The following is a 54982-nucleotide window of genomic DNA, read 5'->3' on the forward strand; positions in this document are numbered from 1 at the left end:
CGCGGGCTCGTGCCCGCCTTGCCGCCGACCGTTTCGCGCATCCCCTCTCCCCGCACGCGGGGAGAGGGCCGCGACGACCCCGTCGTCGTCGCGGCGAGGCGGCAGCCGACGGTGAGGGGGCTTCGACCGGCGAGCCTCCCAGGGCACCGTCCCCTCACCGCCGCCTCGGCTTCGCCTCCGCTTCCCGGCCGCACGACGAGGTGCGGCCGGGCCTCTCCCCGCGTGCGGGGAGAGGGGGGCCCTCCCCACTGCCGGGGCATCCCGCGATGACCGTCCTCGACGCCTACGCGCTGCTGCGGCCGTGGTGGCTGCTGGCGATTCCCCTGGTCGCCGTGCTGGCCTTCCGCGCCGCCGCCCGCGCCGCGCCCCTCGGCGACTGGGCGCGGGCGGTCGATCCGGCGCTGATGGCGCTGATGGTCCGGCGCGGGGCGGTGCTCGGCGGGCGGCGGCAGGCGAACCTCGCGGCCGCGCTCGCCGCCGGCTTCGTGGCGCTGGCGCTCACCGGGCCCGCGGTCGAGCGCAAGGACGCGACGACCTTCCGCAACCTCGACGCGACGGTCATCGTCGCCGACCTGTCGCGCTCGGTCGCCGAGGGCGGCGGGCTGAAGGACCTGCGCCAGATCGCGCAGGGCGTGGCCGAGGCCGCCGGCACCCGCGCGGTGGCGCTGGTGGTCTATGCCGGCGACGCCTACGTCGCGACCGGGCCGACCACCGACCGCGACAGCTTCGGCACCACCCTGTTCGCGCTCGATGCCGACACGGTGCCCGACCGCGGCAGCCACCCCGAGCGCGGGCTGGCGCTGGCCCGCCGCACCCTGGAGGAGGCCGGCGCGCTCGCCGCCGACGTGGTGCTGATCACCGACGGCGACGGCATCGGCGACGCGGCCCTGCGCGAGGCCGAGGCGATGCGGGCCAAGGGCTGGCGGCTCCAGGGGGTGTTCGTGCCGGCGCAGAAGACCCTGCCGCCCGGCGCGCCGAAGACCGACCGGGCCGCCCTCGACCGGCTCGCCGCCGCCGGCGGCGGGGTCGCGGCCGACCTGTCGGCACCCGCCCCGGTGCTCGACGCGGTCGGCGCCGGCACCGCGCAGCACCTGGCGGCGGGCGGCTACGCCGTGCTCGCCTTCGCCGATCTCGGGCGCTGGCTGCTGCTGCTCGCGCTGGGGCCGGCGCTGATCCTGTTCCGGAGGAGCGCGTGATGACCGCCTTCGCGCTCGGCCGCCGGCCGCTCTCCCCCGCCGTCTCGGCCGCGCTCTCCCGCGGCTGGCGGCGCTGGGCCCGGACCTTCGGGCTCGCCGCGGCCGGGGCCGGGATCCTCGCGCTGATGCTGGTCTCGCAGCCGCGCACCGGCCTCGGCCGCCTGCTGATCGGGGTCGGACTGCCCTCGGCGGCGCTCGCGGTGCTCGACGATCCGGCCTGGCGCGGGCCGGCCCTGTACGAGGCCGGCCGCTACGACGAGGCGGCGGCTGTGTTCCGCAACGGCGGCCGGCGCAACGCCTACAACCTCGGCAACGCGCTCGCCCGGACGGGCGACTATGCCGGCGCGATCGAGGCCTACGACGCGGCGCTGCAGTTCAACCCGCGCGACGCCGACGCGCAGGCCAACCGCTCGCTGATCGCCCAGCTCGTCGCCGAGGCGATCGACCGCAAGGGCGGCGGCACCGCCAACGGCTCGGCGCAGTACGGCGCCCGCTACAACAACACCGCCAACCAGGAGAAGGACAACACCCTCCAGGCCAATTCCAGCGGCGAGGGCCTGGCGGGCAACAAGGAGGCGAGCTCCTCGGCCTCGATCCCCGGCAACAGCAAGGTCGCGCGCCGCGGCCAGGCCGAGCAGCAGACCTTGGAATCGGGCCGCGGCGAGGCCCGGGGCTCGGCCGGCGACGCCGCCGGGCGCGGCCGCACCGGCGGCGGCTCGGCGATGGTGGCCGAGGCCCCCGAGAAGGAGGTGCGCCGCGTCACCAAGAGCTTCGAGGCGCACGAGATCCGCCCCGACCGCCTCTGGCTCCGGACCCTGCCGGACGACCCCGGCCGCTACCTCAAGCTCCGCCTCAAGGCCGAGCAGGCCCGCCGCATCGAAGCCGGCACCAGCATGCCCGCCGGGAGCAACCCATGGTGAGGTTTTGGAATGCCGACGGCCTATCTCGTCATCGCCGGACGCGGGCGCCGGAGGAGGCCCGGGAAGCACTGCGCGGCTCCTTCTCCCAGGGGGAGAAGGGTGGGATGAGGGGCGTGACCTCTCCGGGGCGTTCTCATCCCTCACCCCGACCCTCTCCCGCCCGGGAGAGGGGGCCCGCGCTCGCTTCGGCGGCGTCACGCCTTCGCCCCGGCGCCTGGGCTTGCGCGGCGCTCGCCGCCCTCCTCCTGGCCCAGCCCGCCCGCGCCGAGGTCGAGCCGGGCGACCTCACCCTCACGGTCACGCCCGAATTGAACGGCAACGCCGCGCCGTTCGTGCGCGAGATGGTGCTGCTGCGCATCCACGGGGTCTACAAGCAGCAGATCCTGCTCGAGGAGGTGATCCAGCCGACGCTGGCCAACTTCAGCTGGAGCCAGCTCGGCCGCGACCGCTGGAGCAGGACCAAGCTGAAGGACGGCCAGAGCGCCATCGCCTTCGACCGGGTGATCGCGGTGTTCCCGCACCATGCCGGCGACTTCACGATCGAGCCGTTCGACCACCGCCTGACGATCAACGACGACGGCCAGCGCCGGGTGATCGACGTGCGCTCCGGCCCGGTCGCGCTGCCGGTCGCGACCTGGACCAAGGAGGGCGGCGGCCCGGACGCCAAGGAGCCGTGGTGGCTGCCGGCCAAGGACGTGACGATCACCGATTCCTGGTCGCCCGACCCGGAGACGGTGAAGCTCGGCGACACCACCCGGCGCATCGTGACGGTGGAGGCGCAGGGCATGGTCGCCGAGGGGCTGCCGCCGCGCCCGGTGATGCGCACCCGCGGCATCCTCACCTTCGCCGGTCCGGTCACCCGCGAGACCCTGATCACCCCCGCCGGCCCGGTGGCGCGCGCCACCTACCAGTGGGACGTGAAGGCCGGCGTGCCCGAGATCATCCCCCTCGACGCGATCGTCATCCCGTGGTTCGACACGGTGTCGCGCACGATGCGCGAGGCCGAGATCCCCGCCCGCCAGATCGGCGGCGGCCTGCCCGACCGGGAAGGCGACCTCGCCCCCCCGCTCGCCACCGCGCCGTGGGTCGCGGCCGCCGCCGGGCTCGCCGCCTTCGGCCTCGGGCTGGCGCTGATCGGGTTCGGGACGGGCGCCGGGCGCCTGCGGCTGCCGCGCGGCGCCCGGGCGGCCCTGCGCCGCGCGGCGGCCGCGAACGACGCCGCCGCCTTCCGCGCCGCGACGCTCTCGGCCGAGCCCGACCTCGCCCGGGCCTGGCGCGCCGACCCCGATACCGCCGCCGGCCTCGCGGGCCTCGACCGCGCGCTCTACGCGCCGGGCGGTGCCGCGGCGCCGGACCTCCGGGCGCTCGCCCGCCGGCTGTCGCGCCCCGTCCGCCTGCGGGGCGCGGGCCCGGTCGCGGCCGACCGGCTCCATCCGCTCGACGGCCCCTTGAACGGCCCCCTCGATCGCCCGCTCGGCCGCTGACGCCCGGCGCCGGGCCCTCCTCAGTCGACCGCGATGGCGACGAGGGAGAACAGCCCGGCGAGCAGCAGGTTGGCGACGAGCACAAGGGCGATGACGGTCATGGACATCTTGTCGGTTGGGGCGGCCGGTCCGGCGCGCCGCCGTCCATAGCCCAGGCGCCCGGGCCCTGTCCGCGGGGCCGCTGGCGAAGCGCGAAAAGTCCCGCCGGCGATGCAGGCCGGCCACGTCACCGCGGAGCCGCAGGCAAGCGCCGACGGCGCGTCCGAACGTGCACGCCTTGCGTGTGCAACGCTTTCCCCACACCATCGTTAACGATCGGTTCGCGAACGGGGTGCGGCATGACGATGACAGCGATCGGCGGGGCCCTGACGGCGGCGTCCGGCTTCTTCGGCCTCGGCGGCCGCCTGCGCGCCGACGCGCCCGCGGCCGGCCCGGCGGCCGACGACGCCTTCGCCCCGCAGGCCGACGGTCCCGCCCCCGGCGACCCCTGGTTCGAGGCCGTGGCCGAAGCGCTGGCCGAGGCGGGATACCTCGACAGCTAGGGCGCCCGCGGCCCCGCGGTTCCTCCGCGTCCATGCATGCGTGGACGGGATCGCGGCTGCGCCGTCGCCTGTCCGTCATCGCCTCGCAGGCGCGGCACCGTTCGGCCCGAGACGCTAAAACGTTCGTTCTAAGAAACGGGCTGGTCACCGCAAATATCTTCTTCGGATGGGACGGTTCGGAGAAGATCCGGTTTTTCGCGTGTAAAATACCAGCGGGCTCGGCAAGCGATGGCTCATCGAAGCGCCGTGTTCCGGTCGTGCAGCGCCGCTCGACCAGTTGACAACGTTCTGTAAAAAGAACGAAAACCCGGTCTCTTCGTAAGGGATACGGGCCGAGACCGGCGCGCATCCCGCGGTGATGACCGGAGGATCGGCGTGAGCGAGCGGCACGGAACACGGCGGACGGGGCGGATCGGGCGGCGGGCGGCCTTGGCGGGGCTGTGCCTGGCCGGCGGCCTGCTCACGGTGGTCGGCGCGCGCGCCGAGACGGCCCTGCTCAACGTCTCGTACGATCCGACGCGCGAGCTCTACCGCGACATCAACGCGGCCTTCGCCGAGGACTGGAAGGCCAGGACCGGCGAGACCGTGACGGTGCGCGCCTCGCATGGCGGCTCGGGCTCGCAGGCCCGCACGGTGATCGACGGGGTCGACGCCGACGTGGTGACGCTGGGCATCCCCTCCGACATCGACGCGATCGCCAAGCTCACCAAGCGCATCCCCGAGGATTGGCGCGGCAAGCAGCCGAATGCCGGCCTGCCCTACACCTCGACGGTGGTGTTCCTCGTGCGCAAGGGCAACCCGAAGGGCGTCAAGGACTGGGGCGACCTCGCCAAGCCCGACATCAAGGTCATCACCCCGAACCCCAAGACCTCGGCCGGCGGGCGCTGGAACTTCCTCGCCGCCTGGGGCTACGCCTACAACCAGGACAAGGACGCGGCCAAGGCCGACGCCTTCGTCGGCACCGTCTACAAGAACGTGCCGGTGCTCGACACCGGCGCCCGCGGCTCCACCGTCACCTTCGCCCAGCGGGGCCTGGGCGACGTGCTGCCGACCTGGGAGAACGAGGCCTACCTCGTGCTCCAAGAGTTCGGCGCCGACAAGTTCGACATCGTCGTGCCGCCGACCTCGATCTACGCCGAGCCGCCGGTGGCGCTGGTCGACGCCAACGTCGACCGCAAGGGCACCCGCAAGCAGGCCGAGGCCTACCTGGCCTTCCTCTACACCGACAAAGCGCAGGCGATCTTCGCCAAGCACCATTACCGCCCCTTCAAGCCCGCCGCGGCGGCCGAGGCCGACCTCAAGCAGCTGCCGGACATCAAGCTGTTCAAGATCGAGGATCTCCAGGGCAACTGGGACGAGATCCAGAAGCGGAACTTCGACACCGGCGGCCTGTTCGACCAGCTGAGCCGCCAGGGGCGGTAGCGCCGACCGACCCCCTCTCCCCATCCGGGCAGCCGATCCCGGGCAGGCCCGAGGTCGCCGGGAGAAGGGACCCGCGATCGGGCCGGCCGCGTCGACCGATCCGAACGTTTCTCGAGAGACTTCCCATGGTCGCCCCACCCCGCCCGAAGCGGCGCTTCCGACAAGCCAGCGTGATCCCCGGCTTCGGGCTCACCTTCGGCTACACGCTGACCTGCCTCGGGCTGGTGGTGCTGCTGCCGCTGGCCGCCCTCGTCGCCAAGGCCTCGGGCCTCGGCCTCTCGGGGATCTGGTACGTCGCCACCGACCCGCGCGTGGCCAGCGCCCTCAGGATCAGCTTCGGCGTGTCGCTGCTCGCCGCGCTCACCGCCTCGGTGTTCGGCTTCCTCGTCGCCTGGGTGCTGACCCGCTACCGCTTCCCGGGTCGCAAGCTCGTCGACGCCGTGGTCGACCTGCCCTTCGCCCTGCCGACCGCGGTGGCGGGCATCGCGCTGGCCTCGCTCTATGCCCCGAACGGCCTCGTCGGCGCGCAGCTGGCGCGGCTCGGCATCCAGGCGGCCTACACGCCGGTCGGCATCTTCATCGCCATGGTGTTCATCGGCCTGCCGTTCGCCGTGCGCACCGTGCAGCCGCTGATCGCCGAGATCGACAAGGAGGTCGAGGAGGCCTCCGCGACGCTGGGCGCCACCCGGTGGACGACGCTGATCAAGGTGGTGCTGCCGCCGCTGATCCCGGCGGTGCTCACCGGCTTCGCGCTGGCCTTCGCCCGCGGCGTCGGCGAGTACGGCTCGATCATCTTCATCGCCGGCAACCTGCCCTACGTCTCCGAGATCGCGCCGCTGCTGATCGTCATCAAGCTCTCGGAGTTCGATTACGGGGGCGCGGCCGCCATCGCCACGATCATGCTCGGGATCTCGTTCCTGACCCTGCTGGCGATCAACCTGATCCAGGCCTGGAGCCGCCGGAGGTTCGGTTATGTCTGATCTGAGCCTGACGGCCGCGCCGGCGCAGGAGGAGGCCGCCAGCGAGGGCCGCCTCGTGCGCGGGCTGCTGATCGGCACCGCGGTGGTGTTCCTGGCGCTGTTCCTGGTGCTGCCGCTGTTCACGGTGTTCGCCCAGGCGCTCTCCCGCGGCGTGGGCGCCTATCTTGAGGCCTTCTCCGAGCCCGACGCCTGGACCGCGATCCGCCTGACGCTGACGGTGGCGGCGATCGCCGTGCCGTTCAACCTCGTCTTCGGGGTCGCGGCCGCCTGGGCCATCGCCAAGTTCGAGTTTCCCGGCAAGAGCCTGCTGATCACGCTGATCGACCTGCCGTTCTCGGTCTCGCCGGTGGTCTCGGGGCTGATCTACGTGCTGCTGTTCGGGAGCCGCGGCCTGTTCGGCGGCTGGCTGCAGGACCACGGCATCCAGATCCTGTTCGCGCTGCCCGGCATCGTGCTGGCGACGGTGTTCGTCACCTTCCCGTTCGTCGCCCGCGAGCTGATCCCGCTGATGCAGGAGCAGGGCAACGCCGAGGAGGAGGCGGCGCTGACGCTCGGCGCCACCGGCCTCCACACCTTCCGCACGGTGACGCTCCCCAACATCCGCTGGGGCCTGCTCTACAGCGTGCTTCTCTGCAACGCCCGCGCCATGGGCGAGTTCGGCGCGGTCTCGGTGGTGTCCGGGCATATCCGCGGCCTGACCAACACCATCCCGCTCCACGTGGAGATCCTCTACAATGAGTACAATTTCGTCGCCGCCTTCGCCGTCGCTTCGCTCCTTGCCGGACTCGCCCTTGTCACCCTCGCCCTCAAATCCCTCCTCGAATGGCGCTACGGGGCGGAGCTCGGGTCGCGGGCACGGCATTAACGCGAACTCGACCGCGATCCGCGTCGAGGGCCTGTCGAAGACCTTCGACACGGCCGCCGTGCTGCACGACTTCAACCTCGACGTGCGCGCGGGCGAGCTGCTCGGCCTGCTCGGCCCCTCGGGCTCGGGCAAGACGACGCTGCTGCGCATCATCGCCGGGCTCGACACGCCGGACCGCGGCCGCATCCTGTTCGGCGGCGACGACGCCACCTTCCTGCCGGTGCAGCAGCGCGCGGTCGGGTTCGTGTTCCAGCACTACGCGCTGTTCAAGCACATGAGCGTGGCCGACAACATCGCCTACGGGCTGAACGCGCGAAAGCGCGCGGAGCGGCCGCCGGCGCCGGAGATCAAGCGCCGCGTCGGCGAGCTGCTCGACCTGATCCGGCTGTCGGGCTTCGCCGACCGCTATCCCTCGCAGCTCTCGGGCGGCCAGCGCCAGCGCATCGCGCTCGCCCGCGCGCTCGCCGTCGAGCCGCGCGTCCTGCTCCTCGACGAGCCGTTCGGGGCGCTCGACGCGCAGGTCCGCAAGGACCTGCGCCGCTGGCTGCGCGAGATCCACGACCGCACCGGCCAGACCACGATCTTCGTCACCCACGACCAGGACGAGGCGCTGGAGCTCTCCGACCGCGTCGCCGTGCTCGACAAGGGGCGGCTCGAGCAGGTCGGCACCCCGGACGAGGTCCAGGAGAACCCGGCCTCGGCCACCGTGCTGCGCTTCCTCGGCGACGCCATCGAGGTCGAGGCGATCGCCGAGGGCGGCCGGGTCCGCGTCGACGGCAAGCCGACCCCGGTCGCCGCGCCCGCCGGCCTCATCGGCCCGGTGAAGCTGTTCGTGCGGCCCTGGCAGCTCCAGCTGGTGGAGCCCGCCACCGCCCACCTCACCGGCACCGTCCGCTCGTCCTACCGCAGCCAGGGCCGCCAGCGCATCGAGGTCGGCCGCCCCGACGGCGGCCTGCTGATCGTCGAGGATTCCGACGGCGAGCGCTACGCCGCCGGCCGCGAGGTCGGCCTGCGGATCAACGGGGGGTACGTGTTCGGGTAAGCTTCCTCCACGAGGGCGTCGGGCTCACGCATCTCTGCCTGACGGTACCGGATGGCTCGTCGGAAGCGGCGCCTGGCCCCTGTCGCGAACAAGCGATCGAATTCCCGCCTCGTTGCCCGCGCTTGCGCCTCCGACGATCCGTGCACGGCGGCGATCGGTCGGCAGATCGATGCGATCTTAGCGCACCGCTTGCCCCGAGGCGTCTGACATCGCGCGATCGGAGCGGCACGGCCGCCCCTCACGCCGTGGTCCCGTCCCGGCGGCGGAGCACCGAGTGCTTGCGGCTGTAGAAGAAGTAGATCGCGAAGCCGATCGCCATCCACACGACGAGCCGCAGCCAGGTGTCGAGGGGCAGGCCCGCCATCAGGAACAGGCAGGACAGGATGCCGAGGATCGGCACCGTCGGCACGCCCGGCACGCGGAACGGCCGGTACATCTCCTTGTCCGAGCGGCGCAGGTAGATCACCGAGCCGCAGACCAGGATGAAGGCGGCGAGCGTGCCGATGCTGACCATCTCGCCGAGGATCCCGATCGGCACCAGCGCCGCCACGATCGCCACCGCCGCGCCGATCAGGATCTGGCTGCGATAGGGCGTCTGGTAGGTCGGGTGCACGTGGGCGAACAGGCGCGGCAGCAGCCCGTCGTTGGCCATGGTGTAGAAGATCCGGCTCTGGCCGTAGAGCAGCACCAGGATCACGGTGGTCAGCCCGGTGAGCGCCCCGAGCTTGATCAGCGCCGAGAACCAGGCGATGCCGATCACGTCGACGCCCTTGGCGATCGGGTCGGGGACGTTGAGGTCCTTGTAGGGCACCACGCCGGTGAGCACCGCGGCGACCAGCACGTAGAGCACCGTGCAGATCGCGAGCGAGCCGAGGATGCCGATCGGCATGTCGCGCTGGGGCGATTTCGCCTCCTGCGCGGCGGTGGAGACCGCGTCGAAGCCGATGAAGGCGAAGAACACCACGCCCGCGCCGCGCAGCACGCCGCTCCACCCGAAATGGCCGAAGCTGCCGTCGTTGTCGGGAATGAACGGGGTCCAGTTGGCCTGCTTGATGTAGCCGTAGCCGAGCACGATGAAGGCCAGCACCACGGTGAGCTTTACCGCCACCATGACGTTGTTGAGCCGGGCCGATTCCTTGGTGCCGCGCACCAGCATCAGCGTGAGCAGCCCGACGATCAGCACCGCCGGCAGGTTCATCAGCGCGGTGGCGTCCGACCCGTCCGCGAGCTTCACCGCGGTGCCGGGCGCGGCGGTGAAGCGGGGCGGGATGACGAGCCCGACATCCTTGAGCAGGCTGACGACGTAGCCGGACCAGCCCACCGCCACGGTGGCCGCGCCCATGGCGTATTCGAGGATCAGGTCCCAGCCGATGATCCAGGCGAAGAACTCGCCCAGCGTCGCGTAGGTGTAGGTGTAGCTCGATCCCGCCACGGGGATGAGCGCGGCCATCTCGGCGTAGCACAGGCCGACGAAGGCGCAGGCGATGCCGCCGGCGACGAAGGACAGCATGATCCCCGGCCCGGCATATTGCGCGGCCGCCGTGCCGGTGAGCACGAAGATGCCCGCGCCGATCACCGCGCCGATGCCCATCGCGATGATCGAGAACAGGCCGAGCGATTTCGAGAGCTGATGCCCGTCGCTCTCGCCCCCGGCGAGGATGTCTTCGACGGTCTTGCGCCCCGTCAGGCCGGAGGGTTGATCCGTGTCAGCCATGGTCGCTCCGATCCGCGCGGCGGCATCCGGCACCATGTCGGGCGGCTCTCGGGGATGCCAGCCGGCGACGCGACTGATCCCCCGGTTTCGCTCGGCCCCCGGTGACGTTCGGCCCGCCCCCGCCCGGCAAGGAGCGTGCCGTCCCGGCGGCGCCTCGGCCGGGCTGTCGAGTTCGTGAGCCCGCCGGCCGGGTTTTACCGGTATCCGGGCCCCGCGCACGGCACGGCGATGCGTGCTAGACCGGTTTTCGGCGGGGGAACGCGGGTTTGTCGGTCGTACAACGGCACAACACGAAGATCGCCGGGGCCGGCGAGACCGCGATGGTCTTCGCCCACGGCTTCGGCTGCGATCAGAACATGTGGCGCTTCGTGGCGCCCGCCTTCGCGGATCGCTACCGGACGGTTCTGTTCGACCATGTCGGCGCCGGCGGCTCGGACCTGTCGGCCTACGACCCGGCGCGGTACGCCACGCTCGACGGCTACGCCGACGACGTGGTCGCGCTCGCCCGCGCCCTCGGCGTGCGGCGCGGCGTCTTCGTCGGCCACTCGGTCAGCGCCATGGTCGGCATCCTCGCCGCGAAGGCGGCGCCCGAGCTGTTCGACACCCTCGTCCTGGTCTGCCCCTCGCCGCGCTACGTCGACGACGCGGAGGGCGGCTACGTCGGCGGCTTCACCGCGGCGCAGGTGGAGGAACTGCTCAACTTCCTCGACAGCAACCACATGGGCTGGTCCCAGGCGATGGCCCCGACGATCATGGGCAACGCCGACCGCCCCGAGCTCGGCGCGGAATTGACCAACAGCTTCTGCCGCACCGATCCGGACATCGCCAAGCGCTTCGCCCGGACCACGTTCCTGTCCGACAACCGCGCCGACCTCGAGAACGTCGCCGCCCGCTGCCTGGTGATCCAGTGCGCGGAGGACGTGATCGCCCCCCGGGAGGTCGGCGAGTACGTCCACCGCAACCTGCCGGGCAGCGCGCTCGTCCTGCTCGACGCGACCGGGCATTGCCCGAACCTCAGCGCGCCCGAGGCGACGGTCGCGGCGATCGAGGCGTTCCTCCGAGGGTGATGACGTGGACGAGGCGACGCCCACCTCCGGGGTGCAGGAGGCCGACGACCTCGCCGACCTGTTCGAGAACGCGCCCTGCGGCTACGCCTCGGCCCTGCCGAGCGGGCGCCTGTCGAAGGTCAACCGGACGCTGGCGACCTGGACCGGATACCCGGCCGGCCACCTCGTCGGGCGCCGCTTCCTCGACCTGCTGACCATCGCCGGCAAGATCTACTACGAGACCCATTTCGCGCCGCTGCTGCGGATGCAGGGCTTCTTCAACGAGGTCGCCCTCGACCTCGTGCGCGCGGACGGCCGGACGCTGCCGGTGCTGGTCAACGCGGTGGTCCGCCGGGACGAGGCGGGCGAGATCCGCTTCATCCGGATCACCGTGTTCAACGCCTCCGACCGCCGGCGCTACGAGCGCGACCTGCTCGCGGCGCGGCGCGCCGCCGACGAGGCCACCGCCGCGCTGCGGGAGCTCAACCTCACCCTGGAGACGCGGGTCGCCGAGCGGACGGCCCAGCGCGACCGGGCCTGGCGGCTGTCGCAGGAATTGCTGATCGTGGCGCTGCCGGACGGCACCCTGGAGAGCGTCAACCCGACCTGGGCCGAGCTGCTGGGCTGGCGCAACGACGAGCTGATCGGCCGGTCGTTTGCCGCCTACACCCACCCGGACGACCTCGCCGCGACCCTGGCGGCCTTCGCCGCCATCCTGGAGCGGCCGCTCACGATTCCGTACGAGTACCGCTTCCGCCACAAGGACGGCTCGTACCGGTCGTTCGCCTGGACCGCCGCGTTCGAGGACGGCCGCGTCTACGCCTCGGGGCGCGACACCACGCTCGAGCGGGAGCAGGCCGACGCCCTGCGCCAGTCGCAGAAGATGGAGGCGGTGGGCCAGCTCACCGGCGGCCTCGCGCACGACTTCAACAACCTGCTCGCGGGCATCGCCGGCTCGCTGGAGATGATGCAGACCCGGATGCGGCAGGGCCGGGTCGAGGACGTCGCGCGCTACATGGCCGCCGCCCAGGGCGCCGCGCGCCGCGCCGCGGCCCTGACGCACCGGCTGCTGGCCTTCTCGCGCCGGCAGACCCTCGATCCCCGGCCCACCGACGTGAACCGCCTCGTGGCGGGGATGCACGAGCTGATCCAGCGCACCGTCGGCCCGGGCATCCCGGTCGAGGTCGCCGCCGGCGCGCGGCTGTGGACCGCCCTGGTGGACGCGTCCCAGCTCGAGAACGCGCTGCTGAACCTGTGCATCAACGCCCGCGACGCGATGCCGGACGGCGGCCGCATCACGGTCGAGACCACCAACGCGCGGTTCGACGCGCGCGCCGCCCGCCAGCACGACATGCCGGAGGGGCAATACCTCGCGCTGTGCGTGGCCGACACCGGCACCGGCATGCCGCCGGAGGTGGTCGCCCGGGTGTTCGAGCCGTTCTTCACGACGAAACCGATGGGGGCGGGCACCGGCCTCGGGCTCTCGATGATCTACGGCTTCGCCAAGCAGTCGGGCGGGGAGGTGCGGGTCCGCTCGGAGGTCGGGGCCGGCACCCGCGTGAGCATCTTCCTGCCCCGCCACCACGGCGACGCCGAGGCCGAGGGCAAGGTGGCGGCCGGCCCGGCGCGGCCGCGCTCCGGGCAGGGCGAGACGGTGCTGGTGGTCGACGACGAGCCGACGGTGCGGATGCTGCTCGCCGACATCCTGGAGGATCTCGGCTACACCGCGATCGAGGCGAGCGACAGCGCCGCCGGCCTCAAGCTGCTGCAATCGGACGTGCGCATCGACCTGCTGGTGACCGATGTCGGCCTGCCGGGCGGGATGAACGGGCGCCAGATGGCCGATGCCGGCCGCGCCCGCCGGCCCGACTTGAAGGTGCTGTTCATCACCGGCTACGCCGAGAACGCCGCGCTCGGCGAAGGCCACATGGCCCCCGGCATGGCGGTGGTGACCAAGCCGTTCTCCGTCGACGCCATGGCCGAGCGCGTCCGCGCGATGATCGAGGCGCCGCGCCCGGCCTGATCGCCGTGGCGCCGCCCCCGGCTTCCGATGGGCCGCCTTCTGATCTATCGCGGAGGGCGGCGCCCCGGGAGGCGCGCGATGCGGAGGCACCGGCATGGGCGTGGCGACGGATCCGGAGCGGGGCACCCGCCCCGACGTGCTGGCGGCGATCGGCGGGACGCCGCTGATCCGGCTGCGCCGGGCGTCGGAGGAGACCGGCTGCACCATCCTCGGCAAGGCCGAGTTCCTCAATCCCGGCCTCTCGGTGAAGGACCGGGCGGCGCGCGCGATCGTCGAGGACGCCGAGGCGCGCGGGCTGATCCGGCCGGGCGGCACCATCGTCGAGGGCACGGCGGGCAACACCGGGATCGGGCTGGCGCTGGTGGCCTCCGTGCGCGGCTACCGCACGGTGATCGTCATCCCGGTCACCCAGTCGGAGGAGAAGAAGCAAACCCTGCGGCTCGCCGGCGCCCGCCTCGTCGAGGTGCCGGCGGTGCCGTACGCCAACCCGAACAACTACGTCCACGTGGCGCGCCGCCTCGCCGAGCGGCTCGCGGCCACCGAGCCCGCCGGCGCGTTCTTCGCCGACCAGTTCGACAACGTCGCCAACCGCGGCGCGCACGAGCGGCACACCGGCCCCGAGATCTGGGACCAGACCGGCGGCACCCTCGACGGCTTCGTCTGCGCGGCCGGCACCGGGGGCACGCTCGCCGGGACGGCGCTGGCCCTGCGGGCGCGCAACCCCGAGGTCGCGATCGCGCTCGCCGACCCCGAGGGCTCGGCGCTCCACGCGCACTACACCGCCGGGACGCTCAAGGCCGAGGGCTCGTCGATCACCGAGGGCATCGGCCAGGGGCGGATCACCCGGAACCTCGAGGGGTTCGCGCCCGACCACGCCTTCCGCATCCCCGACGCGGAGGCGCTCGACATCGTGTTCGGGCTGATGCGGGAGGAGGGGCTGTCGCTCGGCGGCTCGTCCGGCATCAACGTCGCCGGCGCGATCCGGCTGGCGCGGGTGCTCGGCCCCGGCCACACCATCGCGACGATCCTCTGCGACGGGGCGGCGCGCTACGCCTCGAAACTGTTCAACCCCGCCTTCCTGCGCGAGCGCGGCCTGCCGACGCCGGACTGGCTGGACGAAGCCGGCGCGCCGCTGCCGGACTGGCACGCTTGAGCCGGCAAAACCGTCCGTCACGTTTGCGTGCGAATTATTTGAACGGAACGGATTGTCGCGGCGTTTGAACGGTCAAGCTCACGACCCGTGCGCTCCCGCGGAGACTTTCTTCCATGTCGCTCGTCACCATTCTGCTCATCATCCTGATCATTCTCGCCTTCGGTGGTGGCGGCTTCCTCGGCGGCGGCGCCTATCGCGGCCCGGGCTTCGGCCTCGGCGGCATCCTGATCATCGTCCTGATCGTGCTGCTGGTCACCGGCCGGCTCTGACGCCGGACGCGGGGGCCCGGTTCCGCGATCCGCGATCGGGGACAGGCTCCCGACGCCCCCTTCGCGATCTGCGGATCGCGGAGGGGGCTCTGTTTTCCGTGAGGTCTGATCGTCTTCACGCGAGCCGGGATCCACCGCGCTCGAAACCGCTCTAGCGGGCGCAGACGATCCCGATCACGGCGCCGCCGACCGCAGAGGCGGCGGCGCCGACGCTGCCGGCACCGGCGGTCGACGGCCGCGTCGCGATGCCGGCCTCGCCCAGGACGGCGGCGACGACCGTCCCCGGGATCACCGGGAAGCTCGCCGGCGGCATCACGCCCGCGATCAGCCGCGGCGCCGCCGGATAGGACGCCACGAGCCCCGCGAGGCCGCCCGCCCGGTCGAGCACCGGCGCCCCAGCCGACCCGGGCTGCAACGGCGCCGTCACCCGCGCCGCGCCCACCATCGCGCCCGGCGCGACCGACACGCCCGCATCCCCGCCCGCTGCCTCGGGCGCCTCCTGCGCCGCGACCACGACGCGATCCTCGGACGCCGACGCTCCGACGATGCCCGGCAGGCGCGGCGCCGGCAGCCCGGCGGCCTCCAGCAGCGCCAGGCCGCGCTCGCTGCGCAACACCCTGGCCGGGGCGCTCCCGATCCGCGGGGCCGGGCATGCCTCCAGCACCGCCGACGCGGTCAGCACCCGCCCCGGCGCCACGACGAGGCCGGTGCCGACGACGTTCGGGGCCGAGGCGACCTGCGGAGCACCCGAGCTCTGCGGAGCGCCCGACGCCGGTGGCGCGGCGGCCGGCGCGGTCGCGATCCGGGGCGCCTCGCCCGGCGTCCCGGGAAACGGCACGAAGCTGTTGGCGATGGCGATGACGAGGCGGTCGATCTCGCCCGCCTGCGCCGCCTCGTAGCCGATGGCGAAGCCGCGGATGCCCTCCGGCCCGGCGGCGTAGCGCACGTACGAGCGCCCCGAGGCGGTCTCGCCGGTGACGACGATGAAGTCCGGCCGCTTGAGCTTGTACGTCACCTTGCGGTCGGCGAGCGGCGCGGTCGCGCGGGTGAACAGCGCGTCGAGGTCGGTGCCGCCGGCGGGAAACGACCGGCTCTCCAGGGTCAGGCGCCCGTCGGCGCTCTGCCAGCGGGTTCCGCCGGGGACCGCGCTGCGCTTGGGCAGCATCCGCTCGGGCACGCCGAGCGCCGCGCCGCTGGCGGGATCGGCCTGCACGGTGAAGCGCACGGCCTTCCGCGCCGCCTCGCCCGCCGCCAGGATCGCGGCGCGGCTGCGCGGATCGAGGGGGTCGCCGGCGTCGGTGCGGGCGCGGGCGGCGCTCAGCGCCTCGAAGGTCCGCCGGCCGAAGGCGCCGTTGACGACGCTGTTGTAGTCGCCGGTCCAGACCAGCGCGTCCTGCAGCGCCTTGCGCTCGGCTTCCGGCAGGGCCTCGAACCCGGCCCGCATCGCCTCGAAGGCCGGGTCCGGCGCGGCGGCGGGCGGGCGCGGCGGCTGCGGTTTCGGCGCCTGCGCGGCGGCGGAGGCGGCGGCGGCCAGCGTCAGGGCGAGGGCGAGGATCACGCCGCGGGCCGGATCGCAGGCGGAGGCCGGCCCGCGCGCGGGGGCGGGAGCCCGGTCGCGGAGCGGGGGGACGCGCGGTCGGCCTGTGGCGCGGGCGGGCATGCGGGCGATTCCCGGAAGCGTGAGCGTGCCGGACGGTGGCAGAGGCGGCGGCCGAAGGCCAGGGCGGGGCGCCGCGCCCTCGACAATCCCGGCCGCCGCCCCACCCTCACCGCGACGCGAAAGCAGCGAGAGGCGCCGATGACCCACCCAGCGATCGAACCCGGCCGGACGGCCGTCGTCACCGGGGCGGCCAGCGGCATCGGGCTCGCGGCGGCGCAGGCCTTCGCGCGGGCCGGCATGAACGTGTGGCTCGCCGACCTGCCGGGCGAGGCGCTCGAATCCGCCCGCGCCGCGGTGGCGAGGCTCGCCGCCGTGGAGGTGCGCGCCTTCGCCCTCGACGTCGGTCAGCGCCCGGCGATGGAGGCGTTCGCGCAGGCCGTCGCCGCCGGGGGCCCGCCCGCCCTGGTGATGCTCAACGCCGGCATCGAGGCGGGCGGCACGCTGTTCTCCGAGGAGGCGACCTGGCGCAGGATCCTCGACACCAACCTGTGGGGGGTGATCAACGGCATCCACGCCTTCGCGCCGGCGATGATCGCGGGCCAGAAACCCGGCGCCGTGATCGTCACCGGCTCGAAGCAGGGCATCACCACGCCGCCGGGCAACACGCCCTACAACGTCTCGAAGGCGGGCGTGAAGGCGGCGACCGAGGCGCTCGCGCACGACCTGCGCGGCCGCGACGGCTGCCGCATCTCGGCGCACCTGCTGATCCCGGGCTTCGTCTATACCGGGCTGGCCAGGGCCCGCGGCGTCGCCGAGAAGCCGCCCGGCGCCTGGACGCCCGACGAGACGGTGGCCTTCCTGCTGGAGCGGATGGCGCAAGGCGACTTCTACATCCTCTGCCCCGACAACGAGACCACCCGCGCCCAGGACGAGCGCCGGATCGCGTGGGCGGCCGGCGACATCATCGAGAACCGCCCGGCGCTCTCGCGCTGGCACCCGGATCATTCCGAGGCGTTCCGGCGGGCGATGGACGGGTAGGGCCCGGGCCGGCGCGCCCCGGCGCATCCTCCGCGCGGCCCGGCCCTCAGGCCGGGATGGCGGCGGCCAGCGCCGTGCTCGGGGGCGTCTTCGGGCGCGGCATGACGCTCGCCGGGCAGGGCGGCGGATCGTCGTCGTCGTCGCGCCGCTTCGGGCGGACATACGTGTGCAGGTCCGCGAGGCGGCGCAAGCGGCGTGGCGCGGCGCGCCTCGTCCGAGCCGGGCCTGCCCGGCGGACCGCCCGGTCGAGCTCGCCCAGCGCCGCGAGGACGGCGTCGACCGAGACCGGCTCGGCCCGGCTGCCGACGAGGCACCGCATGCCGGGCGAATCCGCGAGCACGCAGGCATCCGACGCCCAGGACGCCAGGATCGCGCGCTTGTCCGCCCGTGAGAGCGCGGGGTGGGCCAGGACCTCCCGCGGGTGGCGGAACACGTCGCCGGGGGCGACGAGCGCCTGCCAGGCCTCGAACGAGGCCGGATGGGCGCCGCCGCAATCATGCGCGCCATCGGGGTTCATGGCGCCGGAACCGGGATTCATGGCGCCGGAACGGAACAGCTGCGTCTCCCTCATCGATGATCCTCCTTCCTGCTGCGCGATGGGATGGACGTACGGGCCGGAGCCCCCCGCGCGGGCCCGCAGGCCCGCGCGGCAAGGTTCACGGCCGTCGAAATCGAGGCGCGCGCCGGGGGCTCAGGCCGCCTTGCGCCCGGTCTCGATCCGGCTCGGCGCGTCGTCCTGGCTGACCGCGTCCCGGCTCACGGCGGGCACCGTCCCGCCGATCGGGATGCGCCGCGGCTTGAGGGCCTCGGGCACCTCGCGCTTGAGGGTCACGGTGAGCAGGCCGTGCTCGAGGCTCGCGCCGACGACCGTCACGTGGTCGGCCAGCTCGAAGGTCTGGCGGAACGTGCGGGTGGCGATGCCGCGATGCAGGATCCGGCGCTCGTCCTCGGCCGCCTTTCGCCGGCCGGCGACCAGAAGGCTGGCGCCGTGCTGCGTCAGCTCGATCTCGCCGGGCGCGAAGCCGGCGACGGCCATGGTGATGCGATAGGCGTCGTCGGCCACCCGCTCGATGTCGTAGGGCGGCCAGGTCGACGACGCCTCGGCCTGCGCGGCTCGGTCCAGCATCGCGAACAGGCGGTCGAAGCCGACGGTGGATCGGTAGAGCGGTGCGAAATCAAGGGTCCTCATGACCACATCCTCCTGGGAGCAACGTGATGACAAGGGTCGCCGGATGCCTTCCGGCGCCCGTGGGCGAGCCTTCGAACGGCCTCGCGCGCAGAAAATGCGAACACCGCGATCCGGTTCCCGGCCGGCTCCGAAAAATTCTCCTGGCGTCCGGCGTGCGATGCCGGGGGAGGGGGCCCGAACGCCGGGCCTCGCGCGGGCCCGCCGACGAGCCGCGGGACGGCGGGTCGGGGTCGCCGGCCCGCGCTTCCCCCGATGCAACCGTAAGGTTATAGCAGGTGACGGCATCCGTATTCGCGCGGCCGCTTCGGCGTGCGTGCAACACTTCGTCGGTAGCGGGGGCTTAACCGCTTGCCGCGTAGAGGATGAACACCGCGCCCGAGAGGAAAAACTCGGTCTTGCGCCGTCATCCCGGGGCTTTCGAATGCGTGCCGTCGTCGATCTACGCCTGATGACCAAGCTCCTGCTGGTCTTCGCGGTCATCATCGGCGCGGCCGGCCTCGCCGCGCTGGTGAGCTGGCGCGGCCTCGGCTCCGTCGAGGAGGCGCAACGGTGGCGCGATCACACCTACCGGGTCCTGGAGCAGGTCGAGGCGCTGACCACCGCCATGGTCAACCAGGAGACCGGCCTGCGCGGGTACCTGCTGAGCGCCGAGCCGAGCTTCCTCGAGCCCTACCGGGCCGGCACCAAGGCCTACGCCGATGCCCTCGCCCGGATCCGCGCGCTGGTCTCCGACAACCCGGCGCAGCTGCAGCGCCTGGGCGCGCTCGACCAGGACGCCCAGGCCTGGCACGGCGGAATCGCCGAGCGCGAGATCGCGCTGATGCGCGACGAGCCGACGCGCGGCCAGGCGCGGCAGCTTGAGATCTCCGGCGCCGGCAAGGCGGCGATGGACCGGCTGCGCCTGAAGGCCGCCGAGATCGCGACGATCGAGCGGAGCCTGCTGGACGATCGGGCGCGGATCGCCGAGGCCGCCGGCGCCGGCTCGCGTCAGGCCGTCCTCGTCGGGCTCCTCGCCATGCTCGCCGCCGCCGCCATGGGCGCGCTCCTGGTGAACTGGGCGGTCTCGCGCCCGATCCGGGCGATCACCGACCTGATGGGCCGCCTCGCGCGCGGCGACACCGGCGCCGAAATCCCGTTCCGGGACCGCCGCGACGAGGTCGGGGCGATCGCGGGCGCCGTCCAGGTCTTCAAGGACACCCTGATCCGCACGCAGGCGCTGGAGGCCGAGACGGCGCTCGCCCGCGCCTCGGCCGAGGAGCAGCGCAAGGCCGGCATGCGCCAGATGGCCGACGGGTTCGAGCAGGCGGTCGGCGGCATCGTCGGGCGGGTGTCGTCCTCGGCCGGCGCGCTGCAGGCCACCGCCCGGACCATGACGGCCACGGCGGCCGGGACCGCCAGCCAGTCGACGACGGTGGCCGCCGCCGCCGAGGAGGCGGCCGTCAACGTCAACACCGTGGCCGCCGCCGCCGAGGAGCTCGGCGCCTCGGTTCAGGAGATCGGCCGGCAGGTCTCGGGATCGACCGACCTGGCGCAGCGCGCCGTCGCCGAGGCCGACGATACCGCCGCCCTGGTGCAGGACCTTAGCGCCGCGGCCGGGAAGATCGGCGACGTGATCGGCCTGATCTCCAACATCGCGAGCCAGACCAACCTGCTGGCGCTCAACGCGACGATCGAGGCGGCGCGGGCCGGGGAGGCCGGCCGCGGCTTCGCGGTGGTCGCCGTCGAGGTGAAGGAGCTCGCCGCCCAGACCGCGCGGGCCACGCAGGAGATCTCGGACCAGATCGGCCAGATCCAGGGCGCCACCGGGCAGGCCGTGCACGCGATCGGCTCGATCGCGGCGCGCATCCGCGAGATCGACATGGTGGCGACGACGATCGCGGCCGCCGTCGAGCAGCAGGGCGCGGCCACGCAGGAGATCGTGCGCAACGTCGGGCAGGCGTCCAGCGGGACGAACGAGGTGACGAGCAACATCGCGGGCGTGGCGCGCGCGTCCGAGGACACCGGGGCGGCCGCCAGCCAGGTGCTCGCCTCCGCCTCCGAGCTGTCGCGCCAGTCCGAGCACCTGACGGCGGAGGTCGCCCGCTTCCTGGCGACGGTCCGCGCCGCCTGACCGCCCGGCCCCGCGGCGCCCGTCCGGGCGGGGCCTCGGGGCGCGACGCCCGTGCCCGAGCGCGGCCGAGGCCGGGCCGGTGGCGCTCCGGTGGCGCGAGCGATGGCGCCTGGCGGCCAGACGACGATGTGCGCCCGTTCGGCCCATGGCCGGTGTGGGAGGGAAGCGGGCCCCGACCACTCGCCTCGAGGCGGACGGCCCGGTGCCGCCCGGAGCGGACGCGAAACCGATCAAGCTCTACGGTTGTTTTTCGGGCTCAGGACGCCCCTGCGTCCGGCATGTCCGATCGCCCCTACGGGCCTCGGTCGCCGGGTCGTCCCGCCGCCAATCCCCGGCCGCCGCACAATCGCGCAGGATCAGCGTCTGTCGGTCCTCCGAGAAGGCGTAGAGGCAAGCCCTGTCGTCGTCATGGGTACCAGAAACCGCGAGCCGCTGTCCGTGCAGATGCCAGCGTTCGCAGTAGTCCCAGCCGTCGCCTGCATCGAACGTCAAGCCGCCGAGCATTCGACCGTGTTCGAAGCACCACGTCGAGAATGAGGTCTGCCAGCGCGAGCGTTCGGGATGCGTCACCTTACGGGTCCAGCATCCGTAGAACAGATGCTTGAGACGATAGGACGATGCCTCCGATTTAGAGGGGAGGGCCGACGATATCAGAAGGCTCAGCCACGCAAGGATCAAAGCGGCCGACCACGCCCGGGAGTTCGAAAGGGGATGTATCACAGTGCTTCTACCCCGAACGCATAGCAACGTCATCGCGACGGCTGCTTTCCGCCCGACCCGGCCTGACGTGCCGGGCTACCGGTCGGCGGACCGTCCGAGGTTCCGCAAAGTTCGGACGCGGACCGTCCACCCCGCCCGAGGGTCCGGCTGCCGCCCGGCGCGTTCCGCGGCGGGCAAAATCCGCGCCGCGCTGCACCCGATTCACCGAACCCCTTCCCGATCCTCGCGGCCGACGCCACATCCGGGTATGGTCGATTCGAGCGATCGGGAGGACGTGCCGTGTACACTGTGAAGGCGAACGACCATGCGGGGCGCCCCGCGACGTTCGCGTGCGGGACCGCCGACCAGGCCCTGGAGAAGACCTGGGAGCTGGCCCGGCGCGGCTTCAAGGACATCGTCGTGACCGACCCGAAGGGCCACGCCTCGAACGCGGCCGCCTTCGAGCGCTCGCTCGACCTGGCCTGAGGCGGGCGGCGGCGCGGATGGCCCATCGTCACGACGACCCGGATCACGACCACGGGCACCAGCACGGGCACGACCACGGCGCGCTGTCCCCCGTCGAGGCGCGGGTGCGGGCGCTGGAATCGATCCTGGTGCAGAAGGGCTACGTCGAGCCGGCGGCGCTCGACGCGCTGGTCGAGCGCTACGAGACCCGGGTCGGGCCCCATCTCGGGGCGCAGGTGGTGGCCCGCGCCTGGGTCGATCCGGCCTATCGCGCGCGGCTGCTGGCCGACGCCACGCCGGCGATCGCCGAGCTCGGGATCGGCGGGCGCGGCGGCGAGCACATGGTGGTGGTCGAGAACACGCCGGACGCGCACAACCTCGTCGTCTGCACCCTGTGCTCCTGCTACCCCTGGCCGGTGCTCGGCCTGCCGCCGGTCTGGTACAAGGCGCCGCCCTATCGCGCCCGCGCCGTGATCGACCCGCGCGGCGTGCTCGCCGAGTTCGGGGTGCGCCTGCCCGAGACGACGCGGATCACCGTGTGGGATTCGACCGCCGAACTGCGCTACATGGTGCTGCCGATGCGGCCCGCCGGCACCGAGGCCTTCGACGAGCGCCGGCTCGCCGGCCTTGTCACCCGCGACGCGATGATCGGCACCGGCCTGCCGGGCGTCCCGGCATGAACGGCGGCCAGGACCTCGGCGGGATGCACGGCCTCGGCCCGGTCGCCCCCGAGCCGAACGAGCCGGTGTTCCACGCCGATTGGGAGAAGCGCGTCTTCGCGCTCGCCATGGCGATGGGCTTCACCGGTGCCTGGACCCTCGACGGCAGCCGCGCCGCCCGCGAGTCGATGCCGCCGGCCGACTACCTGCGCGCCAGCTACTACGCGATCTGGCTCGACGCCCTCGAGCGCCAGCTCGCCGCCCACGGCCTCGCGCGGCCGGAGGAGATCGCCCGCGGCGTCGCCGATCCCGATCCGGCGCCGGTGGCGCGGGTGCTTACCGCCGACATCCTGGAGCCGCGCTACCGCGCCGGCTTCCCGAGCGACCGGCCCGCGCCCGCGCCGGCGCGCTTCGCGGTCGGCGACGCGGTGACGATGCGCAACATCCACCCGCCGACCCACACCCGCCTGCCGCGCTACGTCCGGGCCAAAAGCGGCACCGTGCTGCGCGTCCACGGCGCCTTCGTCCTGCCCGACACCAACGCCTGCGGGCAGGGCGAGAACCCGGACTGGCTCTACACCGTGGCCTTCCCGGCCGCCGAGCTCTGGGGCGAGGATGCCGACCCGAACGGGCGCGTCACCGTCGCGGTGTTCGAGCGCTACATCGCGGGCGGGGCCGCATGAGCGAGCCCGTCGCCCCGTTCTCGGCACCCTGGGAGGCGCAGGTCTTCGCGATGGTGGTCGCGCTGCAGGATTCGGGGCTGTTCACCGGGGCCGAGTGGGCCGACGCGCTCGGCGCCGCGATCCGCCCGGCCGACGGCCCGGAGGCGCCGGCCGATTACGGCCGCTGGCTCGCCGCCCTGGAGACGATCCTCGCCGCCCGCGGCATCGCCGACGGCCCCGCCCTCGACGCCCGCCGCGACGCCTTCCTCCGCGCCGCGGAGGCGACCCCGCACGGCCTGCCGATCGTGCTGGAGAACGACCCGCTGTTCCGGCGATGACGCCGCAGGAGGACGACCGCGACCGTGGTGCGCTTCCGGCGCCCGCCCCGCGAGGGGAGGCCATGATCCCCACCCGCCGCACCCTCCTCGCCGGCGCCGCCTGCGCCCTGGCCGCCCCCGTCCGCGCCGCGCCCGCGCCGTTCGGGCCGCCGGGCCGGCCGTCGTGGTCGGCCGACAGCCTGCAGGCGGCGGCCGCCCGCACCGGGCTGACCTACGGCACCGAGGTGCCCGGCTTCCGCTTCGCGCGCGATCCCGCCTACCGGCAGGCGGTGGCGCGCGAGGCCGGGATGCTGGTCTGCGGCACCGAGATGAAGATGGAGGTGGTGCGGCCCGAGCCCGGCAAGACCGATTTCGCGCAAGCCGACGCCCTGGTGCGCTTCGCCCGCGGCAACGGCCAGCGCATGCGCGGGCATACGCTGGTCTGGCACGAGGCGCTGCCGCCCTGGGTGCGCCCGCTGCTGGCGCGGGCCGCCGCCCCCCAGGCCGAGGACTTTCTGCGCCGCTGGATCGAGACCGTGGCCGGCCGCTACCGCGGGCAGATCGCCTCCTGGGACGTGGTCAACGAAGTGCTGTCGCCGGACGGCGGCGGCCCAGAGGGCCTGCGCGAGAGCCCGTGGCTCACCGCGCTCGGCCCCGGTTACGTCGACCTCGCCTTCCGCATCCTGCACGAGGTCGACCCGACGGCGGCCGGCTGCTGGAACGAGGACGCGGTCGAGCAGGGCGTGCCGTGGATGGAGGCGCGCCGCACCCGCGTGCTCAAGCGCCTGGAAGGGATGCTGGCGCGCGGCGTGCCGATCCGCCGCTTCGGCCTGCAATCGCACATCACCAGCACGGTGCCGATCGACCAGGGCCAGCTTCGGCGCTTCCTCGCGGAGATCGGCAGGATGGGGCTCGGCATCGAGATCACCGAGTTCGACATCGACGACCGGGCGTTCCCGGCCGACATCGCCACCCGCGACCGCAAGGTCGCCGACCTCGCCAGATCCTATCTCGAGGTCGTGGCGGCCGAGCCCGCGGTGCTGACCGTGATGTCGTGGGACCTCTACGACCCCGACACGTGGCTCAACGACCACCCCTACCGCAAGCGCCCCGACGGCCTGCCCCAGCGCGCGCTGCCGCTCGATGCGCAGTTTGGGCGCAAGCCGCTCTGGCACGCGATGCGGGCGGTGTTCGCCCAGGCGCCGGACCATGCGGCGGCGCGGGCGAAGCTGCGGTAGCGCCCCTCGGGGCCCGGGGATCAGGATCTGCACGTCGCGCAGCTCGCCGTCGCGCGGCGCCTCCTCGATGCCGTGCTTCCGCGCCTTCGCGACGAGGCCTTCCATGCCCTTGCGATGCTCCGGGCAATGCTCCGGCCAATGCTCCGGCCTGGTCTCGCCGCCCTTGGCCTGGATCGGGCTCCGCAGCACCTCGGCGTGCGTCCGGATGCCGCCGAGCGACGGCTCCGGCATCCGCTTCCGCCTGGCGTCGCTCGCCCGGCCGATCGGACAAGCATGCCCCCGTTCCGGCGACGCGCCCGACACGAAAGCGTGACGGGCGGGGCGGCCGGCATCGCCCGAAATCCGCCGGCGGGACCGTTCCCCGGGCGGCGGATCTGCTAGGCATCCTGTCTCGCCCGAGGGGGTGTGCGCACGGCGGTCGCGCCGCTGGAGGCCGGGTCTTGGGCGCGATCGACGAGACAGGGGCCCGAGGCCGGGCGACCCGCGCGGCGGCCGTCCGCGCGCCCGCCGTGGCCGCGCTCTTCCTGGCCGCGCCCGCCTTGGCCGTGCTCGCCTTGGCCGTGCTCGCCTCGGCCGCGCTCGATCCGGCGCCGGCCCGCGCCGGCGACCTTTCGGCGCTGTTCGACCCCGGCACCGTGGTGTCCGTCGGCGGGTTCGCCGGCGCCGGCGGGCGCTTCCAGGGCGCGCGGGCGGCCGGGCTGTGGGGGCTGCCCTACGCTTCGTTCCGCAAGGCCGACGAGCGCCCGGGCTGGTTCTCGCCCGACGACGCCCTCGACGCCGCCCTGGTGGACGAGCGCGCGGTGCAGGCCGGCGCCGTTCTCGATGTCCGCAGCGGCCGCGCGGCCCACGACGACCGCAGCCTCGCCGGGCTGCCGCGCCGCCCGGTCGCGGCCGGGCTCGGCCTGTTCGGCGCGGTCTGGCCGGTGGAGGACGTGCTGCGGCTGCGTGCCGAGGTCACGCAGGGCCTGCGCGCGCATGATGGCCTCGTGGCCAAGCTCGGCGCCGACCTCGTCGGCACCGCCGGCCGCGTCACCCTGAGCGGCGGCCCCCGCCTCGTGCTGGGGGACGCCGCCGCGATGCGGCTCGACTTCGACGTGCCGGTCGCCGTGATCGCCGACCCGCGGCTGACGCCCTACCGCGCCGCGGGCGGGCCCCGCTCCGTCGGCGCGATCGTGGCCCTGGCCTACGCCTGGTCGGAGGCGTGGCAGACGATCGGCTCGGTCCGCTACGACCGCCTCGTCGCCGCCGCCGCGGGAAGCCCGATCGTCCGGCGCCTCGGCACGCCGAACGACGTCACGGTCGGATTCGGGGCGATCTACTCGGTCCGGGTCGACCCGTGAGGCTGCAGCGCAAGCAACGGGACTGCAACGCCAAGATGTCGTTCACGGATTCGTGAATGTTGCCGGCCGGGCACGGCCGATCTTTAATCACCCTCTGCGCCGCGATGCGGGGATTATATCGGAACGTTTCTGTCTATGTCTCGCCGCAAAGAGCGGGAGGCGGACTGTGCCACGGATTCTGTTGACGGGGGCGACCGGGCTGATCGGCGGCGCGGTGCTGCACCGGGCGCTCGAGGCGGGCGACGACGCCACCTGGGTCTGCCTCGTGCGCTGCGCCGGCGTCGAGCAGGGCCGCCAGCGGATCGCCGCGCGGCTCGCCCGCTTCACCGACGCCTTCACCGCCCAGCGCCTCGCCCGCAAGGTCGAGGTCGTCCCCGGCGACTTCACCCGGGCCGACCTCGACCGCGATCCGCGCCTCGACGACTGCACCCACGTGCTGCACCTGGCGGCCGACACCTCGTGGTGGGGCGACGAGCGGGTCTACCGCACCAACTACGACGGCACCCTGGCGCTGGCGCGGCGGGCGCAGGCGATGCCGAAGCTCCGGCGGTTCCTGCACGTCGGCACCGCGATGATCTGCGGCGCCGACGCCGCGGCGATCGTCGCCGAGACCGACTACCCGGCGGCCGAGGCCCGGCACATCGTCGCCTACACCGTGTCCAAGGCCGCGACCGAGACCTCGCTGGCGGCGCGGTTCCCCGACCTGCCGATCGTCGTCGCCCGGCCCTCGATCGTCGTCGGCCATGCCAGCCTCGGCGCGGGGCCGAGCTCGAGCATCCTCTGGGTGCTGCGCGCCGCCGACGCCCTGCGCATGCTGCCCTGCGCCCCCGAGAGCCACGTCGACGTCGTCCCGGCCGACTGGGTCGCCGAGATGCTGGTCGGGCTCCTCACGAAGCCGACGCTCCGGCACGACCTCTACCACCTCTCGGCCGGCATGAGCGGCCGCACCACCTGGGCCGAGGTCATCGCCGCCTTCGAGGCGGCCGAGCCGAGCGACGGCGTGCGCGCCTTCCGGCCGTTCGACCTCGCCGCTGACCGCACCGTGCTGCGCCGCCGCTTCGCCGAGGTGTTCGGCCTCGACGGGCCGCTGAAGCAGGCGATGCTCCGCGCGGTGCGCGCCTACTACGCGTTCTGCGCCCTCGACGTGACCTTCGCCAACGACCGCCTGCTCGCCGAGGGGTTCGCGCCGGCGCCGCGGCTGCCGGCCTACCTGCCGGTGTGCCTGGCGAACGCGGCGACGATCGTCGAGCAGTTCGCCGACGACATCGAGATGTTCGCCGTGCCGCCCCCGGTGCCGGAAGACGCGGCCGGCACCGCGCTGGCGGCCAGCGCATGAGCCCCTACCTGACGCTGGCCATCGCGATCGGCGCCGAGATCTCCGCGACGCTGGCGCTGAAGGCGGCCGACGGCCTGACCCGGCCGGTCCCCACCCTGATCGTCGCGCTCGGCTACGGCACGGCCCTGTGGCTGATGTCCTCGAGCATGGACATGCTGCCGATCGGCGTCGTCTACGCGATCTGGGCCGGCGTCGGCATGGTCGGGGCCGCGCTCGGCGGCGCGCTGCTGTTCGGCGAGCCGGTGACCCTGCCGATGATCGCCGGCATCGCGGTCATCGCCTGCGGCGTGGCGATCCTGGCGAGCGCGCGGGTCGAGGCCTGAGGCCGCGCCCGGCGCTGGACCGCGCGGACGGCAACCGATAAGACGATTTGCCTAAGCGGGGCACCGAGAGATTCGGAAGCCCGGCTTGCAACGTCGGAAGGTTCCACGCGCATGACGGTCGGATCCGGCATCCTGCTCGCCGCCGCCGGTCTCCTGGCCTTCGGAGCCTTGGCCCGGGCCGACGACACGCCTGGAAAACCCCGGGACGCGGCCGGGTCCGCCGAGATCGGCGCCCAGGACCGCAAGCCGATGGAGGCCCCGCCCGGCAACGCGGCGAAGCAGGACGGGCGCACCGGCATGGCGCCCGACTTGCGCGACGTGCGGCAAGACTCGATGCGGGCGTTCAGCTTCCCCGGTGGCGCGCGCTTCTGAGCGGCCGGCGCACGGAGGGGCCGGTGTCGGCGTTCCGCGACAGGCGTCGGGTTGGCGCTCGACGGGCCCATGCTGCCCCCAACGAAGCAGAGCCAAGCCGACAGGCTGGGGACGTGCGCAATCCGCGTCGTCTGGCGATCCCAGGCGTTTGCGATCCTGCGCCGCCAAACCGCTGCAACCCGGCCTTTCACGGTGGCGGCCAACGATGAAACGCCTGCCCCTCCTGCTCGTCATCGCGGCCGCACCGGCCCTGGCCGACGCCTGTGGCGACGCAGCTCAACGCATCGCGACCGAGGTCGGAAACGCGTACGCGATCCGGACGGGTCCGGTCATTACCATCAAGCGCGGCCGCCGGACCTTTCACTACACGCTGGAATGCGCAGACGGGCAGCCCTCGATGGTATCGGGGGATGCGGGCTCCGGCACCGACATGGGGGAGTTCGGCCGAACGCTCGAGCGCGCGACCAGCCTCGTCCTCGACGTACCCGAAAACGTCGCGCGAAGCGCCCTGGACAAGTGCGCGCGCCTCGCTCGGCGGCACGGCATGGATGGCGCGGCGACGACGGACGACGCGCTCGCCGTGAGCTGTACCGTCGTACACGATTGGGAGACGTTCGAGATCCGTCGCCGATAGGGGGCGGTCGAAGGCCGGTCGTGGCGCGGTGTCCCGGAACGGATGTGCCCGATCCGGTCCTTCGACGGCGGATCATGGCGAACTCTGCGGGACCGCCGACCACCCCGACCCGAAGCCGTCGGACGGCCATGGAGCGGCCGCATCGGGAAGCGCCGGCGGCCGGCCTCGCGGCGCGACCGGCGCCCCGCCCGCGCGCAGCCTCACGCGGTCGCCGATCGCTCCCGCTCCGTCTTCGTCTCCCGCACGGTCGAGCCCGGCACGAAGGCGTCGAAGGCGGCCCAGAAGTCGGCGCGGATTGCGTCGCGCTCGGAGAGGATCTCGTGGCGGGCGTCGGGCAGCACCAGGATGTGGCCGGCCTTGAGGCGGGCGGCGAAGCGCTCGGCCGCGGGCGTGCCGCAGACCGGGTCGGAGCCGGCGGCGAGGATCAGCGTCGGGGTCGCGATCCGCGGCGGCACGCGCGGGTCGCGCAGGCGCGCCACCGCGCGGAAGGCCTCCGCCGTCCAGGCGATGGTCGGGTCGCCGACGGCGCCCGCGCCGACCGCGAGCGCGGCGGCCGCGTTGCGGGCGTAGCGCGCCGGGTCCCGGGTCAGCCGGTTGTTCGGGTAGGGCTTCGTCGCGATCGAGACCGGGCCGCCGCCGGGCACGTAGCGGCTGCCGAGGCCGAGGCGCTGCAGCAGCCGCGTCGCGACCGAGGCGAAGGCGGGCGAGCGCACCATCCGGATCGACAGCATCGGCGCCACGGTGACGATCCGCCGGAACGGCAGCCAGCCGTCCAGCGCCCCGGTCAGCGCGACGCAGCCGCCCATCGAGTGGGCGAGGCAGACATGCGGATCGGGCATGAACGGCACCAGCACCGCGTCGCGGATCGCCAGCAGGTCGCCGCGGTAATCGTCGAAGGCGGCGACGTGGCCCTTGTGCGGGTCGTCGACCCGCCGGTCCGACGCCCCTTGCCCGCGCCAGTCGAAGGCGACGACGGCGAAGCCCCGGGCGCGCAGCTCGCGGATGGTCTCGTAGTACTTCTCGATGAACTCGGCCCGGCCCTGGAGAAGGCAGACCGTGCCCTTGCAGGTCCGCGTCGTCGCGGCCCAGCGCGCCGCCCGCAGGGTGCAGTCGTCCGCGGTGCCGACCGCCATCACCACGGCGCCGGGTGGGACCGGGTTCCCGGGCGTGTCGTGCAGGCTCAGAAGTGCGGCGTCCTGCCGCATCGTTCCCGTCGTCCGGCCGGGTCTTGAACGCACCTCGCCCCCCTCCAATATCACGATCGTACCGGCCGTCAGGCGGTACGAGCCCGGTCCGGCCCACGCGGCGGACCATAGACTCAAACCTGCATGTTGCTCCACGGAGGATGTGTCCTATGCGTCAGTTCGATCTCGCTCCCCTCTACCGTTCCACCGTCGGCTTCGACCGCCTGTTCTCGGCCCTCGACCAGTTCGTGGCGTCCGACGCGGTCCCGACCTACCCGCCCTACAACATCGAGCGCACCGCCGAGAACGCCTACCGCGTGACGGTGGCCGTGGCCGGCTTCACCGAGGCCGACCTGTCGATCGAGGTGCGGGAGAACGCGCTGACCGTGAAGGGCGAGCGCAAGCCCGATCCCGAGCGTCGCGCCGAGGTGCTGCACCAGGGCATCGCCGCCCGCGGCTTCGAGCGCCGGTTCCAGCTCGCCGACTACGTCCAGGTGACGGGTGCGGCGCTGGAGAACGGCCTCCTCCACGTCGATCTCGTCCGCGAGATCCCGGAGGCGAAGAAGCCGCGCCGCATCGAGATCGCCATCGGCGGCAAGAGCCGCGCGCCGGCGATCGAGGGGGCGGCCACCGAGGTCCCGGCCGAGGTCCAGAAGGCAGCGTAAACCGCGCCGTCGCAGAGCGTGGGAGCGCCCCGGCCGCCGGCCGGGGCGTTTTTCGTCGTGGCCCGCGTCGGGGATGCTGCCGGCGGAACGGATCTCGGCGGTTTCGCGTCGGCGGGCGAGGGGCGCCGCGAGGCGCCCGTGACGTTGCCCTTCGCGCCATGATGCGTTGCATCTTCGGGATCGCCGCGCTGCCGCGCCGCCGCGCACCGGTCGTTCGGGGTGGGGTGACGGCGGCCGGACCCCACGTCGCTGGCTCGATCGCGCGAAGCACCGCCGCGGCTGTGCTGGAAGTTAAGGGGGCAGGGGGCACGGCGCATCCGGCCCACGCGATCTGAGGCCGGAACGGCTTCGTCCGACGCGACCTCGGGTGCTGGGATGTCGGCTTCCTGCTTGCACGGGATGATCCGACCGTCTTCCCCGCGGCGCCGCCTCAATGCTCCTGGGGCTTCCCCCGCGGCTCGGCTTGGCGGCGGGCCATCTCCCGGCCGATCTGAAGCAGCAGGAGCCGGATCATCGCCCGCATCGCCGGCGTGCCGCCGGCATCGATCAGGGCATGCGCTTCGAGGCAGACCTCGGCCATGCGGTCGAGCTTGTCCGTCGTCACGTTGACCCTCGCATCGATTTGAGCAAAAGTTGCGCGCAATCGATGCCACGCCCCCGTTCCCCGATAGATCGCTGGTCCGGGCCGGACAATAACATAGGTCAACCGGGCATCAAAGTATGCAAAATTCAAATATCGGCGGGGCCGGCCACAGCAACGAAGCCATGATCGCCAGGATCGCCGAGGCTCTCGACTGTCCGGTCGACGACTTCTTCGATGCCAAATCGAACCCGACCGGTGAAACGGCCGACTTGCTGTCGTTCTGGGCGGCTCTCGAAGATGCACGCGAGCGCCGGGGCGTTCTCGATTATATTCGAGCCGTCGCTGTAAAATCGACACAGTCTTGATGGAATTCGGTTGCGCTTAACCTAGGTGGTTGCGGATTTTTCCGGGTCGAATAGACCCGCTTCATGCGCGATGTGCCCGAACCCGATTCCGCGGATGCCGTGATCGCCGAGTCTCAGGACGTGATCGCGCGATCGCGCGCGGCGCGGGAGGAAGCGCGGCTGCAGCGGGCGGCGGCCCGCGCCGTGGTCGAGCAGGTCCGGGCGATGATCGCCCGGTCGCGGCCGGACAGCGAAGCCGGCGCGTGGCCCGCCCGCGATCCCGCCATGCTCGATCCTGCCATGCCCGATCCTGCCATGTCCGATCCGGCGAAGGGCGGGGCGGCACGCGTCAGCGGCTCAGGAGGTGCAGGCTGAACAGGCCCTCCGGGTCGAGCCAGAGGCGCTTCGGCGTCCAGCCGGCCCGCGCGGCCATCGCCTGGAACGCCTCCGGCGCATGCTTGTGCGAGATGTCGGTGCGGACGCTCTCGCCGGCCGCGAACCGGATCGCGTCCGTCCCGAAGCGCCAGGTGTCGGCACGGTCGGCGACGAGATGGGCCTCGACCCGCAGCGGATCGTGCAGGATGCGGACCGCGTGGCGGAAGGCGTCGCGGTCGATGCCGGCGCCGAGCTCCCGGTTCAGGCGCGTCAGGTAGTTCAGGTGCAAGGCCGGCATCAGGCCGTCGCAGCCGCCATAGACCCGCCGCAGCCGGTCCGCGTCCTGCGTCGGGTCGGCGCCGACCAGGAGATGGCTCGGCCCGAGCGTGTCGCGGGCCCGCGCCAGGAAGGCCTCCGCCTCGGCCGGCGCGAGGTTGCCGATGCTGGTGCCGGGGAAGAACCCGAGCACCGGCCCGCCGCCGAGGTCGACCGGAAGCCGGATCGGCGCGGCGTAGTCGGCGCCGACCGGGATCATCGCGATGCCGGGATAGTCCCGCGCCAGCGTGCCGACCGAGGTCTCGAGGTACGCGCGCGAGATGTCGATCGCCACGTAGCGGCGCGGCCGGTCGAGGCCGTCGAGCAGCGTGCGGATCTTGCGGCTCGCGCCGCTGCCGTACTCGACGATCGTCGCGCCCGCTCCGACGAGGGCGGCGAGCTCCGGCACGATCGCGGGCAGCAGCGCCATCTCGCGCCGGGTCGGATAGTAGTCGGGGCTGTCGCAGATCCGGTCGAACAGGATCGAGCCGGCCTCGTCCCACAGGTACTTGCCCGGCAGGCGCTTCGGCACCTCGGACAGGCCGGCGAGCACGTCCCGCCGGAACGCGTCCCGCTCCGCGATGTCCGCCGGCGTCATCGCGGCGCCCCGCGGGTCGCGGTGAGCACGACGAGGGCGATGCGCTCCGCCTCGGCATAGGCCGGCGCGTCGAGCTCCTCGCCGTAGGCGTCCGGGTCGAGCTCGCGATAGGTCCAGCCCAGCCCCGCGGCCTCGCAGGCGGCGGTCGCAGCCCGCCGGAACGGGTCGGCGCCGTCCACGATCGCCGAGCCGGTGAACAGCACCAGGCTGCCGCCGGGGGCGAGGCGGGTGCGGGCGGCCTCGACCACGGCGAGCGACAGGCCCTCGCCGTAGGTCCCGCCGCCGTCGCGGTAGGTCCGCCCGGCGCGGTCGAGCATGAAGGGCGGGTTCGAGACGACGAGGTCGAAGGCGCCCGCGACGTCCGCGAGGAGGTCGCTGCGGCGCGGCACCGTGCCGTGGACGCCCGCGAGCCGGCTGTTGGTGGCGGCGGCCGCGAGCGCCGCGTCGTTGATGTCGACGAGCGCGATCTCGGCGTCGGGCGCGCGCTTGGCGATGGCGATGCCGGCCGCGCCCGATCCGCAGCCGATGTCGACCGCGCGGCGGACCGGCGCGGCACGGTGCGCGAGGTGATCGACCACGGCCGCGACGAAGCGGGTGGTGTCGGGGCCGAAGAACACCACGTCGGTCGTGCTCGGCGGATAGGCGGAATGGACGAACAGCTCGCCGTCGAGGCTCGACACCCGGATCGCCGAGCGCCAGGCGTCGCCGTCCCGCACCAGCACGCCGGCCGCGTGCATCGCCGCGAAGAGGTCGGCCAGCAGCAGGTCCTCGGCGAAGGGGCGGCTCCAGCCGAACACGTCGCGCAGATTGCGGGCCCGCGCCGCCTGCGGGCGGGCGTTGACGCGGGCATGGGTGGCGGGCGTCACGGTGGTGAAGCTGTAGCCGAGGGCGCGCAGGCGCTCGACCAGGGCGATCAGGGCGGGGTTCGGGTCGGGCCGGCCGGTCATCGCGACGGCTCCGCGGCGCGGCGCCCGCGCTCATGGGCCGCCGCGAAGCCCTCCTCCGACGGCGTGCCCGGCTGGCCGGGGATCGCCGGGAGGCCCTGAAATGGCGCCGGGCGCGCCCGGTCGCGGCCGACGACGGACCGGATCGGCCCGCGCGTGGGGGCGGGCTCGGCGCCGACGCGAGGGAAGGATGGGGTCTGAAGGAAGGCGCGGAAGCGCTCGGCCAGCGGGGGGCTGGCATCGTCCGTGGAGAGATCCATGCGCACCTGTCACGATCGCTCGGGCGTGCCGCGTCGCGTCCCGCGCGGCGACCGTCCGAGGCCCGGCTGTGTGTGTCGAAGCGCGGCGGGGCGGAGCGCCCATCGGGCCCGAGCCCGCCGATCTGCCGGGGAAACCTCGGCTCGAATTCCTTGTTCCGCGAGGCGGCCGACAAAAATCAAGCTTAACGCAGGTTATGGTTCGGCCCGTTGCATCGATCGACAGACTAGCCGAGGTCGACGCGAGCGGCCGTCGCGCGGCGAGCCTTGCGAGGATCGTCGTGGGACGCGCCCGGCGCGGCGAATGCAGATCCCGTCCATGCCGGGCCGCGACGGCAAAGCGTCGCGGCGGGAGAAAACGCCCTGCCGCTCGGGTTTCGCTCGGGACGACGCGTCGATGTCGCGCGGGACGGCCGGGACCGGGGGCACGATGGACGCGGCGAACCAGGTGACGAAGGCCCAGGATGCCCCGCGTGCACGCCAGGATGCACCGCGTGCACGCAAAGGCGCGCCGCGTGCGCGGGAGATCACCCCGCGCGGAATCGCGCTCGGCGCCGCGATCACGGTCGTGTTCATCGCTGCCAACGTCTACATGGGCCTGAAGACCGGGATGACGTTCTCGTCCTCGATCCCGGCGGCGATGATCTCGATGGGCTGCCTGCGGCTGCTCGGCGGCTCGAGCATCCTCGAGAACAACATCGTGCAGACGCAGGCCTCCGCCGCCGGCACGCTGTGCAACGTCATCCTGATCCTGCCCGGCCTGGTGCTGATCGGGCATTGGCACGGCTTCCCGTTCTGGCAGACCAGCGCGGTGTGCGCCCTCGGCGGCCTGCTCGGCGTCGCGTTCTCGATCCCGCTCCGGCGCGCGCTCGTCACCCGCGCGGGCCTGCCCTACCCGGAGGGCGTCGCCGCCGCCGAGGTGCTGCGCACCGGCGAGGGCGAGGCCGGCGCGAAGGGCCTGCGCGATCTCCTCGGCGCGGCCGCCGGCGCGGGCGCGATCGGGCTCGCGACCACCGGGTTCCGGCTGCTGGCCGAGGGGATGCACGGGACGCTCGCGGCGGGGAGCGCGGTGTTCCGCCTCGGCACCGGCTTCTCCCTGGCGCTCGTCGGCGTCGGCTACCTCGTCGGGATCGGCGCGTGCCTGGCGCTGCTCACCGGCGTCGCGATCGCCTGGGGCGTCGCCGTGCCGCTGCTGACCGCGCTCGGGCAGGGGGAGGGCGCCTCGCCGTCGGAGATGGCCGAGGCGGTGTGGTCCGGGCAGGTCCGCCTGATCGGGGCGGGCATCATCGCGGTCGGGGGCCTCTGGACCGTCGGGTCGCTCGCCCGCCCGATCCTCGGCAGCATCGCCACCGCCCTGGCCTCGGTCCGGACCAGCGGCTCGCGCCTGCCCGGCCCGGACCATCCGCGGGCCGAGCGCGACCTGCCGATCACCTGGGTCGGCGCCGCGGTGCTGGCGCTGACCCTGCCGCTGGCGTGGCTGTTCGCCGGCTTCGCATCGGGCGCCGAGCTCGGCGGCGGGCTGTACGGGCTCGTCGCGGCCGCGACCGTGTTCGCGGTGCTGTTCGGCTTCCTGATGGCCGCCACCTGCGGCTATCTGGCCGGCCTCCTCGGCTCGTCCTCGAGCCCGATCTCCGGCATCGGCATCCTCACCGCCATGGCCGCGGCGGTGCTGCTGCCGCTGCTGGTCGGCCGCTCCGCCGGACCGGAGGGCGACCGCTTCGTCATCGCGATGGCGCTGCTCGTGGCCGCGGTCATCGTCACGATGGCCTCGATTGCCAACGACAACCTGCAGGACCTGAAGACCGGCCAGCTCGTCGACGCCACGCCCTGGCGCCAGCAGGTGGTGCTGCTGATCGGCGTCGCGGTCGGCGCCGCCGTCATCGGGCCGCTGCTGTCCCTGCTCTACGAGGCCTACGGCTTCGTCGGCGCCCTGCCGCGCGAGGGCATGGAGGCGGCCAACGCCATGCCCGCCCCCCAGGCGGCGCTGACCTCGCAGATCGCCGGCGGCATCGTCCACGGCACCCTGCCGTGGACGATGGTGCTGATCGGCGCCGGGCTCGGGGCCGTGCTGGTCGCGGTCGAGGCGTGGCTGCGGCGGCGCGACCTCACCTTCCCCGCGCTCACCGTCGGCATCGGCATGTACCTGCCGCTCTCGGTCGAGATGACGATCGCGGTCGGCGGCGTCCTCGGCTGGCTCGCCGAGCGGACGATCCGGGCACGCGCCGCGGCGCAAGGGGACGATGCCGGCGCGGCGACCGAGACCGCGCGCCGCCGCGGCGTCCTCCTCGCCTCCGGATTCCTGGTCGGCGAGAGCTTCGTCGGCGTGATCCTGGCCGTCGCCGACACCCTGGCCGGGCGCAGCGCGTCCCTCGCCCTCGTCGGACCGGGTTTCGCCCCTTACGCGACCTGGCTCGGCGCGGCCGTGTTCGGGTGCGGCCTCGCCGTGTTCTACCGGCTCACCGCGCGGGCGGACCCGGACGAAGCGGCGGCGTAGGCACGGCCGCGCCGGTGCGTGCGGTGTTTTGGGAGAGCAGGTTTCCGGTGACCGCTTCGCCATTGCCCGGCAGGGCGTGCGGCCCCGTTCGATCCCCGATCCCACCCGCATCCGCATCCTGAGGTGCTTGCGCGCAGCGGAAGCCTCGAAGGAGCCCTCCAGCGCGCGAGATCCCGTGAGGGCTCCTTCGAGGCCGCTCGCGCGGCGCCTCAGGATGAGGTCCGAGCCCGGAGAGGAAGCGTGACCCGCTCCGGTCGCCGCGGCATCCGAAGCCCATCCGCCTCGGTCGCCGGAGCCGGCACGAAAACGTCGGCCCGCCGCCCATATCTCGCCAGCCGCCCGCCCGGTTCGGTCCGAAACCCGACAGAACTAACCCCGGGGACCGCAGTTGCTCCCGTATGCGCCGCATCGTCCGAGCAGCGGCCGGGAGCTTCGCACCATGAAGGCCCTCGTCTGGCACGGCACCACCGACATCCGCTGCGACACGGTTCCCGATCCGACGATCGAGGACGGGCGCGACGCGATCATCAAGGTCACGAGCTGCGCGATCTGCGGCTCCGACCTGCACCTCTACGACCACTTCATGCCCGGCATGAAGGCGGGCGACATCATGGGCCACGAGACCATGGGCGAGGTGGTCGCGGTGGGGAAGGACAACACCGCGCTGAAGGTGGGCGACCGGATCGTCGTCCCGTTCACGATCACCTGCGGCCAGTGCCTGCAATGCCGGCGCGGCAACTTCTCGGTCTGCGAGCGCACCAACCGCAACAAGGCGCTCGGCGACGCCGCCTTCGGCCACACCACGGCGGGCCTGTTCGGCTACACCCACCTGACCGGCGGCTATGCCGGCGGCCAGGCCGAGTATCTGCGCGTGCCGTTCGCCGACTCGACCCACATCAAGGTGCCGGACGGCATCCCCGACGAGCGGCTGCTGTTCCTGTCCGACATCTTCCCGACGGGATGGCAGGGCGCGGTCCAGTGCGACATCCAGCCGGAAGACACGGTCGCGATCTGGGGCTGCGGGCCGGTCGGGCAGATGGCGATCCGCTCCGCGATTCTGCTCGGGGCCAAGCGCGTGATCGCGATCGACCGGGTGCCCGAGCGCCTCGCGATGGCGCGGGCCGGCGGCGCCGAGGTGCTCGACTACCACGCCGAATCGAACATCGTCGCCCGGCTCAACGACATGACCGACGGCCGCGGGCCGGAGAAGTGCATCGACGCCGTCGGGCTCGAGGCGCACGCGCTCGGCGCGGTCGACGCGGTCTACGACCGGGCCAAGCAGGCGATGATGCTGGAGACCGACCGCGCCCACGTCCTGCGCCAGATGATCATGGTCTGCCGGCCGGCCGGGATCCTCTCGGTGCCGGGCGTCTATGGCGGCCTGATCGACAAGTTCCCGATCGGCGCGCTGATGAACAAGGGGCTGACCGTCCGCACCGGGCAGACGCACGTGAAGCGCTGGACCGACGACCTGCTGCGCCGGATCGAGGAGGGGCAGATCGACCCGTCCTTCGTCATCACCCACACGGTCGGCTTGGAGGACGGCCCCGAGATGTACCGCACCTTCCGCGACAAGCAGGACGGCTGCATCAAGGTGGTGATCCGGCCATGAGCGGCGCGCGTCCCTCCCCCCCGACGCGCCCGGCGCCCGGCCGCGGCGCGCGGACCGGCCACCACGCGCTCGCGCGCGGCCTCGGCTGGTTCTCGATCGGCCTCGGGCTGCTGGAGCTGGCGGCAGCGCAGGGCCTGTGCCGGACCCTCGGCCTCGAGGGCCGGGAGACGCTGGTGCGCAGCTACGGCGTGCGCGAGGTCGCGACCGGCGTCGCCATCCTGACGAGCCACGATCCGACGCCGTGGATCCTGGGCCGCGTCGTCGGCGACGCCCTCGACTTCGCGACCCTGGCCCAGGGCTTCGAGGGCGATCGTGGGCAGAGGGCCAACAGCGTCGCCGCGACGGCGGCGGTGGCGGGCGTGACGGTGCTCGACGTCGTCTGTGCCCAGGGGCTGATCGCCGCCAAGCGCCTCTCCCGGCCCGGTGCCTTCGACTACGGCGGCCGCAGCGGCTTCCCCCGTCCGCCGCAGGCCATGCGCGGGGCGGCGGCCGACTTCGCGGTCCCGCACGATTTCCGGACTCCCGAGGCCCTGCGGCCCTGGTCGGGCGACGCCTCCGGGTCACGCGGCATGCCAAGAACCCTGCCGGCGGAAAATATCTGATTTGCCGGCAAATGATACGGTCGGCGAGACGCGTGGCCGATCGGATCCGCGTCGGCAGGCAGGCGGTCATCGCCCCCCATCGAAAGGACGCGCGGCCATGGTCCAGCAGGTTTCGGTCGACCCGGAGGCGCAGGCGGGCAAGGCCGCCGAGGACGGCACAAGGACGCTCGCCGGCGATCTCGCCTATCGCCGCCTGATGATGGTCAACGTGGTCTTCGTCGGCACGCCCGGCGCCGGGGATCGCGGCTGGGTGCTGGTCGATGCCGGCATTCCCGGCACGAAAGGCCTGATCCAGGGCGCGGCCGAGGCACGCTTCGGCCCGGGCGCCCGCCCGGCGGCCATCGTCCTCACCCACGGGCATTTCGACCATGTCGGGGTGCTGGAGGATCTGGCCGCGGAATGGGACGCGCCCGTCTACGCCCACGCGCTGGAGCGGCCCTACCTCGACGGCAGCGCCGCCTACCCGCGGCCCGATCCGAATGTCGGCGGCGGCGCGCTGGCGCTGCTGTCGCCGTTCTACCCGACGAAGCCGGTCGACGTGGCCAGCCGCCTCGTCACCCTGCCGGAGGACGGGACGGTGCCGCCGATGCCGGGGTGGCGCTGGATCCACACCCCCGGCCACAGCCCCGGCCACGTCTCGCTCTGGCGCCCGGGCGACCGGTCCTTGATCGCCGGGGACGCCTTCGTGACGACGGCGCAGGAATCGATCTACGCGGTCGCGGTCCAGGAGCTCGAGATCCACGGGCCGCCGATGTACCTGACGATCGACTGGCCCGCCGCCGCCGCCTCGGTCCGCAGCCTCGCCGTCCTGCAGCCCGAGCGCGTCGTCACCGGCCACGGCCGCGCCCTGGAAGGCGCGGAGATGCGCCGCGGCCTCGACGTCCTGGCGCGGGACTTCGAGACCGTCGCGGTGCCCCGGCACGGCCGCTACGTCGACCACCCGGCGACCGCCGGCGACGGATCGGCCTATCGCGCGCCGTGAGCCGGCCGCTCAGCCGGCGGCCCGCGCGGCCGGACCGGCGAGGGCGGCGGCGGCGTCGCGGTAGGCGTGCAGCGGGCGGCCCAGGATCGCGGTCAGCCGCTCGCGGTCGCCGGCCTCCGGGATCATGCCGTCGCCGACGAAGCGCTCGGCCATCAGGCGCATCTCGTAGGCCATCCACCGCGGCATGGTGCCGGCCATGGCCTGCTCGAACCCGCTCGGATCGTCGCCGCCGTAGGCGACCGGGCGGCCGAGCACCGCGCTCCAGATCGCGGCGAGGCCCGCGCCGGTGAGCGTGTCCGGCCCGACGAGGTTGATGGTCTCGACCGGCAGCGGGCCCGGCGCCGCGTCGCGGCGGATCAGCGCGATCGCGGCGATCTCGGCGATGTCGCGCGCGTCGACCATGGCGACGCCCTTGCCGCCGATCGGCATCGGGTAGACCGCGTGATCCACGATCACGTCCCGGATCATCGCCTCGTTGTCGATGAAGTAGGTCGGGCGCAGGATCGTGGCGCCGAAGCCCATCTGCCGCAGCATGCGCTCGGCCCCGAACTTCACCGCGAAGTGCGGCACCTCGACGGCGCGGTCGGCCCCGAACACCGACAGGTAGACGACCCGCTCGACGCCGGCCTCGCGCGCGAGGTTGAGGGTGACGATCGCCTGGGTGAACTCGTCGCCGGTCACCGCATTCAGCAGGAACAGCGTGCGCACGCCGGCGAAGGCCCGGCGCAGCGCGTCGATGTCGAGGAGGTCGCCCGTCGCGACCTCGACCCCGGCGGGGAATTGGGCCTTGGCGGGATCGCGGGTCAGCACCCGCACCCGGGTCAGCTCGGATCTCGGCTTACGCAGGCATGTGCGATTTGTTGGAATTGTTGGCATCGGTCTTGCCAAGCCCTGCTCGTCCCCGGCACCGGATCGCGGCCGGCGCGGAAACGGAGCGGCTTATCATGAACTACCACAGCATCAGCCGGCGCGGCGCCCTCCGGATCGGTGCGTTGGCTGCGGGCACCGTGGCGATGCCGTTCTTCGCTCGCAACGGCTTGGCCGCCGAGCCGATCATGCTCGGGAGCCTGCTCGACGGCACCGGCGCGCTCGGCTTGGAAGGCAGGCGCATGATCGAGACGACCGAATACGCGGTCGATCTGATCAACAAGACCGGCGGTCTGCTTGGGCGCCCCGTGAAGATCATCGCCTACGACACCCAGTCGAACATGCAGCTCTACACGCAATATGCGCAGCAGTTGGCGCTGAAGGAGAAGGTCGACGTCATCCAGGGCGGGATCACCTCGGCCTCGCGGGAGGCGATCCGGCCGATCTTCGGACGCTCCAAGACCCTCTACTTCTACAACACCCAGTACGAGGGCGGCGTCTGCGACCGCAACGTGTTCTGCACCGGCTCGACCCCGGCCCAGACGGTCAACCACACGGTCGACTACGCGCTGAAGAACTGGGGTAAGAAAGCCTACATCGTCGCCGCCGACTACAATTACGGCCACATCACCGCGAACTGGATGACGAAGTTCATGAAGGACGGCGGCGGCTCGGTCGCCGGCACCGACTTCTTCCCCCTCGACGTGACGAACTTCTCCTCCGCCATCAGCCGCATCCAGCAGGCGCAGCCGGAGCTGGTGCTCTCGGCGCTGGTCGGCGCCAACCATTCCGGCTTCTACCGCCAGTGGGACGCCGCCGGCATGAAGGGCAAGATTCCGATGGGCGCCAGCGTGTTCGGTCTCGGCGACGAGCTGACCACCATGGACACTTCTACCACCAACGGCATCGTCACCTGCTACGGCTGGTACAACAACCTGCCGGCGCAGAAGAGCATCGACTTCGTGAAGGGGATGCAGGCCAAGTTCGGCGCCGAGCTCACCGATCTCGGCGAGCTCGACACCGCCACCTACGACGGCATCATGCTCTGGGCGGAAGGGGTGAAGAAGGCCGGCTCGGTGGAGCGCGACGCGGTCGTCGCTGCGCTGGAATCGGGCATTTCCTACGAAGGCCCCACAGGCAAGGTGACGATGGATGGGGCGACCCACCACACCATCCGCAACACCTACCTCGCGCGTCCCAAGGACAAGGCCTGGGAGCTGCTCGCCACCTTCCCCGACCAGTTCCCGTCGGACACAGGCGGCGCCTGCGACCTCCTGAAGAACCCCAAGACCAACAAGCAGTTCACCCCCGACCTCAAGGGCTGACCCGGCATGGATCTCGTCGGGCTCCTCGGGTTCAACGTTCTGACCGGTATCGCCACGCTGGCGCTGATCACGCTCGGTCTCGGCGTAATCTACGGGATGATGCGGATCATCAACCTCGCCCACGGCGAGTTCATGATGCTCGGCGCCTACACCGCGGTCGTGGCGGTCGATGCCGGCATCAACGTCTGGGTGGCGATGCTCGTGCTGCCGCCGCTGGTCGTCGGCCTGATCGGCCTCGTGATCGAGCGCACCGTAATCCGCTTCCTGTACGGGCGGATGATGGACACGATGCTCGCCACCTGGGGCATCAGCCTCGGGCTGATCGGCCTCGTGACCACGCTCTACGGCAACGTCGTGCGCGGGGTCTCGACGCCGGTCGGCAGCTTCGAGATCGGGCGGTATGGCGCGAGCCTCTACAGCCTCGTGATCATCGCGGTCGCGCTTGCCGCGCTCGGCGGCATGTTGGCGCTGCTTCGGCTGACCCGCTTCGGGCTGATCCTGCGCGCGACCATGCAGAACCCGAAGATGGCCGCCGCACTCGGCGTCTCGCCGGACCAGATCTACATGGCGACCTTCGCGCTCGGCGCAGGCCTCGCCGGGCTCGCCGGCGGCGTCCTCGCGCCGATCTCCGGCGTCTCGCCGGCGATGGGCGCCGCCTACATCGCTCGCGCCTTCATCACCGTGCTCGGCGGCGGTCCGGCGATCATCACCGGCACGGGGCTGGCTTCCGGCCTGTTCGGCACGATCAACGAACTCGTCGCCTTCCGGACCACGCCGGTCATCGGCGACGTGGTGCTGCTGCTGGCCGCGATCCTGCTGATCCGCGTGCTGCCGCAGGGCATCACCGGCCGCTTCCTGAGGCGCAGCCTATGAACCCCATGGTCTCCCGCTCCGGACGGTTCGCGAGCGCCGCCGGCTTCCTCACGGTTCTGGTCTGCGGCCTCGCCCTGCTCGTCGGCGCGCCGCACCTCACCGACAGCTTCGGCCTCGTACAGATGACGGGGTTCGCCGCGCTCGCGATGTTCGCGCTGAGCCAGGGCTTCGTCTGGGGCTACGGCGGCATCATGTCGTTCGGGCAGGCGGCGTTTTTAGGCCTGGGCGGCTACGCTTATGCCGTCTCGGTGATCAATCTCGGCGACAGCACGCTGCCGATCCTGATCGCCATCGCGGTGCCCATGCTGTTTGCGGCCGCCCTCGGCTACTTCATGTTCTTCGGGCGGATCAGCGACGCTTATGTCGGCGTCATCACGCTCACCGTCTCGGTGATCCTGTTCCAGCTGTTCAACGCCACCTCGGGCAGCCAGTACCGCATCGGCCAGGCGGAGCTCGGAGGCTTCAACGGTATCCCGGCGGTCCCGGTGATCAATCCGATCGGAGATCCCGGCGATCCGCTCGACATCGAGGGCCTGTGGGGCGTGGCGATGGGCGCGCTGATCGGCGTCTACGTGCTGCTGCGCGCCATCCTAGCGAGCCGCTTCGGCCGCGTGGTCGTCGCGATCCGCGAAAACGAGACCCGCGCGCAGCTGATCGGGTACGACCCGCGCCTCTACAAGCTCCTCGCCTTCACGATCTCAGCCGGGATCGCGGGGCTCGCCGGCTGCCTTTACGCCAACTGGGGCGGCTTCATCAGTCCGACGGTGTTCGGCCTGTCGATGTCGGCGCAGGTGATCATCTTCGTCCTCGTCGGGGGGCTCGGCACCCTGATCGGTCCGATGCTCGGGGCGGTGCTGATCCAGGCGCTGATCATCACCGCGGGCGGACAGTCGATGCTCGATCCCAATCTCGGCCTTGGGATCGTGCTCGTCGGCTTCGTGCTGCTGGTGCCCGAGGGCCTCGTGCCGGTGGCGCGCCGCCTCGTGCAGCGCGCGACCGGGCTTGTCACCGCGAGCGCCGCGCCGCCGGCCGCCGAGCCGCCGACCCCCAAGCCGGCGCTTGCCGAAGGGACCGGCCGATGACGGGAGGCCCGAAGCCCGCTCGCCCGCTGGTGCGGGCCGAGGGCGCGACCATGCGTTTCGGCGGCGTCACCGCGGTGAACGCCGTCGACTTCACCCTCAACGAGGTCGAGCTGCGCTGCCTGATCGGGCCGAACGGCGCGGGAAAGAGCACGTTCTTCAAGATGCTCACCGGACAGCTGACGCCGAGCGCCGGCCGCATCCGCTTCCGCGACACCGACATCACCGCCGCGCATCCGCACGCGATCGCCCGGCTCGGGGTCGGCATCAAGACGCAGGTGCCCAACGTCTTCAACGGCCTGTCGGTGCACGAGAACGTCTTCATCGCCGGCTGCCGGCGCAAGTCGCTCGCCCGCACCAGGCGGATCGTCGACGAGACGCTGGAACGCCTCCGGCTGACTGACATCGCCGGACGCCTCGTGGGCCAGCTTGCCCACGGCCAGCGGCAATGGGTCGAGATCGCCACCGTGCTGGCGCAGGAGCCGGAACTGATCCTGCTCGACGAGCCAGCCGCCGGCATGACCCACGAGGAGGTCCACCGGACCGCCGACCTGATCCGCGAGATCAACCGGACGCATGCGGTCATCGTGGTCGAGCACGACATGCCGTTCATCCGGATGATCGCCAAGACCGTGACGGTGTTCAACCAGGGGAAGATCCTGATGGAGGACGAGGTCGGGCGCGTGCTCGCCGACCAGCGGGTTCGCGACGTCTATCTGGGCAAGCAGGCGGCATGAACGGTCCTCACCCGATCCCGAAGGCTCCGCTCCTCTCCGTCGCGGGGCTGCATGCCGGCTACGGCCGCATCCCGATCCTCGGCGGCATCACGATGTCGGTCGCGGACGGCGAGGTGGTCGGTATCCTCGGCCACAACGGCATGGGCAAGACCACGCTGCTGCGCACGCTGATGGGCTACCTGCCGGCCACCGCCGGAAGCGTTCGCTTCGGCGGGCACGAGATTACCAGGGCCTCGCCCACCGCGCGGGCGCGGGCCGGGATCGGCTACGTCCCGCAGGGGCGGGAAATCTTTCCCGCCTTGAGCGTGCGCGAGAACCTGCGCATGGGCTGCCTGCTGGCGAACACGCCCGAGGACGCCACCATCGCTGCGATCCTCGACGTGTTCCCGCGGTTGAAGGTCTATCTCGACCGGCCCGGCGGCGCGCTCTCGGGCGGCGAACAGCAATTGCTGGCGCTCGCCCGCTGCCTCTGCGCGAGCCCGAAGATCATCCTCCTCGACGAGCCGACCGAGGGCATCCAGCCCTCGATCATCGAGGAGATCATCGAGACGCTCCAGGGCATCACCCGTGCCCGCGGGCTGACCGTGCTGCTGGTGGAACAGAACCTGTCCTTCATCTCAGGCCTCTCCGACCGGGTGCTCATCCTTCAGAAAGGGATGATCACCCGCGAGGTGCCGCCCGAGGTCGCCCGCGACCGAGCGATGATCGACGAATTCGTCGGCATGGCCTGATCGAGGCCCGAAACCGACACCGAAAGAGGGCAACGATGGATTCGGCACAGATGATTCCGGAGATCGAGATCGTCGAGATGACCGTGGCGGACGCCGCCGACGCGTTTGCGAGGGGCGTCACGTCGGAGGTGCTGACGCAGGCCTTCCTCGACCGGATCGCGGTGCACAATCCGCATTACAATGCGCTCATCGTTATGAACCCGGAGGCCCTGTCCGACGCCCGCGCCAGCGATGCCCGCCGCATCGCGGGCACGACGCTCGGGCCGCTCGACGGCATACCGGTGGTGATCAAGGACCCGATGGACATGGCGGGCTTGCCCACCACCGCGGGCTGGCACTTCCTGAGCGCAAAGGCCGGCGGCGTCGATCTGATCCCCGAGACCGATTCCCCGGTCGTGGCGCGGATGCGGGCGGCCGGCTGCGTCATGCTCGGCAAAACCAACGTCCCGGTGCTGAGTGCTACGGGCAGCCATGCCAACGACAGCTGGGCCGGTCCGACCCTGAACTCGGCTGCCCCGAACAGTCTGCCCGGCGGCAGCAGCGCCGGCACGGCCACCGCCGTCGGCGCCAGCTTCGCGGTGCTGGGGCTCGCCGAGGAGACCGGCGGCTCGATCCAGAACCCGGCCTCGGCGCAGGGGCTGGTTGGCATCAAGCCGACTTTCGCGCTGGTCCCCAATGCCGGTGTCGTGCCGCTGGCGGGCTCGACCCGCGATGTGGTCGGCCCGATCGCCCGCTGCGTGCGCGACGCCGCACTGACGCTCGACGTGCTCGCCGGCTACACCCCCGCCGACCCGAAGACGGTGGCCGGCATCGGCCGCCGGCCGAAGGGCGGTTACACGAGCAAACTCTCCACCGACGCGCTCAGGTCCAAGCGCCTCGGCCTGTTCGGGCCTGGCTGGCGCGACCTGCCGCTCTCGGACGAGGCGACCGCGCTCTACGCGCGGGCGCAAGGCGAGATCGCGGCCTGCGGCGCGACGCTCATCGCCGACCCCTTCGCCGGCTCGGGCTTCGCCGACCTCGGCGAGCCGACACCGGGGCTCAACCATTTCGACGCCCGTGGCATGGAATCGGTCGCCTACGACCTGCAACTCTACCTGACGCGGCTCGGACCCAGCGCGGCGCTCCGCGACGTCGACGCTTTCGCCGAGGCGACGAAGGCAGAGGACGCCTTCGCGCCGGGTGGCGTGCTTCACTACCTGCACGCGATCCGCGCCTTCGCGCCCATCCTCGCCGACCCGTCCGCCCCGCCGGACCTCTCGAGTTTTCTCACCGTGCGCGAGGCCTACCTCGCCATCTTCGAGCGCGTCATGGATGAGCACGGCCTCGACGGCCTCGTCTTCCCGCAGATGCGCGATGAACTCCCACCGCTCCACGGCGGCCGCGCGATCAACGAGACCACCGTCTGCGAGATCAACATCGCCGGGCTCCCCGGCGTCACGGTCCCCGCGGGCTTCTACGCGTCGGACGCGCCGTTCAACCTGATCTTCGTCGGGCGGATGTGGAGCGAGGCCGACCTCCTCGGCTATGCCTACGCCTATGAGGCGGCGACACACCATCGCCTGGCTCCGACTCTGGAAGCGGCTGGCTGACGGGTTCGCCCCGCATCGGACGGCGAATCGGAGATGAGGCGCTCGGATGCTGACGGACCATCGCCATCAGGAGATCCTGTCGCGCCTCCACGGCACCGGCCGCGTCGGGGTCGCGGAGGCGGCCGCCTTCCTGAAGGTGTCCGAGGAGACCATCCGGCGCGACCTCAAGCTGATGGAGACGCGTGGGCTGCTCCGGCGCATCCACGGCGGCGCCGTGGCGCCGCGCCTCGACCAGGACCGGCCGCTTATCGAGCGCGGCAAGACCAACCCGCGCGAGAAGGCGCGGGTCGCCGCGATCGCCGAGGGGCTGGTGCACGACGGCATGTCGATCTTCATCGACACCGGCACGACGACGCTGGCGCTGGCGCGGCGGCTGATCCAGCGCAATCTCACGCTGACCACGAACTCGATCGACGTCGCCCTGCTGCTCGGTGGCGGGCCGTCGCGGGTCAACCTGACGCCGGGCACGCTCCGCCCCAAGGACAACGCGCTCGTTGGTTACGAGACGGTCGCCTACGCCCGGCGCTACTTCTTCGACATCGTCTTCATGGGCATCTCGGCCTGCGACCTCGACCGCGGTTGGATGGACTACGAGGAGCACGAGTCGGTGCTGCGGCGGACGCTGCGGGGACAGGCCCGGCGCTCGGTGATCCTGGCCGATTCCCACAAGTTCGGGCTGCAGGCCAACCTCTGCACCTTCGACCTGTCCGACCCGCTTAGCGTGGTCACCGACCGCGCGCCGCCCGCCGCCTTCCTGGATCGCTTCACGCGTCATGACATCGATCTTATCGCCGGTTGATCCCGGCCTGCACGACCTGTTCGACCGCTTCTCGGCGTGCGGCGCCACCGCGGGCGGCGGCGTTCACCGGCTCTGCGGCAGCGCGGAAGACGGTGAGGCGCGCGACGTGTTCGCGGCGATCGTCCGCGATCTCGGGGGCGCGATGCGCACCGATGCGGTCGGGAACCAGTTCGGGCTGTTTGCGCTCGCTGGCCGACCCGACGCCCCGCTGGTGATGCTGGGCTCGCACCTCGACAGCCAACCCCAGGGTGGTCGTTTCGATGGCGCGCTCGGCGTGGCGATCGCCCTGCGGGTGGCCGCCACCCTCCTGCGGGCCGAGGTGGCAGGCGCCACGTCCGATGCCGATCTCTGCGTCGCGAACTGGACCAACGAGGAGGGTGCCCGCTTCCGGCCGAGCCTGCTCGGCAGCGGCAGCTATGTCGGCCATCACCGTCCCGAGGACGCGCTGGCGATCCGCGACGACGACGGCGTGACGCTGGGCGAAGCCCTGAGGGCGATCGGCCATCGCGGCATCGATCCGGCACCTCCGCTCCCGGCCTGCTACCTCGAACTCCATGTTGAGCAGGGCAGGGTGCTCACCGAGGCCGGCGCGACCATCGGCATCGTCGCCCGCAATTGGGGGGCGATTAAGATCGACGCGGTCTTCACCGGCGCGCAGGCCCATACCGGGCCGTGCCCGATGCCGTTGCGTCGCGACGCCCTGCTGGCGGGGGCCTACGCCATCGCAGAGGTGCGCGCCATCGCCGATCGTTGGCCGGGCCGCGTGCACACGTCGGTCAGCCGCATCCGGGTCGCGCCGAACTCCGCCAACGTCGTCCCGTCCCGCGTCGAACTCTCGGTGGAGATCCGTTCCGCCGACGATGCCATCCTCAACCAAGCCGGTGCGCTCGCGGACGAGGCGCTCCGCGCGGCGGCCGAGCGCGCCCGCACCGACCTCGCGATCCTCGCCCGCGTCGAGCGCCCGATCCGCCCGCTCCCCGGAGCGATGCGCGATCTCATGGCCCTCGCCGCCGAAGAGACCGGGCACCGGGCGATCCCGATGGACACGGTGGCCGGTCACGATGCCCTCAGCCTGCTCGGCGCCTGCCCGATCGGCCTCGTCTTCGTGCCCAGCGTCGATGGCATCGCCCACGACGCCGCCGAGATGACCCTGGATTCCGACATGCAGGCCGGTCTTGCCGTGATGCTGCGCGCGACCGAGCGCCTCTGCCGCGCCGGCGGATCGCCCGAGCGTGCGATCCGGGGCGATGCGCGATGAAGGCGGTCGGACATCCCGAGACGCCGTTCGAGCATCGCGTCGAGGCGTCGCTTGCCCGCATCCCCGAATGGCGGGGCCGGCCGCTCCGCTACGCGCTGGCCGCCGCGCCCGTGGCCTCACCGAGCCACCGTGCGACGGCCTCGGATTGCGTACTGGTCGCCGTTGAGGGCGAGGCGGATGTCTTCCTCAAGATTCGCCACGCCGACATGGCCGACGATGTCACCGCGGTCGCGGTGCGGGCGGCCGAGCGCGCCGGCGCCTTGGGCCTCGGACCGGCCGTGCGGATCGTCGGGGAGGGCATCCTCGGCCTGGACTTGCTCCCCGATCCCTGGCGCTACGCCCGCGTCGGCGACCTGCAAGATGCGGACACGTTGGCCTCGGTGCTGGCGGCGCTGCGCCGGCTTCAGGGGGAGGCTCCCTTCGGCCATCGCTTCTGCCCCTTCGCCCGGATCGCGGCATTGGCCCGCGAGGCGGAGGCCGTCGGCGCGCCGCTTCCAGATGGGACCGGAGAGCTGATCGCGGCGAGCGGTCTCATCGGCGAGGCAATGCAGGCATCCGGCATCGGCCTCGCACCCTGCCGCAACGACGGCGTCGCCTCCAACATCATGCTTGCCGGCGCGGATATCCACCTCGTCGACTTCGACCTCGCGGGCGATGCCGATCCCTGGTTCGAGGTCGGCGCGCTGATCAACGAGGTCTGCCGCTTCGAGGACGGCCGCCGCGCGGCGATCGAGGCCTATGCCGGCACCTGCGACCCGCGCCTGTTCGCCCGCTGCCGACTCTATGGCGCCGTCGACGACGTGATGTGGGGTCTGTGGGGCATCGTGCGCGCGGTGACAGCCCCACGCGGCGGCATCGAGTTCTTCAAGTACGGCCAGTGGCGGCTGTTTCACGCCCGCACGACGACCGGGGCCTGGGATTTCGAAGCTTGGCTCCGCGGGCTCTAACACGACGCCACGAGGGGAGGACGACGATGTGGAAGGCCCTGGGCGACGGGCTGAGCGCGGCCGAGCGCGATCTCGAGGCGATCCTCGCGCGTGTACCGCGCTGGCAAGGCGCCGCACTTCGCTATCGCCCGGTCTCCGGCGGGATCAGCAATGCGAACTGGCAGGTCTCGTCCGGCGCCGCGCAGGACTTCTTCGTGAAGGTGCCGGGGCGCGGGACCGAGATGTTCATCACCCGAACGGTGGCCGTCGAGGCGAGCCGGAAGGCCCATGCGAGCGGCGTCGGCGCCGAGGTGGTCGACTTCCTGCCCGACCCCGGCGTCGAGATCTTCGCCTTCCTCGAGGGCTTTCGCGCCACCTCGAACCTCGACTTCCTGCGGCCGGCCGTCCGCGGAAACACGGTGCGGGCGCTGAAGACCTTCAACGATTCCGGCCCCTTGAGCCTGACCAAGACCGTGTTCGATATGATCGACGAACACGTCGCGCAGGTCGCCGAGGTCGGTGGGCGCCAGCCCGAGGACGCCCCGTTCCTGATGCGGCGCTACGGCGAGGCGAAGGCGGCGCTTCTGGCGTCCGGCCTCGACCTCGTGCCGTGCATGAATGACACGCTCGCCGGCAACTTCCTCATCGACCAGCATGACCAGGTCATGCTGGTCGACTTCGAATACGCCTCGAACAACGAGCGCGCTTACGAACTCGCCCTGTGGTTCGACGAGATGGCGTTCTCGGACGGCGTCGAGCGCGAGATGATTGAAGTCTATTTCGGGCGCTGGGACCCGGTGATCGCCACGCGTATCCAGGTGCTGAAGGCGCTGGCCGACCTGAAGTGGTCGACCTGGGCGATGATCCAGGAAACGGTCTCGCTGCTCGATTTCGACTTCTACAAGTACGGCACTTGGAAGCTTATGCGCGCCCGCACCCTGTTCCACCATCCGGACTGGCTGCGCTGGCTGAAGCGTCTGTGATCGGCGCCCCGCACGGGGACTGGCGCCGTGCGGGGCGCCGGCGCAGTGGCCCCGTGGAGGTCCCGCTCAAGCCTTGGCCGGCAAGGCACTCTTCGGCATCAGCATGTGCACGCCCTTGTTGCCGTCGACAGTCTGGGTGATGCGCAGGTTCCCGGCGAGCGAGCACAGCATGTAGGCTTGGTTGCGGGTCAGCCCGGTGCGGGCGCAGACGTGGCGCACCATCTCGCGCACCGTCTGCCGCATCGCCTCGTCGAGGCTCTCGTGCAGGCCGATCGTCATCAGCTCGGCGAACGGCCATGTGTAGCCGAGGTCCTTGCGGACGGTGAGTCGGAAGGTGCCGGTAAGCCCGGTCTCCAAGGCCGTGATGCAGACCTCGCCGTCATCGTACCCCGGCGGGTCGGCAGAGACGCCCTCGAAGCCCTCGTCCCGAGGCTCTCGGAGGGATGTCGACCGGGACCGCGCCCGCTTGGGCCAAAGGCGCAAGGGCAGAAGCGCGGATTGCCCTACGGTTCAGAGAACCTGCGAGAGGAAGCGGCGGGTGCGCTCGTCCTGGGCAGACGCGAAGAATGTCGCCGGCGACCCGTGCTCGACGATCACGCCACGGTCGGTGAAGTAGATGTGGTCCGCGACATCGCGCGCGAAGTTCATCTCGTGGGTCACGAGCAGGCAGGTCATGCCCTCCTCGGCCAGTTCGCGGATGGTGACCAGTACCTCCTTGACGGTCTCGGGATCGAGCGCGGCGGTGACCTCGTCGAACAGCATCACGTCGGGCCGCATCGCGAGCGACCGGGCGATCGCCACCCGCTGCTGCTGACCGCCCGAAAGTTCGCCCGGGTAGGCGTCCTCCTTGCCGGCGAGCCGGACCTTGGCCAGCAGCGCGCGGGCCCGGACCTCGACCTCGCGCTGGTCTTGGCCCAGGACGTGGATGGGGGCCATCATCACGTTGGCCAGCGCGGTCTTGTGGGGAAACAAGTTGTACTGCTGAAACACCATGCCGACCTTGCGGCGCAGGGCGAGCTTGTCGAGCTTCGGATCGGCGACCTCGATCCCCGCGACGCGGATCGTGCCCGCCGTCACGGGCACGAGCGCGTTGATGCACCGGATCAGCGTCGACTTGCCTGAACCCGACGGGCCGATGATGCAGACGACCTCGCCCTTGCGGACGTCGAAGCTGATTCCCTTCAGGACTTCGAACGTCCCGAACGCCTTGTGCACGTCGATCACCTGCACGATCGGCTGATCGGGCGTCCAGGTCGAAGGCGGGATACCAGCCATGGTCACTCGAGATCGGGTTCAGCGGGTTTCGAAGCGGCGTTCGAGGCGGGCGGTCAGCCGATCGATCGGATAGCAGTAGAAGAAGAAGCAGAGCAGGGCGAAGCCGTAGAGCGGCGCGAACAGCTCAGGCCTTCCCCCCTCGGCTGCATGCACCTGTGCGGTGAGCGTCAGCATCTCGGTGACGCCGACGATCGAGGCCTGCACGGTGGCCATCGCGATCAGGGCGTAGACGTTCATCCAGGGCGGCAGCATGCGCTTGGCGCATTGCGGCAGGATGATGCGCCACAGGATCTGCCGGCGGGTGAAGGCCAGAGACTCGGCGGCCTCCCACTGCGTCGTCGGCACGGAGCGCACCGCACCGCGGACGATCTCCGCGACGTTGGCCATCACCGGAAGGCTGAACCCGAACGTCGCCTTGATCCAGTCCGGCAGCGGCACACGCATGCCGAGCACCGTGACCTGGAAGGGCACCAGGAACATCACGAAGAACAGCAGCACCAGCCACGGCACGTTGCGGAAGACCTGCGTCACCGTCCAGGCGGCGCGCGACAGGATCCGCCCCTCGGCGAGCATGGCGATGCCGAGCCCCGTACCGGCCACCGTCCCGAGCAGCATCGCCATGAGCGAGATCGCGACGTTAAAGGCGAAGCCCGTGAGCAGCAGGGGCGCCCAACGGATGACCACCTCCAACGGAGAGGACACGGCGCCGCCACCCTGCGCCCAGGCCGGGAGCACGACGGCGGCCAGGCCGCACAGCAGCCAGCCGTGGACCGGGCGAAGCCGGATCGCCGGGCCGTTGCGAGACAACGCGAAGGGCAGCAGGACCGGTAGATCGCCCGGCCGACCCGCGTCGCGGGCGGGCGGGGCGTTCGCGTGTCGGCCGCTCATCGGCCGTATCCCGGAATGCGCAGGGCCTGCTCCCAGCGGTGCATGATCCATACGAGCGCGCCGACGAGGACGGCGTAGGTCGCGAGCAGCACGAGCATCATCTCCAGCACGTTCTGTGACTCGGACCAGATCTGCTTGACGGCGTAGAGCGTCTCCGGGACCGCGATGGCATATGCCAGGGTCGTCGTCTTGAGGAGGTTGATCAGGTTGTTGTTCAGGGCCGGCAGGCAGACCCGGAGCGCCAGCGGCAGGACGACGTGACGGTAGGCCTTCAGCCGGGTGTAGCCGAGGGCCTCGGCGGCCTCGACGGTGGTCTTCGGCACCGCCTCGATGCCGGAGCGGAAGATCTCGACGTTGAACGCTCCGGCAAACAGCGACAGCGAGACGATCGCCCACTGCACGTTGTCGAGGATGGGCGCACGCAGCCCGTCCGCGGTCTGCGCCGCGGGCAGAAGCGTGCCGATGCCGAAGTAGAAGAAGAAGATTTGCACCAGCGGCGGCGTGTTGCGGAAGAGGACGACGAAGCCGTTGACGAGCCCGCGCAGCAGGCGGGACGGGCTGCTCTGGAGGAGTGCGCCGACCGCGCCGATCGCGAGGCTCGCCAGGATCGTGGTGACCCCGAGCATGAGCGTCGTCCGCAGGCCCCCGACGTAGCGATGCCAGTCGTAGGGGTCGTAGAAGATCGTGAAGTTGAGGCCCGTGGTCTCGTAGAGATGCTGGAACCAGGCCTGAATCGCGTCGATCATCGCGGCCGCCGCGGCCGGGCTTGCTGAGGGTGGAGCATCAGTTGGTCGCGTTCTTGTACTTCTCGTGCATCGCCTTCGAGTAGCTGGTCGGCTCGATGCCCCACTTCTTCTCTTCGTCGATGATGAGGCCGGACTTCATCCATTCCTTGGTGGTCGCCTCCATCATCGTCTGGAGCGAGGTGTTGCCGGGGGCGACGGCCATCATCCACGGCGCATCCAGAATGCCCGTCAAGGGGAGGGCGTAGGCCGCCTTCCAGTCTTCGTCGAGGAGCTTACCCTGCAGCATGCTCTGGTCGTAGAGGTAGCCGAGGCAGTTGCCCTGCTTGAGCGCGAAGAGCGGCTTCTCGGAGCCGTCGAAGGCGACGATCTCCGCGCCGTAAGTGCGCGCCACGTCCTTGTTGTACCAGGCACCGGAGGTCGCGCAGAGCGGCTTGCCCTTCAGCTGCGCCCAATCCGTAATGCCTGCAGTCTTGGGCAGCATCACGTTGACGAAGTCCGAGTAGTATTGCGGGTCGATGGCCTGGATCACGCGGCGGCGTTCCGGCTTGTCGGAGAGCGTGGCGATCAGCAGGTCGACCTTGCCCTGCTGCAGGAACTCGATCCGATTGGCCGAGACCACCGGCACCAGTTCGAGCTTCACCCCGAGGCGCTTGGCGACGTCGGCGGCCAGGTCCGGCTCGAGTCCGATGATCGCTCCGCTCGGATCGCGGAAGCCGAAGGGCTTGTAGTCGGCCTTGACGCCGACAATCAGCGTCCCGCGCTGCTTGATCGCTTCGATCCCATCGGCGGCGGCGGCACCGCCGAGGGACACGAAGACCGAGGTGGCGGCCAGCGCGCCGGCAGTCATGAGGGCGCGGATCGTCTGTTGCATCGGATCGGTCCTGGTCAGGCGGTGTGGTTTCGCGTCAAGCAATCGACGAGCCATCGTCAGGCCTATCATTGGAATCGCGCGAGCGCGAAGGGCGCGAGATCAATCGGGCTACCGCCGCCGGTCATTTCCTCGGCCACGGCCTCACCGATGCCGGCCGAATGCTTGAACCCGTGGCCGGAGCAAGCGGAGACCACGAGCACCCGGTCCATCTCCGGGTGGCGGTCGATGATGAAGCCGCGGTCGGGCGTCACGGTGTAGACGCAAGCAGCGGATCGGACGACCTCCGCAGTCGCACCGGCGAGGCGCCCCTTTACGCGCAGCCGATACATCGCTTCCGACTCACCCGGATCGACGGCGCGCTCGACCGCATCGGCGGTGGTGGCCGTGTCATACTGCTCGGTCGCGACCTTGATCGAACGGACGCCTGGCATCGGCGGGAAGC

The 54982-nt window shown here is 72.1% G+C and carries 57 protein-coding genes and 1 pseudogene (1 of these 58 cut by a window edge); 41 read left to right on the forward strand and 17 right to left on the reverse strand.

The features are described 5' to 3' along the window. Positions 1-266 precede the first annotated feature (266 nt). The 8 genes from MKK70_RS10235 to MKK70_RS10270 all read left to right on the forward strand — a co-directional run bounded on the left by MKK70_RS10235 (position 267) and on the right by MKK70_RS10270 (position 8451). Positions 267-1196, forward strand: coding sequence for a vWA domain-containing protein (locus MKK70_RS10235; protein ID WP_147860389.1), 930 nt, complete (start codon positions 267-269; stop codon positions 1194-1196). After that, complete coding sequence (locus tag MKK70_RS10240; RefSeq protein WP_243947417.1) at positions 1196-2116, forward strand: tetratricopeptide repeat protein; 921 nt, start codon at positions 1196-1198, stop codon at positions 2114-2116. Before MKK70_RS10235 ends, MKK70_RS10240 begins: the two co-directional genes overlap by 1 nt. A 245-nt stretch (positions 2117-2361) precedes the next feature. After that, entirely contained in the window at positions 2362-3600 is a 1239-nt protein-coding gene (locus tag MKK70_RS10245; RefSeq protein ID WP_243947518.1) for a hypothetical protein, read from the forward strand. A gap of 338 nt (positions 3601-3938) precedes the next feature. Next, positions 3939-4142 carry a hypothetical protein gene (locus MKK70_RS10250; RefSeq protein ID WP_243947419.1) on the forward strand — a complete coding sequence of 68 codons (204 nt, stop codon included), beginning with the start codon at positions 3939-3941 and terminating at the stop codon, positions 4140-4142. 411 nt (positions 4143-4553) lie between these two features. After that, complete coding sequence (locus tag MKK70_RS10255; RefSeq protein WP_409566135.1) at positions 4554-5564, forward strand: sulfate ABC transporter substrate-binding protein; 1011 nt, start codon at positions 4554-4556, stop codon at positions 5562-5564. Positions 5565-5689: 125 nt separating this feature from the next. After that, positions 5690-6544: a sulfate ABC transporter permease subunit CysT gene (gene cysT / locus MKK70_RS10260; protein WP_147727628.1), complete on the forward strand. Its 855-nt coding sequence runs from the start codon at positions 5690-5692 to the stop codon at positions 6542-6544. After that, positions 6537-7409 (forward strand): sulfate ABC transporter permease subunit CysW, encoded by an 873-nt coding sequence (gene cysW / locus MKK70_RS10265; protein WP_147727627.1) that lies wholly within the window; start codon positions 6537-6539, stop codon positions 7407-7409. The genes cysT and cysW overlap by 8 nt, the downstream gene beginning before the upstream one ends. A gap of 58 nt (positions 7410-7467) precedes the next feature. Further along, positions 7468-8451, forward strand: coding sequence for a sulfate/molybdate ABC transporter ATP-binding protein (locus tag MKK70_RS10270; RefSeq protein ID WP_243938825.1), 984 nt, complete (start codon positions 7468-7470; stop codon positions 8449-8451). Between the two features lie 238 nt (positions 8452-8689). Here MKK70_RS10270 and MKK70_RS10275 read toward each other — a convergent pair whose 3' ends face one another. Next, a complete protein-coding gene (locus MKK70_RS10275; RefSeq protein ID WP_147727626.1) occupies positions 8690-10165 on the reverse strand; it encodes an amino acid permease in 1476 nt (491 codons plus the stop codon). A 266-nt stretch (positions 10166-10431) separates the two neighbouring features. Between MKK70_RS10275 and MKK70_RS10280 the strand changes: the two genes are divergently transcribed. The 4 genes from MKK70_RS10280 to MKK70_RS10295 all read left to right on the forward strand — a co-directional run bounded on the left by MKK70_RS10280 (position 10432) and on the right by MKK70_RS10295 (position 14656). Beyond that, on the forward strand, positions 10432-11232 hold the full coding sequence (locus MKK70_RS10280) for an alpha/beta hydrolase (protein WP_313899085.1): 801 nt from the start codon (positions 10432-10434) through the stop codon (positions 11230-11232). Between the two features lie 4 nt (positions 11233-11236). Further along, entirely contained in the window at positions 11237-13234 is a 1998-nt protein-coding gene (locus MKK70_RS10285; RefSeq protein WP_243947421.1) for a PAS domain-containing sensor histidine kinase, read from the forward strand. Between the two features lie 94 nt (positions 13235-13328). Then, on the forward strand, positions 13329-14387 hold the full coding sequence (locus tag MKK70_RS10290; protein ID WP_147844572.1) for a cysteine synthase A: 1059 nt from the start codon (positions 13329-13331) through the stop codon (positions 14385-14387). 113 nt (positions 14388-14500) lie between these two features. Continuing rightward, positions 14501-14656, forward strand: a complete 156-nt coding sequence (locus MKK70_RS10295; protein WP_147729453.1) for a DUF3309 domain-containing protein — start codon at positions 14501-14503, stop codon at positions 14654-14656. A 151-nt stretch (positions 14657-14807) separates the two neighbouring features. On the opposite strand, the gene MKK70_RS10300 is transcribed toward MKK70_RS10295, so the two are convergent. Next, positions 14808-16316, reverse strand: a complete 1509-nt coding sequence (locus tag MKK70_RS10300) for a serine protease (RefSeq protein WP_243947423.1) — start codon at positions 16314-16316, stop codon at positions 14808-14810. Positions 16317-16454: 138 nt separating this feature from the next. Between MKK70_RS10300 and MKK70_RS10305 the strand changes: the two genes are divergently transcribed. After that, complete coding sequence (locus MKK70_RS10305; RefSeq protein ID WP_147844730.1) at positions 16455-17294, forward strand: SDR family NAD(P)-dependent oxidoreductase; 840 nt, start codon at positions 16455-16457, stop codon at positions 17292-17294. A gap of 46 nt (positions 17295-17340) precedes the next feature. Here the strand turns inward: MKK70_RS10305 and MKK70_RS10310 are convergent, their stop codons facing one another. After that, positions 17341-17865 carry a hypothetical protein gene (locus tag MKK70_RS10310; protein ID WP_405041737.1) on the reverse strand — a complete coding sequence of 175 codons (525 nt, stop codon included), beginning with the start codon at positions 17863-17865 and terminating at the stop codon, positions 17341-17343. 120 nt (positions 17866-17985) lie between these two features. Then, positions 17986-18483: an Hsp20 family protein gene (locus MKK70_RS10315; RefSeq protein WP_243947426.1), complete on the reverse strand. Its 498-nt coding sequence runs from the start codon at positions 18481-18483 to the stop codon at positions 17986-17988. Positions 18484-18904: 421 nt separating this feature from the next. Here MKK70_RS10315 and MKK70_RS10320 point away from each other — a divergent pair, with 421 nt between their 5' ends. After that, the gene (locus MKK70_RS10320) at positions 18905-20593 is read left to right on the forward strand and encodes a methyl-accepting chemotaxis protein (RefSeq protein ID WP_243947427.1); all 1689 of its coding nucleotides are present in this window, start codon (positions 18905-18907) and stop codon (positions 20591-20593) included. Positions 20594-20830: 237 nt separating this feature from the next. Here the strand turns inward: MKK70_RS10320 and MKK70_RS10325 are convergent, their stop codons facing one another. Then, a complete protein-coding gene (locus tag MKK70_RS10325) occupies positions 20831-21163 on the reverse strand; it encodes a hypothetical protein (protein ID WP_243947429.1) in 333 nt (110 codons plus the stop codon). Positions 21164-21592: 429 nt separating this feature from the next. On the opposite strand from MKK70_RS10325, the gene MKK70_RS10330 reads away from it, so the two are divergent. From MKK70_RS10330 to MKK70_RS10375, 10 genes are all read left to right on the forward strand, one after another. After that, on the forward strand, positions 21593-21778 hold the full coding sequence (locus tag MKK70_RS10330) for a hypothetical protein (protein WP_147729728.1): 186 nt from the start codon (positions 21593-21595) through the stop codon (positions 21776-21778). Positions 21779-21795: 17 nt separating this feature from the next. Continuing rightward, positions 21796-22437: a nitrile hydratase subunit alpha gene (nthA, locus tag MKK70_RS10335; protein WP_147844570.1), complete on the forward strand. Its 642-nt coding sequence runs from the start codon at positions 21796-21798 to the stop codon at positions 22435-22437. Beyond that, positions 22434-23099, forward strand: coding sequence for a nitrile hydratase subunit beta (nthB, locus tag MKK70_RS10340; RefSeq protein WP_147729730.1), 666 nt, complete (start codon positions 22434-22436; stop codon positions 23097-23099). The genes nthA and nthB overlap by 4 nt, the downstream gene beginning before the upstream one ends. Then, entirely contained in the window at positions 23096-23416 is a 321-nt protein-coding gene (locus MKK70_RS10345) for a nitrile hydratase accessory protein (RefSeq protein WP_147860278.1), read from the forward strand. Before nthB ends, MKK70_RS10345 begins: the two co-directional genes overlap by 4 nt. Before the next feature lie 62 nt (positions 23417-23478). Then, positions 23479-24633: an endo-1,4-beta-xylanase gene (locus MKK70_RS10350; protein WP_243947431.1), complete on the forward strand. Its 1155-nt coding sequence runs from the start codon at positions 23479-23481 to the stop codon at positions 24631-24633. 440 nt (positions 24634-25073) lie between these two features. Beyond that, the gene (locus MKK70_RS10355; RefSeq protein ID WP_243947433.1) at positions 25074-25973 is read left to right on the forward strand and encodes a MipA/OmpV family protein; all 900 of its coding nucleotides are present in this window, start codon (positions 25074-25076) and stop codon (positions 25971-25973) included. A 181-nt stretch (positions 25974-26154) separates the two neighbouring features. Next, a complete protein-coding gene (locus tag MKK70_RS10360) occupies positions 26155-27309 on the forward strand; it encodes an SDR family oxidoreductase (RefSeq protein ID WP_243947435.1) in 1155 nt (384 codons plus the stop codon). Next, positions 27306-27632 carry a DMT family transporter gene (locus MKK70_RS10365; protein ID WP_147729248.1) on the forward strand — a complete coding sequence of 109 codons (327 nt, stop codon included), beginning with the start codon at positions 27306-27308 and terminating at the stop codon, positions 27630-27632. Before MKK70_RS10360 ends, MKK70_RS10365 begins: the two co-directional genes overlap by 4 nt. Positions 27633-27743: 111 nt before the next feature. Then, positions 27744-28004 (forward strand): hypothetical protein, encoded by a 261-nt coding sequence (locus MKK70_RS10370; protein WP_243947437.1) that lies wholly within the window; start codon positions 27744-27746, stop codon positions 28002-28004. Positions 28005-28209: 205 nt separating this feature from the next. Continuing rightward, positions 28210-28638, forward strand: a complete 429-nt coding sequence (locus MKK70_RS10375; RefSeq protein ID WP_243947439.1) for a hypothetical protein — start codon at positions 28210-28212, stop codon at positions 28636-28638. Positions 28639-28838: 200 nt separating this feature from the next. Here MKK70_RS10375 and MKK70_RS10380 read toward each other — a convergent pair whose 3' ends face one another. Then, positions 28839-29843, reverse strand: coding sequence for an alpha/beta fold hydrolase (locus MKK70_RS10380; protein WP_243947441.1), 1005 nt, complete (start codon positions 29841-29843; stop codon positions 28839-28841). Positions 29844-29992: 149 nt separating this feature from the next. Between MKK70_RS10380 and MKK70_RS10385 the strand changes: the two genes are divergently transcribed. Next, a complete protein-coding gene (locus MKK70_RS10385; protein WP_147728833.1) occupies positions 29993-30487 on the forward strand; it encodes an Hsp20 family protein in 495 nt (164 codons plus the stop codon). Between the two features lie 430 nt (positions 30488-30917). Here the strand turns inward: MKK70_RS10385 and MKK70_RS10390 are convergent, their stop codons facing one another. Further along, positions 30918-31091 (reverse strand): hypothetical protein, encoded by a 174-nt coding sequence (locus MKK70_RS10390; RefSeq protein WP_187274918.1) that lies wholly within the window; start codon positions 31089-31091, stop codon positions 30918-30920. Between the two features lie 161 nt (positions 31092-31252). Here MKK70_RS10390 and MKK70_RS10395 point away from each other — a divergent pair, with 161 nt between their 5' ends. Beyond that, the gene (locus tag MKK70_RS10395; RefSeq protein WP_243947443.1) at positions 31253-31435 is read left to right on the forward strand and encodes a hypothetical protein; all 183 of its coding nucleotides are present in this window, start codon (positions 31253-31255) and stop codon (positions 31433-31435) included. Between the two features lie 63 nt (positions 31436-31498). Continuing rightward, the gene (locus MKK70_RS10400; RefSeq protein WP_243947444.1) at positions 31499-31789 is read left to right on the forward strand and encodes a hypothetical protein; all 291 of its coding nucleotides are present in this window, start codon (positions 31499-31501) and stop codon (positions 31787-31789) included. Here the strand turns inward: MKK70_RS10400 and MKK70_RS10405 are convergent. Genes MKK70_RS10405 through MKK70_RS10415 form a run of 3 tightly spaced genes read right to left on the reverse strand, consistent with a single transcriptional unit; the run spans position 31764 to position 33906 of the window. Beyond that, the gene (locus MKK70_RS10405) at positions 31764-32702 is read right to left on the reverse strand and encodes an L-histidine N(alpha)-methyltransferase (protein ID WP_147843612.1); all 939 of its coding nucleotides are present in this window, start codon (positions 32700-32702) and stop codon (positions 31764-31766) included. The genes MKK70_RS10400 and MKK70_RS10405 overlap by 26 nt on opposite strands. Beyond that, a complete protein-coding gene (locus tag MKK70_RS10410) occupies positions 32699-33649 on the reverse strand; it encodes a methyltransferase (RefSeq protein ID WP_243947446.1) in 951 nt (316 codons plus the stop codon). Before MKK70_RS10410 ends, MKK70_RS10405 begins: the two co-directional genes overlap by 4 nt. Then, entirely contained in the window at positions 33646-33906 is a 261-nt protein-coding gene (locus MKK70_RS10415) for a hypothetical protein (RefSeq protein ID WP_243947448.1), read from the reverse strand. Before MKK70_RS10415 ends, MKK70_RS10410 begins: the two co-directional genes overlap by 4 nt. Positions 33907-34300: 394 nt before the next feature. On the opposite strand from MKK70_RS10415, the gene MKK70_RS10420 reads away from it, so the two are divergent. The 4 genes from MKK70_RS10420 (at position 34301) to MKK70_RS10435 (ending at position 39593) form a co-directional block, all read left to right on the forward strand. Continuing rightward, a complete protein-coding gene (locus MKK70_RS10420) occupies positions 34301-36397 on the forward strand; it encodes an OPT family oligopeptide transporter (RefSeq protein WP_243947450.1) in 2097 nt (698 codons plus the stop codon). Positions 36398-36836: 439 nt separating this feature from the next. Continuing rightward, the gene (locus tag MKK70_RS10425) at positions 36837-38009 is read left to right on the forward strand and encodes a zinc-dependent alcohol dehydrogenase (protein ID WP_243947451.1); all 1173 of its coding nucleotides are present in this window, start codon (positions 36837-36839) and stop codon (positions 38007-38009) included. Further along, a complete protein-coding gene (locus MKK70_RS10430) occupies positions 38006-38611 on the forward strand; it encodes a cyclase dehydrase (RefSeq protein WP_243947453.1) in 606 nt (201 codons plus the stop codon). The genes MKK70_RS10425 and MKK70_RS10430 overlap by 4 nt, the downstream gene beginning before the upstream one ends. 97 nt (positions 38612-38708) lie before the next feature. Then, positions 38709-39593, forward strand: coding sequence for an MBL fold metallo-hydrolase (locus MKK70_RS10435; protein WP_243947455.1), 885 nt, complete (start codon positions 38709-38711; stop codon positions 39591-39593). A gap of 9 nt (positions 39594-39602) precedes the next feature. Here MKK70_RS10435 and MKK70_RS10440 read toward each other — a convergent pair whose 3' ends face one another. Then, a complete protein-coding gene (locus MKK70_RS10440) occupies positions 39603-40409 on the reverse strand; it encodes an NmrA family NAD(P)-binding protein (protein WP_243947457.1) in 807 nt (268 codons plus the stop codon). 128 nt (positions 40410-40537) lie between these two features. On the opposite strand from MKK70_RS10440, the gene MKK70_RS10445 reads away from it, so the two are divergent. From MKK70_RS10445 to MKK70_RS10490, 10 genes are read left to right on the forward strand one after another with little or no spacing between them, the layout of a single operon-like run. Next, positions 40538-41785 (forward strand): ABC transporter substrate-binding protein, encoded by a 1248-nt coding sequence (locus MKK70_RS10445; protein WP_243947459.1) that lies wholly within the window; start codon positions 40538-40540, stop codon positions 41783-41785. Between the two features lie 6 nt (positions 41786-41791). Further along, the gene (locus tag MKK70_RS10450; protein WP_147728981.1) at positions 41792-42658 is read left to right on the forward strand and encodes a branched-chain amino acid ABC transporter permease; all 867 of its coding nucleotides are present in this window, start codon (positions 41792-41794) and stop codon (positions 42656-42658) included. 5 nt (positions 42659-42663) lie between these two features. Beyond that, complete coding sequence (locus MKK70_RS10455) at positions 42664-43740, forward strand: branched-chain amino acid ABC transporter permease (protein WP_243936785.1); 1077 nt, start codon at positions 42664-42666, stop codon at positions 43738-43740. Continuing rightward, positions 43737-44474, forward strand: coding sequence for an ATP-binding cassette domain-containing protein (locus MKK70_RS10460; RefSeq protein ID WP_147726764.1), 738 nt, complete (start codon positions 43737-43739; stop codon positions 44472-44474). Before MKK70_RS10455 ends, MKK70_RS10460 begins: the two co-directional genes overlap by 4 nt. After that, entirely contained in the window at positions 44471-45205 is a 735-nt protein-coding gene (locus tag MKK70_RS10465; RefSeq protein WP_147726766.1) for an ABC transporter ATP-binding protein, read from the forward strand. Before MKK70_RS10460 ends, MKK70_RS10465 begins: the two co-directional genes overlap by 4 nt. A gap of 35 nt (positions 45206-45240) precedes the next feature. After that, complete coding sequence (locus tag MKK70_RS10470; RefSeq protein WP_243938703.1) at positions 45241-46794, forward strand: amidase; 1554 nt, start codon at positions 45241-45243, stop codon at positions 46792-46794. 46 nt (positions 46795-46840) lie between these two features. After that, positions 46841-47593 carry a DeoR/GlpR family DNA-binding transcription regulator gene (locus MKK70_RS10475; RefSeq protein WP_147726769.1) on the forward strand — a complete coding sequence of 251 codons (753 nt, stop codon included), beginning with the start codon at positions 46841-46843 and terminating at the stop codon, positions 47591-47593. Further along, positions 47568-48851: a Zn-dependent hydrolase gene (locus MKK70_RS10480; protein WP_243947461.1), complete on the forward strand. Its 1284-nt coding sequence runs from the start codon at positions 47568-47570 to the stop codon at positions 48849-48851. Before MKK70_RS10475 ends, MKK70_RS10480 begins: the two co-directional genes overlap by 26 nt. Beyond that, positions 48848-49798, forward strand: coding sequence for a phosphotransferase family protein (locus tag MKK70_RS10485; protein WP_147726773.1), 951 nt, complete (start codon positions 48848-48850; stop codon positions 49796-49798). The genes MKK70_RS10480 and MKK70_RS10485 overlap by 4 nt, the downstream gene beginning before the upstream one ends. Positions 49799-49824: 26 nt before the next feature. After that, on the forward strand, positions 49825-50760 hold the full coding sequence (locus MKK70_RS10490; RefSeq protein ID WP_147726775.1) for a choline kinase family protein: 936 nt from the start codon (positions 49825-49827) through the stop codon (positions 50758-50760). Between the two features lie 66 nt (positions 50761-50826). Here MKK70_RS10490 and MKK70_RS10495 read toward each other — a convergent pair. From MKK70_RS10495 to solA, 6 genes and pseudogenes are all read right to left on the reverse strand, one after another. Further along, positions 50827-51141: pseudogene (locus tag MKK70_RS10495) on the reverse strand (amidase); the annotation flags it as partial. A gap of 129 nt (positions 51142-51270) precedes the next feature. Continuing rightward, the gene (locus tag MKK70_RS10500; RefSeq protein WP_279593287.1) at positions 51271-52035 is read right to left on the reverse strand and encodes an amino acid ABC transporter ATP-binding protein; all 765 of its coding nucleotides are present in this window, start codon (positions 52033-52035) and stop codon (positions 51271-51273) included. A gap of 18 nt (positions 52036-52053) precedes the next feature. Then, positions 52054-52923: an amino acid ABC transporter permease gene (locus tag MKK70_RS10505; protein WP_243947463.1), complete on the reverse strand. Its 870-nt coding sequence runs from the start codon at positions 52921-52923 to the stop codon at positions 52054-52056. Further along, positions 52920-53669: an amino acid ABC transporter permease gene (locus MKK70_RS10510; RefSeq protein ID WP_243947465.1), complete on the reverse strand. Its 750-nt coding sequence runs from the start codon at positions 53667-53669 to the stop codon at positions 52920-52922. The genes MKK70_RS10505 and MKK70_RS10510 overlap by 4 nt, the downstream gene beginning before the upstream one ends. 37 nt (positions 53670-53706) lie before the next feature. Further along, positions 53707-54540, reverse strand: coding sequence for a transporter substrate-binding domain-containing protein (locus tag MKK70_RS10515; RefSeq protein WP_243947467.1), 834 nt, complete (start codon positions 54538-54540; stop codon positions 53707-53709). A gap of 65 nt (positions 54541-54605) precedes the next feature. Further along, positions 54606-54982 carry the final stretch of an N-methyl-L-tryptophan oxidase gene (gene solA, locus MKK70_RS10520; protein ID WP_147843109.1) on the reverse strand. Its footprint extends 793 nt past the window's final position, so 377 of the gene's 1170 nt are visible here — the last part of the coding sequence; the start codon falls outside the window, past its right edge; its stop codon occupies positions 54606-54608.

It is taken from the genome of Methylobacterium sp. E-041, assembly GCF_022829665.1.
Classification (GTDB): domain Bacteria; phylum Pseudomonadota; class Alphaproteobacteria; order Rhizobiales; family Beijerinckiaceae; genus Methylobacterium.

Bases quoted from the DNA above. Each gene is read 5' to 3' on its own strand.
- MKK70_RS10505 (WP_243947463.1), bottom strand. From the start codon at position 52,923: ATGAGCGGCCGACACGCGAACGCCCCGCCCGCCCGCGACGCGGGTCGG.
- MKK70_RS10320 (WP_243947427.1), top strand. From the start codon at position 18,905: ATGCGTGCCGTCGTCGATCTACGCCTGATGACCAAGCTCCTGCTGGTC.
- nthA (WP_147844570.1), top strand. From the start codon at position 21,796: ATGGCCCATCGTCACGACGACCCGGATCACGACCACGGGCACCAGCAC.
- MKK70_RS10365 (WP_147729248.1), top strand. From the start codon at position 27,306: ATGAGCCCCTACCTGACGCTGGCCATCGCGATCGGCGCCGAGATCTCC.
- MKK70_RS10485 (WP_147726773.1), top strand. From the start codon at position 48,848: ATGAAGGCGGTCGGACATCCCGAGACGCCGTTCGAGCATCGCGTCGAG.
- MKK70_RS10480 (WP_243947461.1), top strand. From the start codon at position 47,568: ATGACATCGATCTTATCGCCGGTTGATCCCGGCCTGCACGACCTGTTC.
- MKK70_RS10515 (WP_243947467.1), bottom strand. From the start codon at position 54,540: ATGCAACAGACGATCCGCGCCCTCATGACTGCCGGCGCGCTGGCCGCC.
- MKK70_RS10510 (WP_243947465.1), bottom strand. From the start codon at position 53,669: ATGATCGACGCGATTCAGGCCTGGTTCCAGCATCTCTACGAGACCACG.
- MKK70_RS10395 (WP_243947443.1), top strand. From the start codon at position 31,253: ATGATCGCCAGGATCGCCGAGGCTCTCGACTGTCCGGTCGACGACTTC.
- MKK70_RS10385 (WP_147728833.1), top strand. From the start codon at position 29,993: ATGCGTCAGTTCGATCTCGCTCCCCTCTACCGTTCCACCGTCGGCTTC.
- cysT (WP_147727628.1), top strand. From the start codon at position 5,690: ATGGTCGCCCCACCCCGCCCGAAGCGGCGCTTCCGACAAGCCAGCGTG.
- MKK70_RS10475 (WP_147726769.1), top strand. From the start codon at position 46,841: ATGCTGACGGACCATCGCCATCAGGAGATCCTGTCGCGCCTCCACGGC.
- MKK70_RS10350 (WP_243947431.1), top strand. From the start codon at position 23,479: ATGATCCCCACCCGCCGCACCCTCCTCGCCGGCGCCGCCTGCGCCCTG.
- MKK70_RS10470 (WP_243938703.1), top strand. From the start codon at position 45,241: ATGGATTCGGCACAGATGATTCCGGAGATCGAGATCGTCGAGATGACC.
- MKK70_RS10235 (WP_147860389.1), top strand. From the start codon at position 267: ATGACCGTCCTCGACGCCTACGCGCTGCTGCGGCCGTGGTGGCTGCTG.
- MKK70_RS10295 (WP_147729453.1), top strand. From the start codon at position 14,501: ATGTCGCTCGTCACCATTCTGCTCATCATCCTGATCATTCTCGCCTTC.
- MKK70_RS10375 (WP_243947439.1), top strand. From the start codon at position 28,210: ATGAAACGCCTGCCCCTCCTGCTCGTCATCGCGGCCGCACCGGCCCTG.
- MKK70_RS10430 (WP_243947453.1), top strand. From the start codon at position 38,006: ATGAGCGGCGCGCGTCCCTCCCCCCCGACGCGCCCGGCGCCCGGCCGC.
- MKK70_RS10380 (WP_243947441.1), bottom strand. From the start codon at position 29,843: ATGCGGCAGGACGCCGCACTTCTGAGCCTGCACGACACGCCCGGGAAC.
- MKK70_RS10500 (WP_279593287.1), bottom strand. From the start codon at position 52,035: ATGGCTGGTATCCCGCCTTCGACCTGGACGCCCGATCAGCCGATCGTG.
- MKK70_RS10405 (WP_147843612.1), bottom strand. From the start codon at position 32,702: ATGACGCCGGCGGACATCGCGGAGCGGGACGCGTTCCGGCGGGACGTG.
- MKK70_RS10450 (WP_147728981.1), top strand. From the start codon at position 41,792: ATGGATCTCGTCGGGCTCCTCGGGTTCAACGTTCTGACCGGTATCGCC.
- MKK70_RS10415 (WP_243947448.1), bottom strand. From the start codon at position 33,906: ATGGATCTCTCCACGGACGATGCCAGCCCCCCGCTGGCCGAGCGCTTC.
- MKK70_RS10455 (WP_243936785.1), top strand. From the start codon at position 42,664: ATGGTCTCCCGCTCCGGACGGTTCGCGAGCGCCGCCGGCTTCCTCACG.
- MKK70_RS10240 (WP_243947417.1), top strand. From the start codon at position 1,196: ATGACCGCCTTCGCGCTCGGCCGCCGGCCGCTCTCCCCCGCCGTCTCG.
- MKK70_RS10460 (WP_147726764.1), top strand. From the start codon at position 43,737: ATGACGGGAGGCCCGAAGCCCGCTCGCCCGCTGGTGCGGGCCGAGGGC.
- MKK70_RS10490 (WP_147726775.1), top strand. From the start codon at position 49,825: ATGTGGAAGGCCCTGGGCGACGGGCTGAGCGCGGCCGAGCGCGATCTC.
- cysW (WP_147727627.1), top strand. From the start codon at position 6,537: ATGTCTGATCTGAGCCTGACGGCCGCGCCGGCGCAGGAGGAGGCCGCC.
- MKK70_RS10425 (WP_243947451.1), top strand. From the start codon at position 36,837: ATGAAGGCCCTCGTCTGGCACGGCACCACCGACATCCGCTGCGACACG.
- MKK70_RS10420 (WP_243947450.1), top strand. From the start codon at position 34,301: ATGTCGCGCGGGACGGCCGGGACCGGGGGCACGATGGACGCGGCGAAC.
- MKK70_RS10275 (WP_147727626.1), bottom strand. From the start codon at position 10,165: ATGGCTGACACGGATCAACCCTCCGGCCTGACGGGGCGCAAGACCGTC.
- MKK70_RS10445 (WP_243947459.1), top strand. From the start codon at position 40,538: ATGAACTACCACAGCATCAGCCGGCGCGGCGCCCTCCGGATCGGTGCG.
- MKK70_RS10435 (WP_243947455.1), top strand. From the start codon at position 38,709: ATGGTCCAGCAGGTTTCGGTCGACCCGGAGGCGCAGGCGGGCAAGGCC.
- MKK70_RS10250 (WP_243947419.1), top strand. From the start codon at position 3,939: ATGACGATGACAGCGATCGGCGGGGCCCTGACGGCGGCGTCCGGCTTC.
- MKK70_RS10305 (WP_147844730.1), top strand. From the start codon at position 16,455: ATGACCCACCCAGCGATCGAACCCGGCCGGACGGCCGTCGTCACCGGG.
- MKK70_RS10370 (WP_243947437.1), top strand. From the start codon at position 27,744: ATGACGGTCGGATCCGGCATCCTGCTCGCCGCCGCCGGTCTCCTGGCC.
- MKK70_RS10310 (WP_405041737.1), bottom strand. From the start codon at position 17,865: ATGAGGGAGACGCAGCTGTTCCGTTCCGGCGCCATGAATCCCGGTTCC.
- MKK70_RS10290 (WP_147844572.1), top strand. From the start codon at position 13,329: ATGGGCGTGGCGACGGATCCGGAGCGGGGCACCCGCCCCGACGTGCTG.
- MKK70_RS10300 (WP_243947423.1), bottom strand. From the start codon at position 16,316: ATGCCCGCCCGCGCCACAGGCCGACCGCGCGTCCCCCCGCTCCGCGAC.
- MKK70_RS10400 (WP_243947444.1), top strand. From the start codon at position 31,499: ATGCGCGATGTGCCCGAACCCGATTCCGCGGATGCCGTGATCGCCGAG.
- MKK70_RS10315 (WP_243947426.1), bottom strand. From the start codon at position 18,483: ATGAGGACCCTTGATTTCGCACCGCTCTACCGATCCACCGTCGGCTTC.
- MKK70_RS10465 (WP_147726766.1), top strand. From the start codon at position 44,471: ATGAACGGTCCTCACCCGATCCCGAAGGCTCCGCTCCTCTCCGTCGCG.
- MKK70_RS10345 (WP_147860278.1), top strand. From the start codon at position 23,096: ATGAGCGAGCCCGTCGCCCCGTTCTCGGCACCCTGGGAGGCGCAGGTC.
- MKK70_RS10410 (WP_243947446.1), bottom strand. From the start codon at position 33,649: ATGACCGGCCGGCCCGACCCGAACCCCGCCCTGATCGCCCTGGTCGAG.
- nthB (WP_147729730.1), top strand. From the start codon at position 22,434: ATGAACGGCGGCCAGGACCTCGGCGGGATGCACGGCCTCGGCCCGGTC.